61 protein-coding genes and 1 riboswitch (2 of these 62 only partly in view) are annotated in these 56700 nt (G+C 47.8%); of the genes, 15 read left to right on the top strand and 46 right to left on the bottom strand.

What is annotated here, in order from left to right; translation table 11 throughout:
- The 18 genes from ftsY to EL268_RS11880 form a co-directional block, all read right to left on the bottom strand.
- A protein-coding gene (ftsY, locus tag EL268_RS11965; protein WP_106653405.1) for a signal recognition particle-docking protein FtsY crosses the window boundary here: on the bottom strand, positions 1-259 show its 5' portion. It extends 749 nt beyond the left edge of the window; the window shows 259 of its 1008 coding nt (coding positions 1-259); it begins with the start codon at positions 257-259; its stop codon lies beyond the left edge, outside the window.
- Between the two features lie 45 nt (positions 260-304).
- Complete coding sequence (gene smc, locus EL268_RS11960; RefSeq protein WP_106653404.1) at positions 305-3877, bottom strand: chromosome segregation protein SMC; 3573 nt, start codon at positions 3875-3877, stop codon at positions 305-307.
- Positions 3878-4135: 258 nt separating this feature from the next.
- On the bottom strand, positions 4136-4822 hold the full coding sequence (gene rnc / locus EL268_RS11955) for a ribonuclease III (RefSeq protein WP_232030391.1): 687 nt from the start codon (positions 4820-4822) through the stop codon (positions 4136-4138).
- Positions 4823-4876: 54 nt separating this feature from the next.
- A complete protein-coding gene (gene fabF, locus EL268_RS11950; protein ID WP_106653403.1) occupies positions 4877-6118 on the bottom strand; it encodes a beta-ketoacyl-ACP synthase II in 1242 nt (413 codons plus the stop codon).
- Positions 6119-6253: 135 nt separating this feature from the next.
- Positions 6254-6487: an acyl carrier protein gene (acpP, locus tag EL268_RS11945; RefSeq protein WP_005834336.1), complete on the bottom strand. Its 234-nt coding sequence runs from the start codon at positions 6485-6487 to the stop codon at positions 6254-6256.
- An 85-nt stretch (positions 6488-6572) separates the two neighbouring features.
- Positions 6573-7313, bottom strand: coding sequence for a 3-oxoacyl-[acyl-carrier-protein] reductase (gene fabG / locus EL268_RS11940; RefSeq protein WP_047068008.1), 741 nt, complete (start codon positions 7311-7313; stop codon positions 6573-6575).
- On the bottom strand, positions 7307-8257 hold the full coding sequence (gene fabD / locus EL268_RS11935) for an ACP S-malonyltransferase (protein WP_106653402.1): 951 nt from the start codon (positions 8255-8257) through the stop codon (positions 7307-7309). Before fabD ends, fabG begins: the two co-directional genes overlap by 7 nt.
- Positions 8258-8259: 2 nt before the next feature.
- Positions 8260-9276, bottom strand: a complete 1017-nt coding sequence (locus EL268_RS11930) for a beta-ketoacyl-ACP synthase III (protein WP_106653558.1) — start codon at positions 9274-9276, stop codon at positions 8260-8262.
- Between the two features lie 5 nt (positions 9277-9281).
- Positions 9282-10289, bottom strand: a complete 1008-nt coding sequence (gene plsX, locus EL268_RS11925) for a phosphate acyltransferase PlsX (RefSeq protein ID WP_106653401.1) — start codon at positions 10287-10289, stop codon at positions 9282-9284.
- A gap of 13 nt (positions 10290-10302) precedes the next feature.
- Positions 10303-10893: a transcription factor FapR gene (gene fapR / locus EL268_RS11920; RefSeq protein ID WP_106653400.1), complete on the bottom strand. Its 591-nt coding sequence runs from the start codon at positions 10891-10893 to the stop codon at positions 10303-10305.
- A 126-nt stretch (positions 10894-11019) separates the two neighbouring features.
- The gene (locus EL268_RS11915) at positions 11020-11988 is read right to left on the bottom strand and encodes an ABC transporter ATP-binding protein (protein WP_106653399.1); all 969 of its coding nucleotides are present in this window, start codon (positions 11986-11988) and stop codon (positions 11020-11022) included.
- Between the two features lie 11 nt (positions 11989-11999).
- Entirely contained in the window at positions 12000-12788 is a 789-nt protein-coding gene (locus EL268_RS11910) for an ABC transporter permease (RefSeq protein ID WP_106653398.1), read from the bottom strand.
- 4 nt (positions 12789-12792) lie between these two features.
- A complete protein-coding gene (locus tag EL268_RS11905; protein WP_106653397.1) occupies positions 12793-13572 on the bottom strand; it encodes an ABC transporter permease in 780 nt (259 codons plus the stop codon).
- Between the two features lie 185 nt (positions 13573-13757).
- Positions 13758-14519, bottom strand: a complete 762-nt coding sequence (locus EL268_RS11900; protein WP_106653396.1) for a DeoR/GlpR family DNA-binding transcription regulator — start codon at positions 14517-14519, stop codon at positions 13758-13760.
- 151 nt (positions 14520-14670) lie between these two features.
- Entirely contained in the window at positions 14671-14841 is a 171-nt protein-coding gene (gene rpmF, locus EL268_RS11895; protein ID WP_005834357.1) for a 50S ribosomal protein L32, read from the bottom strand.
- Between the two features lie 140 nt (positions 14842-14981).
- The gene (locus tag EL268_RS11890; RefSeq protein WP_106653395.1) at positions 14982-15500 is read right to left on the bottom strand and encodes a YceD family protein; all 519 of its coding nucleotides are present in this window, start codon (positions 15498-15500) and stop codon (positions 14982-14984) included.
- A gap of 84 nt (positions 15501-15584) precedes the next feature.
- Positions 15585-16652, bottom strand: coding sequence for a SepM family pheromone-processing serine protease (locus tag EL268_RS11885; protein ID WP_106653394.1), 1068 nt, complete (start codon positions 16650-16652; stop codon positions 15585-15587).
- Entirely contained in the window at positions 16649-17443 is a 795-nt protein-coding gene (locus tag EL268_RS11880; protein ID WP_106653393.1) for a patatin-like phospholipase family protein, read from the bottom strand. The genes EL268_RS11885 and EL268_RS11880 overlap by 4 nt, the downstream gene beginning before the upstream one ends.
- 147 nt (positions 17444-17590) lie before the next feature.
- Here EL268_RS11880 and ylbJ point away from each other — a divergent pair, with 147 nt between their 5' ends.
- Positions 17591-18823, top strand: coding sequence for a sporulation integral membrane protein YlbJ (ylbJ, locus tag EL268_RS11875; RefSeq protein WP_106653392.1), 1233 nt, complete (start codon positions 17591-17593; stop codon positions 18821-18823).
- 1 nt (position 18824) lies between these two features.
- Here the strand turns inward: ylbJ and coaD are convergent, their stop codons facing one another.
- Positions 18825-19304, bottom strand: coding sequence for a pantetheine-phosphate adenylyltransferase (gene coaD, locus EL268_RS11870; RefSeq protein ID WP_106653391.1), 480 nt, complete (start codon positions 19302-19304; stop codon positions 18825-18827).
- A 46-nt stretch (positions 19305-19350) separates the two neighbouring features.
- Positions 19351-19917: a 16S rRNA (guanine(966)-N(2))-methyltransferase RsmD gene (gene rsmD / locus EL268_RS11865; protein ID WP_106653390.1), complete on the bottom strand. Its 567-nt coding sequence runs from the start codon at positions 19915-19917 to the stop codon at positions 19351-19353.
- A gap of 468 nt (positions 19918-20385) precedes the next feature.
- Between rsmD and EL268_RS32760 the strand changes: the two genes are divergently transcribed.
- Together EL268_RS32760 and ku are read left to right on the top strand one after the other, a co-directional pair.
- The gene (locus tag EL268_RS32760) at positions 20386-20529 is read left to right on the top strand and encodes a hypothetical protein (protein WP_164724462.1); all 144 of its coding nucleotides are present in this window, start codon (positions 20386-20388) and stop codon (positions 20527-20529) included.
- A gap of 122 nt (positions 20530-20651) precedes the next feature.
- Positions 20652-21605: a non-homologous end joining protein Ku gene (ku, locus tag EL268_RS11855; protein ID WP_106653388.1), complete on the top strand. Its 954-nt coding sequence runs from the start codon at positions 20652-20654 to the stop codon at positions 21603-21605.
- Between the two features lie 58 nt (positions 21606-21663).
- Here the strand turns inward: ku and EL268_RS11850 are convergent, their stop codons facing one another.
- Positions 21664-22545 carry a cation diffusion facilitator family transporter gene (locus EL268_RS11850; RefSeq protein WP_047068037.1) on the bottom strand — a complete coding sequence of 294 codons (882 nt, stop codon included), beginning with the start codon at positions 22543-22545 and terminating at the stop codon, positions 21664-21666.
- A gap of 250 nt (positions 22546-22795) precedes the next feature.
- Positions 22796-22906, top strand: a riboswitch (TPP riboswitch).
- Positions 22907-23056: 150 nt separating this feature from the next.
- Here EL268_RS11850 and thiC point away from each other — a divergent pair.
- Both thiC and EL268_RS32755 read left to right on the top strand, forming a co-directional pair.
- A complete protein-coding gene (thiC, locus tag EL268_RS11845; RefSeq protein ID WP_106653387.1) occupies positions 23057-24811 on the top strand; it encodes a phosphomethylpyrimidine synthase ThiC in 1755 nt (584 codons plus the stop codon).
- Positions 24812-24826: 15 nt separating this feature from the next.
- Entirely contained in the window at positions 24827-24997 is a 171-nt protein-coding gene (locus tag EL268_RS32755; RefSeq protein ID WP_164724461.1) for a hypothetical protein, read from the top strand.
- Positions 24998-25044: 47 nt separating this feature from the next.
- Here the strand turns inward: EL268_RS32755 and EL268_RS11840 are convergent, their stop codons facing one another.
- Positions 25045-25374: a DUF1904 family protein gene (locus EL268_RS11840; RefSeq protein WP_106653386.1), complete on the bottom strand. Its 330-nt coding sequence runs from the start codon at positions 25372-25374 to the stop codon at positions 25045-25047.
- Between the two features lie 400 nt (positions 25375-25774).
- Between EL268_RS11840 and EL268_RS11835 the strand changes: the two genes are divergently transcribed.
- Positions 25775-26716: an ATP-dependent DNA ligase gene (locus EL268_RS11835; protein WP_106653385.1), complete on the top strand. Its 942-nt coding sequence runs from the start codon at positions 25775-25777 to the stop codon at positions 26714-26716.
- A gap of 23 nt (positions 26717-26739) precedes the next feature.
- Here EL268_RS11835 and EL268_RS11830 read toward each other — a convergent pair whose 3' ends face one another.
- The 4 genes from EL268_RS11830 to EL268_RS11815 are packed head-to-tail and all read right to left on the bottom strand — an operon-like array spanning position 26740 to position 31083.
- Complete coding sequence (locus tag EL268_RS11830; RefSeq protein WP_106653384.1) at positions 26740-28098, bottom strand: GerAB/ArcD/ProY family transporter; 1359 nt, start codon at positions 28096-28098, stop codon at positions 26740-26742.
- A gap of 12 nt (positions 28099-28110) precedes the next feature.
- The gene (locus EL268_RS11825; protein WP_106653383.1) at positions 28111-28347 is read right to left on the bottom strand and encodes a hypothetical protein; all 237 of its coding nucleotides are present in this window, start codon (positions 28345-28347) and stop codon (positions 28111-28113) included.
- Positions 28340-29506: a Ger(x)C family spore germination protein gene (locus EL268_RS11820; RefSeq protein WP_106653382.1), complete on the bottom strand. Its 1167-nt coding sequence runs from the start codon at positions 29504-29506 to the stop codon at positions 28340-28342. Before EL268_RS11820 ends, EL268_RS11825 begins: the two co-directional genes overlap by 8 nt.
- Positions 29503-31083 carry a spore germination protein gene (locus tag EL268_RS11815; RefSeq protein WP_373863406.1) on the bottom strand — a complete coding sequence of 527 codons (1581 nt, stop codon included), beginning with the start codon at positions 31081-31083 and terminating at the stop codon, positions 29503-29505. Before EL268_RS11815 ends, EL268_RS11820 begins: the two co-directional genes overlap by 4 nt.
- A gap of 168 nt (positions 31084-31251) precedes the next feature.
- Here EL268_RS11815 and ligD point away from each other — a divergent pair, with 168 nt between their 5' ends.
- The 3 genes from ligD (at position 31252) to EL268_RS11800 (ending at position 33390) form a co-directional block, all read left to right on the top strand.
- Entirely contained in the window at positions 31252-32154 is a 903-nt protein-coding gene (gene ligD, locus EL268_RS11810) for a non-homologous end-joining DNA ligase (protein ID WP_106653381.1), read from the top strand.
- 73 nt (positions 32155-32227) lie between these two features.
- Positions 32228-33025 (top strand): prolipoprotein diacylglyceryl transferase, encoded by a 798-nt coding sequence (gene lgt, locus EL268_RS11805; protein ID WP_106653380.1) that lies wholly within the window; start codon positions 32228-32230, stop codon positions 33023-33025.
- A gap of 125 nt (positions 33026-33150) precedes the next feature.
- Entirely contained in the window at positions 33151-33390 is a 240-nt protein-coding gene (locus EL268_RS11800; protein WP_106653379.1) for a hypothetical protein, read from the top strand.
- A 69-nt stretch (positions 33391-33459) separates the two neighbouring features.
- Here the strand turns inward: EL268_RS11800 and EL268_RS11795 are convergent, their stop codons facing one another.
- From EL268_RS11795 to EL268_RS11785, 3 genes are all read right to left on the bottom strand, one after another.
- Positions 33460-34479 (bottom strand): inorganic phosphate transporter, encoded by a 1020-nt coding sequence (locus tag EL268_RS11795; RefSeq protein ID WP_106653378.1) that lies wholly within the window; start codon positions 34477-34479, stop codon positions 33460-33462.
- Positions 34472-35089 carry a DUF47 domain-containing protein gene (locus EL268_RS11790; RefSeq protein WP_007728239.1) on the bottom strand — a complete coding sequence of 206 codons (618 nt, stop codon included), beginning with the start codon at positions 35087-35089 and terminating at the stop codon, positions 34472-34474. The genes EL268_RS11795 and EL268_RS11790 overlap by 8 nt, the downstream gene beginning before the upstream one ends.
- A 158-nt stretch (positions 35090-35247) precedes the next feature.
- Positions 35248-35934: a GGDEF domain-containing protein gene (locus EL268_RS11785; protein WP_106653377.1), complete on the bottom strand. Its 687-nt coding sequence runs from the start codon at positions 35932-35934 to the stop codon at positions 35248-35250.
- Between the two features lie 285 nt (positions 35935-36219).
- Between EL268_RS11785 and EL268_RS11780 the strand changes: the two genes are divergently transcribed.
- From EL268_RS11780 to EL268_RS11770, 3 genes are all read left to right on the top strand, one after another.
- On the top strand, positions 36220-37284 hold the full coding sequence (locus tag EL268_RS11780) for a type III polyketide synthase (RefSeq protein ID WP_164724460.1): 1065 nt from the start codon (positions 36220-36222) through the stop codon (positions 37282-37284).
- A gap of 2 nt (positions 37285-37286) precedes the next feature.
- Entirely contained in the window at positions 37287-37814 is a 528-nt protein-coding gene (locus tag EL268_RS11775) for an isoprenylcysteine carboxyl methyltransferase family protein (protein ID WP_106653375.1), read from the top strand.
- Positions 37815-37934: 120 nt separating this feature from the next.
- Entirely contained in the window at positions 37935-38255 is a 321-nt protein-coding gene (locus EL268_RS11770; protein WP_106653374.1) for a hypothetical protein, read from the top strand.
- A gap of 17 nt (positions 38256-38272) precedes the next feature.
- On the opposite strand, the gene EL268_RS11765 is transcribed toward EL268_RS11770, so the two are convergent.
- The 4 genes from EL268_RS11765 to EL268_RS11750 form a co-directional block, all read right to left on the bottom strand.
- Entirely contained in the window at positions 38273-39388 is a 1116-nt protein-coding gene (locus tag EL268_RS11765) for an aminopeptidase (protein WP_106653373.1), read from the bottom strand.
- A 146-nt stretch (positions 39389-39534) separates the two neighbouring features.
- Positions 39535-39717 (bottom strand): DUF4025 domain-containing protein, encoded by a 183-nt coding sequence (locus EL268_RS11760; protein ID WP_106653372.1) that lies wholly within the window; start codon positions 39715-39717, stop codon positions 39535-39537.
- A 118-nt stretch (positions 39718-39835) separates the two neighbouring features.
- On the bottom strand, positions 39836-40342 hold the full coding sequence (locus EL268_RS11755) for a hypothetical protein (RefSeq protein ID WP_106653371.1): 507 nt from the start codon (positions 40340-40342) through the stop codon (positions 39836-39838).
- A gap of 76 nt (positions 40343-40418) precedes the next feature.
- Positions 40419-40844: a MarR family winged helix-turn-helix transcriptional regulator gene (locus tag EL268_RS11750; RefSeq protein WP_106653370.1), complete on the bottom strand. Its 426-nt coding sequence runs from the start codon at positions 40842-40844 to the stop codon at positions 40419-40421.
- 388 nt (positions 40845-41232) lie between these two features.
- On the opposite strand from EL268_RS11750, the gene lepB reads away from it, so the two are divergent.
- On the top strand, positions 41233-41793 hold the full coding sequence (gene lepB / locus EL268_RS11745; RefSeq protein ID WP_106653369.1) for a signal peptidase I: 561 nt from the start codon (positions 41233-41235) through the stop codon (positions 41791-41793).
- A gap of 61 nt (positions 41794-41854) precedes the next feature.
- Here the strand turns inward: lepB and EL268_RS11740 are convergent, their stop codons facing one another.
- The 6 genes from EL268_RS11740 to EL268_RS11715 form a co-directional block, all read right to left on the bottom strand.
- Positions 41855-42676 carry a M15 family metallopeptidase gene (locus EL268_RS11740; protein ID WP_106653368.1) on the bottom strand — a complete coding sequence of 274 codons (822 nt, stop codon included), beginning with the start codon at positions 42674-42676 and terminating at the stop codon, positions 41855-41857.
- Between the two features lie 82 nt (positions 42677-42758).
- Positions 42759-43649: an NAD-dependent epimerase/dehydratase family protein gene (locus EL268_RS11735; RefSeq protein WP_106653367.1), complete on the bottom strand. Its 891-nt coding sequence runs from the start codon at positions 43647-43649 to the stop codon at positions 42759-42761.
- 28 nt (positions 43650-43677) lie between these two features.
- Positions 43678-45711 (bottom strand): gamma-glutamyltransferase, encoded by a 2034-nt coding sequence (gene ggt, locus EL268_RS11730; RefSeq protein WP_106653366.1) that lies wholly within the window; start codon positions 45709-45711, stop codon positions 43678-43680.
- Positions 45712-45878: 167 nt separating this feature from the next.
- Positions 45879-46958, bottom strand: coding sequence for a phosphodiester glycosidase family protein (locus tag EL268_RS11725; protein ID WP_106653365.1), 1080 nt, complete (start codon positions 46956-46958; stop codon positions 45879-45881).
- On the bottom strand, positions 46939-47445 hold the full coding sequence (locus tag EL268_RS11720) for a coiled-coil domain-containing protein (RefSeq protein ID WP_106653364.1): 507 nt from the start codon (positions 47443-47445) through the stop codon (positions 46939-46941). Before EL268_RS11720 ends, EL268_RS11725 begins: the two co-directional genes overlap by 20 nt.
- Before the next feature lie 137 nt (positions 47446-47582).
- Positions 47583-48407: an RDD family protein gene (locus EL268_RS11715; RefSeq protein ID WP_106653363.1), complete on the bottom strand. Its 825-nt coding sequence runs from the start codon at positions 48405-48407 to the stop codon at positions 47583-47585.
- A 79-nt stretch (positions 48408-48486) separates the two neighbouring features.
- Between EL268_RS11715 and EL268_RS11710 the strand changes: the two genes are divergently transcribed.
- A complete protein-coding gene (locus tag EL268_RS11710; protein ID WP_106653362.1) occupies positions 48487-49467 on the top strand; it encodes a stage II sporulation protein M in 981 nt (326 codons plus the stop codon).
- On the opposite strand, the gene EL268_RS11705 is transcribed toward EL268_RS11710, so the two are convergent.
- Genes EL268_RS11705 through EL268_RS11685 form a run of 5 tightly spaced genes read right to left on the bottom strand, consistent with a single transcriptional unit; the run spans position 49434 to position 54457 of the window.
- Positions 49434-50804: a DUF58 domain-containing protein gene (locus tag EL268_RS11705; RefSeq protein ID WP_106653361.1), complete on the bottom strand. Its 1371-nt coding sequence runs from the start codon at positions 50802-50804 to the stop codon at positions 49434-49436. The genes EL268_RS11710 and EL268_RS11705 overlap by 34 nt on opposite strands.
- Positions 50755-51675: an AAA family ATPase gene (locus EL268_RS11700; RefSeq protein WP_106653360.1), complete on the bottom strand. Its 921-nt coding sequence runs from the start codon at positions 51673-51675 to the stop codon at positions 50755-50757. The genes EL268_RS11705 and EL268_RS11700 overlap by 50 nt, the downstream gene beginning before the upstream one ends.
- Before the next feature lie 8 nt (positions 51676-51683).
- Positions 51684-52808 carry a DUF4350 domain-containing protein gene (locus EL268_RS11695; protein ID WP_106653359.1) on the bottom strand — a complete coding sequence of 375 codons (1125 nt, stop codon included), beginning with the start codon at positions 52806-52808 and terminating at the stop codon, positions 51684-51686.
- A complete protein-coding gene (locus EL268_RS11690) occupies positions 52801-53427 on the bottom strand; it encodes a DUF4129 domain-containing protein (protein WP_106653358.1) in 627 nt (208 codons plus the stop codon). The genes EL268_RS11695 and EL268_RS11690 overlap by 8 nt, the downstream gene beginning before the upstream one ends.
- Positions 53420-54457 (bottom strand): DUF7847 domain-containing protein, encoded by a 1038-nt coding sequence (locus EL268_RS11685; protein ID WP_106653357.1) that lies wholly within the window; start codon positions 54455-54457, stop codon positions 53420-53422. The genes EL268_RS11690 and EL268_RS11685 overlap by 8 nt, the downstream gene beginning before the upstream one ends.
- Before the next feature lie 185 nt (positions 54458-54642).
- Here EL268_RS11685 and EL268_RS11680 point away from each other — a divergent pair, with 185 nt between their 5' ends.
- A complete protein-coding gene (locus EL268_RS11680) occupies positions 54643-55185 on the top strand; it encodes a hypothetical protein (protein WP_106653356.1) in 543 nt (180 codons plus the stop codon).
- A 239-nt stretch (positions 55186-55424) separates the two neighbouring features.
- On the opposite strand, the gene EL268_RS11675 is transcribed toward EL268_RS11680, so the two are convergent.
- Both EL268_RS11675 and EL268_RS11670 read right to left on the bottom strand, forming a co-directional pair.
- Entirely contained in the window at positions 55425-56573 is a 1149-nt protein-coding gene (locus EL268_RS11675) for a glycosyltransferase family 4 protein (RefSeq protein ID WP_106653355.1), read from the bottom strand.
- 33 nt (positions 56574-56606) lie between these two features.
- Positions 56607-56700: the 3' end of a CotS family spore coat protein gene (locus EL268_RS11670; RefSeq protein WP_106653354.1), read on the bottom strand. Its footprint extends 1748 nt past the window's final position; only the last 94 of its 1842 coding nucleotides appear in the window; the start codon falls outside the window, past its right edge — the gene reads right to left on this strand; its stop codon occupies positions 56607-56609.

Here is a 56700-nt window from a genome sequence, read left to right as displayed (position 1 = left end):
TCTCGATTTTTTGCTTGCGCACCTCTGTCCGCAAGTCGTCAATGAGCTCCATCACGGTATTGACGCCCACATCGGACGTAATCAAAATTTCCTCTAATTCATCGAAAAAGTCATCGTCGATCTTTTTGTAGCGACGTACCAGATCCTCTACTTTTTCTACTAGCAGGTCTCTCGTCTTAGCCAAGCCATCCGTAAACTTCTGGGTGACCTCTTCGGACTTTTGGACAATAGCATCACGAAGGCGCTTGAAAAAACTCATGTTCATCTTCCTTTGCGGGTAGTATCAATTGAATGGCAAATCCGATTAAGAGGCAGATTCGATAAACTTGTCACTGTCCTCCAGCTTCACGGAGACGAGTTTGGACACGCCGCCCTCCTGCATCGTGATACCGTATAGCACATCTGCGCTCTCCATTGTGCCTTTTCTGTGTGTGACGCAAATGAACTGTGTCTGGTTGCTGAAATGGTGCATGTACTCGGCGAAACGGTTAACGTTTGCCTCATCCAAAGCGGCTTCTACCTCATCCAATACACAGAATGGCACTGGCTTCACACGCAGGATGGCAAAAAGCAGGGCCATTGCAGTCAAAGCACGTTCGCCCCCGGACAAGAGCGCAAGATTTTGCAGCTTCTTGCCAGGTGGCTGCGCCACGATATCGATGCCCGTCTCAAGCAGGTTGTCTGGGTTGGAGAGTACGAGATCTGCGCGTCCTCCCCCAAACAGTTGGACAAACACGTCGCGGAACTGCTCCGAGATCGCATCAAATGTTTCTTTGAAGCGGCGCGACATCTCTGCGTCCATTTCTTGGATCACTTGATAGAGCATGTCTTTTGCTTCATTCAAATCAGCTTCCTGCGAGCTTAAGAACTGCTGACGCTCAGACAAGCGCTCATATTCCTCAATCGCGCCAAGATTCACAGTGCCAAGTGCCCCAATTTGCTTTTTGAGACGATTGACCACTTGTGTCTCTTCCTGAATCTCGCCACGTGCCGGATATTTTTGCTTCGCCAGGTCGTAGCTCATTTCGTATTCTTCGGAGAGTTTATTCAACAAATGATCGAGCTCTACCTCGTTGCGGTTGACTTTTACTTCTTCCTGATGAAGCTTTTCCTCGAGTGATTTGACCTCGCGGCGGATTTCCTTCACCTGCTGTTCCACTTGCTCCTGTTTGTAAAAGAGAGTCGCCCGCTCACTTCGCCGCTCTTGAATCAAGCCAGCTACACGGTCTTTATCCTGACGCAATTCGCTAATGCGCTGATCCAGCTCAAGCCCGGATGATTCGTTCGTACGCTCCAGCTCATCAAGAGATGCCAAGTTCGCGTTTTGTTCTTCCCATTCGCGCTGCAATTGGCTCTTTTGCTCCAGCAAGCGTTCGGTTTGCTCCAAGCGAGATTGATACTCTTGCTTGACCTGGGCATTCAGTACTTTGAGACTTGTTATTTTTTGATTCATTTCTTCTTTGGATTCGAGCTGCTCTTGGCGTTTCGCCTCTGCTTCTGCAATACGCTCACCTAGCTCTTTTTCCTCTTGTTCCATGGCGGTCAAAGAGGCTTGCAGCTGCTCTTGCTTGCGTTTTGCTTCTTCCATCTCGCGGCGATAGCCTTCAATATCTTGTTCAACAAGCTTTGCCCGCTCGCCCAAGGATCTGCCTTCCGATTCTTTTTGCTGCAAGAGCCCTTTTACTTCCTGTTCTTTCAGTCGCAGACTCTCGCCTTCTGTGCGCAGAGCTTCTTGCTCGTGCTGCATTTGCGCCATTTCCTTCGTCAACTGCTCCATAAGGGTAGTATGCCCAGAAATTGCCTGGTCGATTTCTACCAGCTGCGCTTCCAGCTCTTCTGATTGACGGTTGCGTCCAAGCAGGTTCGTGCTGTTCTTTTTCAAGGCCCCCCCTGTCATGGAACCACCAGCATTCACGATATCGCCTTCCAGCGTCACGACACGATAGCGGTAGCCAAGCGTACGGGCCACACGGTTTGCCTGCTCCAGCTTTTCCGTAATAATGACGTTGCCCAGAAGACTTTCGAGGATGGGTCGGTATGCTTCCTCAAAGGTCACGAGCTCACTCGCGATTCCGACGACTCCACTCTCCGCCTCCAGCAGGCGCTTATCACTTGCCTGCAAGGTGCGAGGACGGATGACATCAAGCGGTAGAAAAGTCGCCCTACCTGCATTGTGCTGCTTCAAGTGAGCAATGGCTGCGCGACCGGATGCTTCGTTGTCCACGACGACGTTTTGCAATGCGCCACCCAATGCGACCTCCATCGCTGTCTCGTATTGCTGTGGCACGACAACGAGCTCAGCGACCGCTCCATGGATTCCTTTGAAGCCACGCTCGCGTGCTTTCAAAATTTCTTTTACCCCTTGCTGAAACCCTGCGAACTCCGACTGCATTTCTTTTAACAGGTCAAAACGCGACTTCGCTGCTTCCCGCTTTTGTTCCCAGTGGCGCAGCTCTCGACGGGCTGTTTCTAGGCGGGCTTGTCCTTCGCGCATGCCCTCGACCAGCTCTTTGTATCTGACGCCGGTTTCTTGAATGGTAGAAACGATCTTCTCCAGCTGATCTTGGAGCTGGCTCAGCTGAGCTAGTCGCTGCTCTTCTTCTTCATCGAGCTGTTTTTTTCCAGACAATTGACGTTCAACTCTGGCCTCGCTTGTCTTGAGAAGCTGCTCTTGATGGCGATTTTCGTTGCGCAGATTCGCCATTTCGTTGAGCTTTTCGAAGTAATCACTCTTCAAACGCTCTACGTCATCTGTCAGTGATTGCACCATGGAAAAAAACTGACCTTCTGCTTCTTGCAGCGAAGCGTGGGCTTCGGTCATTCGGCGATCCGCTTCCTTGGCCCGTTCTTGTTCTTCTGCCAGTTCTGCCTCAAGCCCGTGCTGCTTCTCGGTAATCCGATGCATCTGCTCCATCGTCTGCTGACGATTGGCATTGAGATTGCGCATACGCTCCCGCAATACCTCACGTTGTCCTTCGACTTTCTCGGTCTCTTCACTGACTGTCAAAAGTACTTGTTGCAGTTCTTCGATAGATTGGTCAATTTGGGTGACATGAAAACGCGCCTGCTCCAAATCAGCTTCTTGCTTGGATGCTTCGGTCGTTTGTCCGATTAACAGGTGCTTGAGTTCCTCTACGCGTCCTGTGGCTGCTTCCCACTTCGTATGAGCTGCTTCAATTTGCTGCACATAAAGGGCTACTTCATGCTCAACCAGTTGGCGATGAAGCTCCTTGTACGTCTTGGCCGTTTCTGCCTGCTCCTGCAAAGGTCCGATCTGCTCCGTAATCTCACTGACGATATCGTGAATACGCACCAGATTTTGCTCGGTGTCATCAAGCTTTTTCTCAGCCTCGCGCTTGCGTGTTTTGTATTTGACGATTCCGGCTGCTTCTTCAAATATTCCACGGCGATCCTCTGACTTGGTACTGAGAATTTCCTCAATTTTACCTTGACCGATAATGGAATACGCTTCTTTACCCAGCCCGGTATCCATGAACAGCTCCATGATGTCTTTTAGACGGCAGGATCTGTTGTTTATGTAGTACTCACTGTCACCAGAACGATACACTCTGCGGGTAACGGATACCTCCGAATATTCCACATCGAGCGAACGATCTGTATTGTCCAAGGTGAGTGTCACTTCTGCGAAATTCACTGGCTTGCGCTTGTCACTGCCGGCAAAAATAATGTCTTCCATTTTCGCTCCACGCAACGACTTCGCGCTCTGTTCCCCCAGCACCCAGCGGATCGAATCAGAAACGTTACTTTTCCCACTTCCATTCGGTCCCACTACGGCTGTTACCCCTGGTACAAATTCCAATTCCGTGCGATCGGCAAAGGATTTGAATCCAGCCAGCTCCAGGCGTTTCAAATACATACGTACGGTCCTCCTTAAGAAACCATCCAAGACTGCCTGCCAAATTGACAGATTGAAAACATGCAAGGATCGGATGGTACCCGAAAAGAAGCCCCTGCATCGAACAGGAGCTACCTACTACGAGCCTACTTGGTCATCTGTAGGTAAGTGTATCATAGATAGCGGTCATCTCGCAGTATTTTCCCTATGTTTCCCACCCGTAAGAAAAAGCTGCACCATCTTGTAGCAGATGATGCAGCCCTTCTCGCTGACGAGTGATTATTTATCCCCCAGCTTGACCAATGCTCGTGCAGCAGCTTGCTGTTCCGCTTCTTTTTTGGAGCGGCCAGAGCCGATGCCAAGCGAACGATTGTTCAAAAGCACCTCAGATACGAATTCTCGATTATGAGCTGGTCCTTTTTCTTCTACAATTCGGTAATGGATGTCTCCCAGATTGTCTTGTTGAACAAATTCCTGCAACTGGCTCTTGAAGTCGGTTACCTGGGCAAACTCTCCCTTGTCGATGCGCGGGTACACGTATTTTTCCATAAAGGAAAAAACTGCGTCCAACCCCTGATCTAAGTAAAGCGCACCTACAAACGCCTCAAAAACGTCCGCTAGCAAGGCTGGTCGCTGACGTCCACCTGTCAGCTCTTCCCCTTTTCCCAGCAATACGAGATCGCCAAAATTCAACAGTTCAGCAAACTTGACGAGAGAAGGTTCACAGACAATGGCTGCACGCAGCTTCGTCATTTCCCCTTCACTCATCTTCGGAAAAGTTTTATACAAAAACTGGGAGACCGTCAACTCCAACACAGCATCCCCCAAAAACTCTAGCCGCTCATTGTCTGATATTCGTTTGCCGCGTTGCTCGTTCACGTAGGAAGAATGGGTGAATGCCTGCCGCAAAACACTTTCATCGCGAAAGCGAAAGCCTATCATTTCTTGCAGCTGTGCAAAATTCATCACCCTCACCACCATTCCAGGAGACTGCCTACTTTTTCTATCAGTAGGGCTCATTTATGCTTCGTATCGCTTCAAGACTATCGATGCATTGTGACCGCCGAATCCAAATGTATTGGAAACAGCCACATTGACGGTCGCCTTGCGCGCATGGTTCGGAACATAGTCCAGATCACATTCTGGATCCGGGTTTTCCAAGTTGATTGTTGGAGGCAGTATTTGATCACGCAGCGCATATGCCGTCGCGATTGCCTCGACACCGCCAGTAGCACCCAGCAAATGGCCTGTCATCGATTTGGTCGAGCTGACAGCCAGTTTGTATGCGTGCTCGCCAAACACACTCTTGATCGCTTGTGTTTCTGCGATGTCTCCTTGGTCAGTAGAAGTACCATGTGCATTAATGTATTGGACTTCCGTTGGGTCAACGCCAGCGTCTTTCAGTGCGCTTGCCATGCAACGCGCTGCCCCTTCGCCACCGGGAGATGGAGAAGTAATGTGATGAGCATCTGCACTCATTCCGTAGCCAATGACTTCCGCGATGATGTTTGCTCCACGTTTTTTCGCATGCTCAAGCTCTTCCAGAATCAGAACACCAGCACCTTCGCCCATTACGAAGCCATCGCGATCTTGGTCAAACGGACGGCTTGCTTTTTGCGGCTCATCGTTTCTGGTGGACATCGCTTTTGCTGAGCAAAAGCCTGCAAATCCCATTGGACGCACCGTTGCTTCTGCTCCACCTGCGATCATGACATCAGCGTGATCGAACTGGATCAGACGCAGTGCATCACCGATTGCATTTGTACCTGTCGCACAAGCGGTAATCGCGCTGGAAGTTGGTCCTTTTGCACCGTATTGAATGGATACTGCACCAGACGCCATGTTCGCAATCAGCATCGGAATGAAGAACGGACTCACGCGACGCGGTCCTTTTTCCAACAAGACGGAATGCTGTTCTTCCCATGTAGTCAGACCACCGATTCCGGACCCGATGTATACACCCACTCGTTCCGCATTTTCTGGCGTGATCTCCAGTTTTGCATCTTCTACAGCCATTTTGGCGGCAGCTAATCCAAACTGAACGAATCGGTCTGTACGTCGGATATCTTTCTTGTCCATATACTGTTCAGGATCGAAGTTTTTCACTTCGCCTGCAATTTGTGTTGGATAATCAGAAGCGTCAAAGGCAGCCACACGGTCAATGCCTGATTTTCCTTCCAGCAAGCTGTTCCAAAAAGTCTGCGCGTCATTCCCTACTGGAGAAACGACACCAACGCCAGTAATCACCACTCTGCGTTTCATTGCAATCACCTCTATATGAAAGTCAGCAGTCAGCTTCTTACATTCACTGCATGCAAAACGTGTATTTGTTTGGATAATGTACAGGTGGCTATTGAAGGAGAAGTCCCGTATGGTACGGGACTTCCAACAGATCAACTACTTGTGAGATTCTATGTATTTAACAACCTCACCAACAGAAGTGATCTTTTCAGCATCTTCGTCGGAAATCTCTAAATCAAACTCATCTTCGAGTTCCATTACGAGTTCAACCACATCCAGGGAGTCAGCGCCCAGGTCTTCTTTGAAAGAAGCTTCCAAAGTAATTTTGGACTCATCTACACCCAGACGATCGACGATAATTTTCTTTACACGCTCCAAAGTATCTGCCATCTTGCTTCACCCCCTCTCCCGTATTATAGTGGATGAGCTTTCAAAAAACCAGTTTTCGTGAAAACGCTCGATTGAGGTTTTCTTCCTACATGTACATTCCGCCGTCTACGTGCAGGGTCTGCCCTGTCATGTAGTTGGCTGCGTCGGATGCCAGGAACAGTACTACAGATGCGATATCATCAGTTTGTCCCAAGCGGGCAAGCGGAATTTGGCTTGTGAGTCCTGCTTTGACATCCTCTGGCAATACAGCAGTCATTTCTGTATCGATAAATCCTGGCGCAACAGCATTCACCGTGATATTACGGCTAGCCAGCTCGCGAGCAGCCGTCTTCGTCAAGCCAATAACCCCAGCTTTTGCCGCCACGTAGTTAGCTTGTCCTGCGTTCCCCAAAACACCTACCACAGAAGTGATATTGATGATTTTGCCTGAACGCTGCTTCATCATTGGGCGGGTCGCTGCCTTTACGCAGTTGAATACACCCTTCAGATTCGTCGCAATGACATCGTCCCACTCGTCTTCTTTCATGCGCATGATCAGGTTGTCGCGAGTAATTCCCGCGTTGTTCACGAGAATATCGATCGCACCAAAATGATCCAAAGCAGCTTTGAACATGTCGTTGACATCTTCTGTAGAAGAAACGTTCGCGCGAATCATGATGGCATCGCGGCCCATTTCTTTAATAAGCGCAACAGTCTCGCTTGCTGCCGCTTCACTACCTGCGTAATTGACAACCACATTAGCGCCAGCTTCTGCCAGCTTCAATGCAATCGCACGCCCAATACCACGGGAAGCCCCTGTGACCAGGGCTGTTTTTCCTGTTAGCATAGTACCCCTCCGTTCAAAAGCTCAGTAAGCGAATCCATATCCTGTACAGAGATAATCGTCGTATCCGCTGATGCGATTTTCTTGATCAAACCGGCCAAAACTTTTCCTGGACCGATTTCAACAAAGGTTGTCACGCCTGCTTCGACCATCCATTGTACAGAATCCTCCCACAAAACCGGGGCGGAAACTTGTTGAACCAATTGATCTACAATAATGGTCGCCTCAGACACTGGTCTAGCCGTTACGTTTGCCACAACAGGCACAGTCGCTTCTTGTACCGTAACGCCAGCCAAAACTTCTTGCAGTTTATCTGCTGCCGGCTGCATCAGGCTCGAGTGGAACGGACCGCTTACATTCAATGGAAGGACACGCTTTGCGCCCGCTTCCTTCGCTTTTTCACCGGCCAGCTTCACACCTTCAGCAGAACCAGAGATGACAATTTGCCCTGGGCAGTTCATGTTCGCTAATTGAACAGGATGTCCAGATGCTGTTACTTCTTCGCAAACCGCATGCAGTGCCGCGCGATCCATGCTCAAGACTGCGGCCATTGCACCTTGTCCCGCTGGCACTGCCTCTTCCATGAACTGACCACGAGCTCGCACTGTTTTGACTGCATCTGCAAAGGACAAGGCCCCAGCTGCAACCAAAGCAGAATACTCACCCAAGCTGTGACCCGCTACGAACGCAGGCTTATAGTCAGGCAACTTTTCGTTCAATGCTGCCAAAACAGCGATGCTTGCTGTCAAAATAGCTGGCTGTGTGTTAGCTGTCAGCTTCAATTCCTCTTCTGGCCCTGCAAAACACAGTCCCGACAAGGAAAAGCCGAGCGCTTCATCCGCCTGCTCAAATATGTGACGGGCCGCTTCCGATTGTTCGGAGAGAGCTTGACCCATTCCTACAAATTGTGAACCTTGCCCCGGAAAAACAAAGGCTACTTTTCCCATTCCTACTTGCTCCCTTCTGCCGGCGTCGTGCACCACTTCAAGAGCGTTGCTCCCCAAGTCAAGCCGCCACCAAACCCAACCAGAATCAGGTTATCGCCTTCTTTTACGCGACCAGCCTTAACTGCTTCATCCAACGCTACAGGAATAGAAGCAGAGGACATGTTTCCATAGCGATCCAGGTTGATTGCTACTTTATCCTCAGACAGACCGAAACGCTGTACGGCAGAGTCAATGATGCGTTTGTTTGCCTGATGCGGCACCAACAGGTCGATCTCGTCCTTCGATACGCCCGCTTTGGACAAGACAGCCTCTGTTGCTGAATTCATCACACGAACGGCGAATTTGAAAACTTCTCCGCCTGCCATGTAGAGATAATGCAGTCCTTGTTCGACAGACTCCGCAGATGCAGGCGTTCTAGAACCACCTGCCGGCAAGCACAAGAGAGATCCGCCTGATCCATCTGCGCCGAGCTCAAAGGACTGGAAGCCGTAGCCTTCGGTAACTTCACCGATAACAGCTGCACCTGCGCCGTCTCCGAACAACACACATGTATTTCGATCTTTGTAATTCGTAATTTTGGACAAGGTCTCAACGCCTACGACCAACACTTTTTTATACAAACCGTTTTCGATGAACTGAGTCGCTGTCGTAATTCCATACAAAAAGCCTGTGCAGGCCGCGGAAAGATCCATGGCAGCCGCACGTGTTGCACCCAGCTTTTCTTGCAGCAAGCAAGCAGTAGACGGGAACGACATGTCAGGCGTTACGGTAGCTACAATGATCATATCCAGCTGTTCCGCGCTGATGTTTGCTTTCTCGAGCGCTTCTTTGGCAGCCTCGTAAGCCAAGTCGGAGGAAGCTTGGTCCGGTGAGCTAATGCGGCGTTCTCTGATTCCAGTACGGGAAACAATCCACTCATCAGAGGTTTCCACCATTTTCTCCAGATCAAAGTTCGTCAACACCCGCTCCGGGGTATAAGAGCCTGTAGACAAAATCCCTACTGAACGCTTTGCACTCATCTGCTTCACTCGCTTTCTCCCAAAGTATTTTTCTGTAATGATTGCTGGATAACCTCGTTCACGTCCTGCTGAATAAACCGCGTAGCACTCACAATCGCGTTTTTCATCGCACGCTCATTTGAGGAACCGTGGGCCTTAATTACTGGGGATTTCAATCCGAGCAAGGGTGCACCACCGTATTCCGCATAATCCATTTTCTTTTTAAAGCGAACTAATCCAGGTTTCAGAATCGCCGCTCCTAGCTTATTAATCAGGCTGGAAGTAAACTCCTGCTTCAACTGCGAAAAGATTGTGGAGGCAGCACCCTCTACGGCCTTTAACAAAACATTTCCTACAAAGCCGTCGCATACCAGCACATCACAGTTTCCTTGCATAACATCGCGTGCTTCCACATTTCCTACAAAGTTCAAGTCTGCTTCTTGAAGGAGCGGGAAAACAGCTTTCGTCAATTCGTTCCCTTTTCCTTCTTCCGTCCCGACGTTGAGCAAGCCTACTGTCGGACGCTCGAAGCCCAACACTTTTTCAGCATACAAGCTACCCATCACCGCGTATTGTACAAGCTGATGCGGCTTGGCATCCATATTGGCTCCGACGTCCAGCGTCAGTGTTACACGGCCTTTTGTATTCGGGATATAGGCACAAAGCGCAGGGCGCTCGATTCCATCCATCCGACCTGCGTACAACAAGCCTGCTGTCATTAATGCGCCTGTATTTCCAGCCGAGATCATCGCGTCGACTTTTTTCTCGCGTGCCATCTCAACAGCTACGACCAGCGAAGAATTTTTCTTACGCCGAACAGCTCGAACCGGTTCATCATCTGGTAAAATCACTTCCGCTGCAGGAACGATTTCGATGTTTGCCGGAATATCCTGCGGCAAGTGGTTCCGAATAGCCTGTTCATCTCCCACCAATACAACTGTAATGGCCGGGTTTTCCTTGATGGCAGCAAGCGCCCCTAATACGGTACTCTTCGGTGCGTGATCGCCGCCCATCGCATCCACTGCAATTCGCAACCGTGACTCCTCCTTACTCCTCATCCATGCTGTTATGGTAGCTCGACATTTCAACCACACGGAACGTTGCGGTAAAGACCAACTCACCTTGGACCTTCGTCTCTACACGCACCTTGCATTCGTCGCCGTTACGGCTTCTCACCACTGCTTTGGCAACCAGCTTTTCCCCTGCTCGCACAGGACGGACAAAGCGGATTCTCGCCGTAGCTGTCAACGCTACCTCTGCGTTGATTACTGCTACTGCCAATGAGTTGGCCTGAGCAAATATATAATGCCCTCTGGCAATTTGTGTTTTTGAAAAAACGTGCTCTTCTTTAATTTCCAATACGGAAATGGCCTGTGAATCGAGCTGTAGATCAACCATTTCACCGATGATTTCATCGATGCCCAATGATTTTACAGGATCAAGACTTTTCTCTGCGACTGTCTTGATACGTTCACGGAGCTCCGGTATTCCTAATTCCAGTCGGTCTAAACGTATGGTTTGAATACTGACATGAAATAACTCAGCCAGATCTTCGTCCGTCGCAAATGGATTATCCGCCAGATACTGCACCAAGCGGGACTGGCGATCTTTTTTTGGCAAGCGGGCGATGCCGAACACCCCCTTAAGCAGGATTCAATTGTACTATGTATGATTGCGATCTGTTTTTAATACCTGGTACCAAAACACAGTATAAGGGAGAAGATGTGGAATTACAAGTATCGTTACGAAAATAGGCAGCCATCCCTAACGGTAAATGAGCCGAATGATCTCCTCAATCCCCGGTTCTTTCATCTGAATGTCCAGAGGCTCACCCCAGCCCGCCACTTCAGCAAGGATTCGCGGGGAAGAAATTTTCCCTTTGTCGAAGTAAATCGAAAGTACATTCTCTGATAGCTCCATCCGTTCGATTCCCTCTAAGTCGTAAAGCTTTTCGGGCGGTTGTCGAAATTCGATTCGAATGAGGCTTGGCAGCCCTATCTGTCGTCGCAAATCGGCCAAGCTCGTATCCATCATCTTTTTGCCATGGTTGATCACGATGATTCGGTTGCAGAGTTGCTCGATATCGTCCATATCATGAGTCGTTAGTAGAATGGTCTTCTTCTGGGACTGATTCACTTCTTTCAAAAATGCTCTGATGCGAGTCTTCGCGACCACATCCAGCCCAATCGTCGGCTCATCTAAAAACAGGACCGGCGGATCATGCAGCAGAGCCGCAGCTAAATCAGCTCTCATTCTCTGACCCAATGACAGCTTACGTACTGGCGTATCAAGGAACTCATGCAGATCCAGTAGTTCCTGATACGCCTCCATCGATCGCCGATATGCCGTGTCGTTAATCTTGTACATCGCTTGCAAAATTTCGAAGGAATCTCTGACTGGCAGATCCCACCACAGCTGTGTTCGCTGCCCGAACACCACTCCGATTTGTGAGGCTACTTGAATTCTTTCCCGCTGTGGACTATATCCGCCTATTCGTATTTCTCCCTGACTGGGATGAAGAATTCCTGCGAGCATTTTAATTGTCGTCGATTTTCCTGCGCCATTTGGCCCGATATATCCCACGAACTCGCCTCTGTCAATGGAAAAGGAGATATCATGGACGGCTTTGACTTCCCTTCGTTCACGAGAAAAGAGTGTTCGTAGAGAAGCAAAGCGCCCCTCTTTCGCTTTTGTCAGGAAAAATGATTTTTCGATATGCTTTGCTTCAATCATGTTACCCCTCCTTAGCTCCCTGTACTATGGTAGTGTCGAATCCCGACATTCCACAGCATACGAGAGAAATAAAAAGCAATCGCTGCAGCTACCGGGGTGAGTATCGGATAAAACCATTCGCCCCCTTTGCCCAACAGCGTCAGCATTGGCAAATAATTCATATACGCGATCGGAATCGCTGAGAAAAACAGCCATTTGAGCCAGTTTGGATATAGCCCGATTGGATAATTGGAAGCATTGGCTGGCGCATAAATGGTAAAGGTCAGCATGTCTTTCATCTGATGTGTCCAAAAGGCGACCCCAGCGGTAGCAAGTCCAATGGAGAAGTAGATCACTCCACCAGACAAAATGGCAACCGGTGAGAATAGGACCAACCCCATGATCGTTTTCCCTTCCGCCGCAAGACCCGACAAAGAGATGACCAAAACGGACACCCCTTGAACCAACCCTCCCACTCTCGACAAGTCAAGATTGCGTGTCAATAGCAAAAGCAAAGGTGAAACAGGACGAATGAGCAACTGATCGAGCTCCCCTTGTACGATGTACTTCTCAAAGTCGTTGATTTCCGGGGCGAACAGTCGATACAAAGAGACAGATGCCGAGGATATCCCGTAAAGCATCCCAACCTCGTAAATATTCCACCCGACCACATCGTGAAATCGGTACAAAATCGCAGAGAGAATAATAAAATCAAGCACCATAATCATTCCGGTCGTGGCAGCGCTCGTGACAAAATTTATCTTGTATTGCATTTGCGAGCGAATGCTGGCCGCGATCAGTTTGCGATAGAGGGCAAACATGTGGTTATCCTCCTTGAATTTCTAGCTTTCTTCTTGCCATGTTCGTCACCAACAAAGCAACTGCCGTTAAAACGAGCGCCCAGCCAGCTTGTATAAGCATGCCATAAGGAGGTGCAAGCTCTAGCAAGGTCATGACCGGATAGTAAATCATCGCTGAAAAGGGCAAATAAGGCGCTACCTTTCCAATCATCCCGGGCATCAAGTCCAGCGGGATCATTTGTCCACCTAACCCAAATATCAAAGACAAAAGAATGAGGTGTACCCAGCGAATCTCTGTCGTCCAGAAGGAGGAAATGCCCGCTAGATAAAAGAGCAACATGCCTACGTAAGTTCCGAGCAGTAGCGAGAGGATAAACCAGAAGTAAGTGAACGGATGGGAGGGAAAAAAGAAGCCTACCGCTAATCCTAGCAGCAAGCTGATCGGAACACTTCTGTAACAAGCGTTGTACACAAGTCGTCCAAACTCCTGACTGAGCATGTACCAGAGATAATGAACAGGCTTGATCATATCCAGACTGACAGCCCCGCTTCTTACCGCTACTTGCACATTCAGACCTGGGGACATAAATGTTGTCATCCAGAGAACACTTTGGCAAATCGCGATGTAATACCCCATCGTTTTGACATCATAGGGGCCGTATACTTGTTTTCCAGAAAGGACACCCGTCCAAATGGCAATAAAAACAAGCCCAAAAATCGAGCTTGCGAAGTTGTTGACGACATGCGATAAACGATACTGAAGATTTCGACGATAGCTCTTGCGAATAATCCGCCAATAGACCATAAAACCCTCCTCTTGGAAAAGTCAGGATTACCAGAATAGCAGGGGCTCTACACAATTGCAAGAAAAAAAGAAAGAGCCCTTCCTATTTGAAGGACTCTCTTTCGATAAATCCATTTGCTGTCACGCTGGTTACCCATTCACGCCAGCCAAATGGAACTTATCCTATTTTTTATGGATCAATAGCTTCATGTGGAAGCTACAATCACCTCTACATCATTGGCATGCAAGGCCTCAGCTATTTCCTTTTCAGGCAGCTTATCAGTCACGATAATATCGATCTGATCAAAACCAGCAACGCGATACAGCATGCTTTTTCCGAATTTGGTATGGTCGGTAAGTATGATCACTTGATCGGCGCGCTTGATCATTTCTTTGATCAGAAAACCGTGATCTTCCTGCGTAGACATGAGCCCTTCCTTTGTAAGGCCGCATGCACCAACCAATACTTTGTCGACATGAAAATCAGCGAGGTTTTGAATCACGCGTGTACCGAGCACACATTGATCCTCTGCATGTACGTCTCCGCCCAAAAGCTTGACAAGAACGCCTTCTTTACGGGACATACTGGAGGCAGTCGCTAATGAATTCGTGATGATGACATGGTCGCGGGTCTGCAAGGATTCCACCGTGAACTGAACAGTTGTGGACGCATCGAGCAGCAAGTAATCGCCATCTTTGATCAGACGGGCCGCCGCTGCTGCAATACTTCGCTTTCCTGTCAAATCAAGCTGCATTCGTTCCTGATGGGAGTAGTTCTTTTTGTTGAGGCTGGGCAATACTGCTCCTCCTCTGGTCCGCAGGATTTGCCCCTGCTCCTCCAGCTTGACGATATCACGCCTAGCTGTGTCACGGGAAACCCCAAACTGCTCAACTACCTCTTGCACACTGATTCGCTGGTGCTCCTGCAAATACGCAAGAATTGCAGCCAGCCTCTCCTCTTGAAACACGAAGCCTCAACCCCATCCTTATCTCGCCTTCATTATAAGTCATTTAAGCAAACGATGCAAGCGATAATAAGTGTTTGTAAGTAATCATAAGCAATAGAAAGGAACAAAAAAAGCAAGGCGATTTCTCACCTTGCTTTCTTAGCAGCGAATATTACTTCGCTACTTTCACGCCTTTGTAGTGACCGCAGCTTGGGCAAACACGATGCGCAAGCTTGTATTCGCTGCAATTATCGCATTTGATCATGCCTGGAATCTCTAATTTGAAGTGCGTACGACGCATTCTTTTACGGGTTTTGGAAGTTCTCCGTTGAGGTACTGCCATCTTCCTTACACCTCCTTCAACTGACAAATGCTAAGAAGCTCTATTGGGTGGACAGTATAGGCAAAAAGCTTATGCCATCCTTCAAAAATGAGACGCTGCCACGAATGGTCGGCGAATCATCTTGAATACAGTAAGAAAACTTATTTGCTGTCTTTGAAAAAGTCAGCCAACCCAGCCAATCGCGGGTCAACACGCTCATTCTTACAGCTGCATGCCACTTCATTACAGTTCACACCGCAAGTCGGGCACAGACCTTTGCAATCCTCCTCGCAGAGCGGGAAGGTCGGCATTGCCAGTAAGAAATCCTCTTGCAGCAGCGAGTCCAGCTCGATTTCATCGCCTTCCAGAGGAAGGATATCACTGTCCTCGTCGTCTTGCAGGATCGGATCATCCGCAAGAGCAAATGTCTCAGAGAAATCTACTGTTGCCTGATCGATAAAAGGATTCAAGCATCTCGCGCAAACAAAATTCACATCTGCCTTCATGCTTCCTTTTACGTAATAGAGATTGCCCAGCTGTACGGCTTCACCACTCGCAGTCACAGGAGTAATCCCGCGAATCTCATGATGGCGCTTCTTCAGCTCATCTGCATCCAGGGTTACCTGAAATGGCAACGGCTCTCCTTTTCGGTGCTCTAACTCTGCCAACTTAATGTTCATAGCATTTCACCTCATGCACAACAAAGATGATTATAGACCCTGCCCAAAGCTTTGTCAACCATTTTTGCTTGACAGCTAGTTTGCTCAGGTAGATTTCGGTTTTTGTCCATTCAAGTACGTAATCGCTTCTTCTACCGTCTTGACTGGAACCACTTTCATTGAAGTTCCAATCCGCTTGGCAGTCGCTAACGCCTCCTCGTAATTGGAGTTCGTATCTGGCGTATCCCGCGGAGCAAAGAAGATCTCTGCGCCCGCTTTGTCCGCTGCGATTACCTTTTGATTAATGCCACCGATCCTGCCTACTTTTCCGTCTAACGAAATCGTGCCGGTTCCTGCAATTTTATAGCCTTTTGTCAAATCCGTCTCCGTATTTAACTGGTCATAAATCTCCAGCGTCATCATTAATCCAGCAGAAGGGCCACCAATCCCTTGAGAGGCAATGGTTACTTCTTTCGGAATGATGATTTCCTGTTTGTTGTCAGGGCGTACACCAATTCCAACTGACTTGGATTCAGGTAGTGGTTCCAAGGTTAACATCGTTTTGGCCTCTTGTCCATCTCTTGTGTACGCAATTTCGACTTGATCGCCTGCTTTTTTTGTGGAGAGAGCTGTCAGCAAATCTTTTGCCTCCGACGTGCGAACCCCGTCTACATACGTAATGACATCACCAATTTGCAATGCTTTATGGGCAGGGAACCCTTCCAAAGTACCCATCACCCACACTCCCTGCTTCTCGATTTTTACTTCGAAGCCGGCCAGACGGAATGCGACTGCCTCCGCAATTTTTTGTGAATTGTCCATGATCGCTTGTTCTCGACGGATAAAATCTTCGCTGTCCTCTCCCTTGCTGACAACCAGCTCCTTGGGCATCAACTCAACATCCTGCGCCATTTTTGCATACCAATACCACGGCAAATTCGCTTCGCCCATTCGAACCGTCGTGAGCATGAAGGAGCCGGTCTCATCTTTCTTGCCGCCTTCCACTTGAATCATCGGTCCCAACTCAATCGCTGAACCCGGACGACTCACGTAATAATTCGTCGGTACAAAAAAAGAAATGCCCAACAAGACAAAAACCAAGGCAAGTATCCAGCTAAAGCCTCTGGTTCCTGTAGATCTGCGTCTATTGGCATAAAGCTGTTCCTCACTCATTCTTGTGCCTCCCAACTTGCAATTCGTTCCTGAATGCGTTCGATATGCTCAGTACCCGCACGTTCGCCTAGCTCGATAATTTCTTCGATACCCGTGTACGCGATACTGCTATAGTGTCCAACATCCGGCCTGATTACGATGTCTGCTGCAATGATTCGATGTCGCAGAATTTCCCTTTCCATCACATCAATCGTCTGGGCGATGACATCAAAAATACTTTTGACCTCCATCCGTGTATCGAATTGGGCGACATCTACCGCAATCACGATATCGGCACCCATTTCACGCAGAACCGTCACGGGCACACGATCAATGACTCCTCCGTCTACTAAAAGCCGCCCCCCTACTTTTTCAGGCACGAAGATACCTGGAATGGATATGCTAGCCCTTACCGCTTGATCAATCGGACCTTCACGAAATACGACTCGCTCTCCTGTTTCAATATCCGTCGCCACAATGGCAAGCGGCTTGTTCAGCTCTTCCAAGCGCTTTCCGTGCGTTAACAGGCGAATCAATTGCTTGATCTTTTCCCCTGTAACAAAACCCATGCTGGGTACGGTCAAATCGAGCCAATGCTTGCGTTTTAAATTTAGAGCAAGCTTTCCCATCATGTGCGGTTCAATTCCGTTGGCATAGACAGCCCCAATCAGACTGCCCATACTGGAGCCGGCCAGCATGTCAATTTGGATGCCATGTGCTTCTAGCGCATTCAACACACCAATATGCGCAAAACCGCGAGCGCCCCCAGAACCCAGGGCTACACCCACGATTGGTTTACGCTTTGTCTGCATGGAAAAACCCCTCCCTGTAACCAGCCTATGTGGTAAACCGCTGTTCCTTTCACACTTGGGAGATATTCGTCGACCAAGCTTACGCATAGTTCTCCCGCCTGCCACGTAGACATGTACTACTACCTTTCTTCGATTCAGGAGGAATCCATGTCACGCCACTCACCCGTACTTACTTTGTTGCTCGCCCTCTCGACAGTTTCCATTGTTATTTCGTTGGTTGCATACTCGCAGATTTCTTTTGAAGCTGCCGTACGCGGTCTGAAAATATGGTGGGAGGTAGTTTTCCCCTCTACCCTTCCCTTTATTGTGCTGTCTGAGGTGTTGATGGGTCTGGGCGTCGTTCATTTCGTCGGCGTGTTACTGGAGCCATTAATGCGCCCGCTGTTTAACGTTCCGGGTACTGGCGGGTTCGTACTGGCTATGGGCTTCTCGTCCGGCTATCCAGTAGCCGCAAAGCTGACAACAAGACTGCGTCTGCAAGGCAATGTGACGAAGGCTGAGGGTGAACGTCTCGTCTCTTTTACAACGACGGGAGACCCTTTATTCGTCATGGGAGCAGTGGCAATCGGCTTTTTTCACAGTGAGCAAATGGGCATCATTCTAGCTCTGACTCATTATTTGTCAGCTGTACTCATGGGTGTGATCTATCGTTTTCATGCGCCCTTTGCCATTACTTCAGCCCCATTGGAGAAAAATTCACTTCCTCTTCCTTTACGTGCCTTGCAATCGATGCATCGGGCACGTGTCCGCGATGGACGTCCGTTCGGAAAATTAATGGGGGAAGCGGTACAATCCGCTCTGAATACATTGCTTATGATCGGTGGCTTTATCATCGTTTTTTCGGTATTAATCCAACTTTTCTCCACCATTCAACTGACACAAATCATCAGCACGCTTCTCTCGATTATTCTCGGTCCCTTTGGTTTCCCACCAGCCTTTTCGCAAGCAATCGTGGCTGGTTTGTTCGAAGTAACCCTCGGCGCACAGGCAGCGAGCATTGTACCCGATGCTGTTTCCTTGGTCTGGAAAGCGGCCATTGCCAGCGCTGTATTGTCTTGGGGCGGTTTGAGTGTTCACGCGCAGGTTGCGAGCATCTTGAGTGAAACGGATATTCGTGTCGCTCCCTACTTGATTGCCAGAGCCCTTCATGCTTTGCTAGCTGCGATTTTGACCTTTGTCTTTTGGGGCCCTCTTGCCACAGTCAGCTCCTGGTTCGTGGAGAAAGCCGTCCCCGTATTTGTGCAAGCGAAATCGAAGATCCCTGCGTCAAGTTGGTGGGAGACCTTGCTACTATCAGGAGGAATCGCCATTGGCGTCGGTGTGATTCTTTTGTGTACCAGCCTGACTCTTTCGCACATGAACCGTAGCAAAACCCGATAATTTACTCGGCCATTTTTCGCTTCAGTGCCTCTTCTACGTTCGGCGGTACCAAATCGGCGACACTCGCCTTGTATTTCGCAACTTCCTTTACAATACTTGAGCTCAAATACGAATATTGATTGTTCGTCATCATGAAAAACGTTTCGATATTTTCGTCAAGCTTTTTATTAATGGAGGCAACTTGCATCTCATATTCGAAATCAGAAACAGCACGAAGACCACGAATAATCACTTGTGCGCCCTTTTTGTTCATATAGTCAATCAACAAGCCGTCAAAAGAATCCACTTCTACATTTTTCATGCCAGCCGTCGCCTGACGAAGCAATTCGACGCGCTCTTCTACGCTGAACAATGAGTTTTTCTTCGAATTGATCAAGACAGCGACAATGACCTTATCAAAAACGTTGGCACCCCGCGCAATAATGTCGAGATGCCCATAAGTAACAGGATCGAAGCTTCCTGAACATACAGCGATTGCCATAGCGGGTTATCCTCCCTTAGTGCTCTTTTGCACCTTGATTTGAAAGTTAGGCTTGTTGCTCCAAATCGTAATAATACACGGTAACGGCTGTATCCCCATACTTAGCCGCTCGATCCTTCACACAATGACCAATCGCATCCGGAAAGGTGTCTGTGATATCATGCTCAGCCACGATCCACGCTCCATCCGCCAACATTCCCAGCTCCTGCAACATCTCAATTTCTTCGACAATCTTTTGCTGGGCGTATGGCGGGTCCAAAAAGACGAGATCAAATTTTTGATTGCGCGTACTCAGTGTGCGAATAGCCCGGTCCGCATCCATCCGATATAGCTCGGCATAATCGTCCAGCCTGCAAGTGCTGACGTTTTGTTTTACGACAGCAAATGCTTTGTGATCTCGCTCCACGAAAACAGCCCGATCCGCTCCCCTACTCAATGCCTCGATCCCGAGACCACCTGTTCCGGCGTACAGGTCCAATGCCCACCCGCCATCGAAATACGGACCAATCATATTAAAAATCGATTCTTTGACTTTATCGGTTGTCGGTCTGGTTCCTTTGCCCGGAACTGCTGCCAACCGTCTTCCTCTGTGTTCTCCAGAGATTACTCGCATACTCATTTCACCTGTCTGCTTTCCTATGTATGTTGTATGAGGTTGTTCAAAAAGTCTAGCGTTAGACGCGATTTTCCAAGACTGAGAATGATATCATACTATCACAACTGCATACACCCGTAAAATTAGCAACTGGAAAAATTTATGTGCAAGAAAGGTATACAACCCCATTCGATTGGAAAAGATGATGAATAGCGACGCAACGGTGTCGCTGACAACCGCGGAGAAGACTTACGTTTCCCCATAAGCTCTTCCTCCGGTTTCTCCTCTCCCATAATTGAAAGGCTGTTCACTTTGGCGCACGACGTGTCTGATAGGAGCATTTCGTGCCATCGCTCCCTTCATCGGGAGGAGTTGAACGGCTGCCCCTCGTCATTTGGCGATGGGGTATTTTTTTGTGTCCAGCGCATACTACATGTACGTGCATCACCCTCTACATGTACATTGCCTGAAAGGAGTGAGTCATTCATGGCAGAGAAGCGACCGTCTGCACAAAAGCTGAAGGCCTCCGAAGCCCAGTCCATTGCGGACCGAACTGGCAAAGATGTCGAGCTGGCGCGTGACATGCAATCGCGTGCAGATCAATCGGACATCGTCAAACATGGGCAGTAGCTGTATACGAAGTCAGCCGCATCGAATCGGCTGGCTTTTTACTTTTCCACCTTCATTTCCCTCGGCACTTCTTCTATGCAGATACAGATACTATATAAAATAGCTGTGAAGGAGGTATCCGCATGCATACGGTGTGGAAGGGCTCAATCAGCTTCGGCCTCGTCAATATACCTGTTCGCATGTTTACTGCAACGGAAGAGCGTGATATTCGCTTTCGCCAACTGCATAAAGAGTGCAATACCCCGATCAAGTACACGAAAATGTGCCCGCACTGCCAGCGTGAGGTCGATACGAGCGAAATCGTCCGTGGCTTCGAATACGAAAAAGGACATTTTGTCATGATCGACGATGATGATCTGGAAGCCATTACGCCAGAAACACGCAGAGCCATTGAAATTATCGACTTCGTAGACTTGTCGGAGATCGATCCCGTTTATTTTCATAAAAGCTATTTCTTATCGCCCCAAGACACTGGCGAAAAAGCATACGCCTTGCTGCGATCCGCTATGGAACAGACAGGAAAGATTGGCGTTGCACAGGTGACGATGCGCAATCGGCAAAGCCTGGCAGTTATCCGACTGTATGAACATTGCATCATGCTGGAGACGATCTTCTATCCAGATGAAGTACGTCCCGTCAGTCAAGTGCCTGCCTTGCCAGAAGCCACTGTACCGTTGGCTGAAAACGAACTGAAGATGGCAACGGAGCTCATTAGCAATATGACGATCCCTTTTGATCCCGCAAAATATACCGATGAATATCGTTCCGACTTGCAAAAACTGATCGAGAAAAAACTGGAGGGTCAGGAGATCGCTACTGCACCTACTGTGGCAAGAACCAATGTAATTGATCTCATGCAGGCCCTAAAAGAAAGCTTGGAGTCTACAGCTGGTCAAGGCGCAGCGCCCATTAAAATCGAGCCTGAACCGACTCCGTCAAAGCCTGCGCGAAAACGCACCACCGCTGCCTCTACGTCCGAAAAAGAGCAGGCATCGAAAAAGGAGACCGTAACCAGTCCAAAAAAGACTACGACTACAACCAAAACACTACGCAAAAAAAAGGCTACCACAGTTTAGGCTCCACAAAAAAACCTGCCCACTCTGGACAGGTTTTTTTGTATTCGTATCATGGAATCTAGCTAGGCGCCATCTTCCTGCATGGTTCAATATGGATATGAACGGCGTTAATCCGGTGAATCTTGCGCATCTGTTCTTCAATTTTCTCGGTGATGGTGTGGCTCTCCACCACATTCAGACCGGGATCTACATGGATCACAACATCAACCAGTACGCTGCTTCCATGGTAGCGGGCTTTGATGTCACTGATATCCTTTACTCCTGAAATCGAGGAAATGGTAGCCCGCAGATCCGCAAGCTCACTCTCGTCAAAGCCATCTGTCAAACGGTGAGTTGCTTCCCTAAAAATGTCCCAAGCAGTCTTCAAGATGATGAGACCAACAACAAAAGCAGCTAAAGGATCAAGCCAATGCAATTGAAATTGTGCGCCAGCTACCCCGATAAACGTCCCGATACTGACGAATGCGTCTGAACGGTTGTCAGCGGCCGCTGCATCTAGTGCTTGGCTGTTTGTTTTGATGGCGAGCTTTTTATTATAGCGATAAACGAAAAGCATAATGACTGCAGTCGCAAGTGCTGTCCACCCTGCCAACAGGTCAGGAGCCGAATGTTGTGGGTCAAACAAGGATGGTACGGCATTCGTAACGACTTGAACTCCGACAAATAGCATAATAAATGATGCGACAAGTGCTGAAATCGTCTCCGCCCGGAAATGGCCATACGGGTGATCTTTATCAGGTGGTTTCCTTGCAATACGCAGCCCGATCAAAACAGCAATCGATGCAACGACATCCGTTGAGTTGTTAAGACCGTCGGCCATTAAAGCTTCCGACGCAGTGACATACGCAACTCCTATTTTTAATACAGAGCAGAAAATGTAGGCGAAAATACTCACCCACGCTCCACGTTCTCCTTGTTTTAGATCCGAATAAACATCCATTCCTCATCACCTCAAAATACTTCTCCGTCCTGCTTCGACAACGAGGAAAATCAAGGCGCTGGAAGCAGTTGCTTTTTTTCGAACTTCATCGTAACAGATAGGATTCATGTGGGTCTACAGAAACAGTTTTAGTCCGATTCATGAGAATAGGGGGAAGGAAAATGTGTTGCACGCCCGCAATTTTTTCACTGAGAAAATTTCCCTTGAAATTAAATGGGCTTCCCGTTATCCTATTCTTGCAATCCAAAATAAGAAAAGCACGGGAGCTTGGAAATCACCAGGCTGAGAGGATGGTACTGTGCCATCGACCGTTGAACCTGAACTGGGTAATGCCAGCGGAGGAATGTCATATACGACACGGAAAGATGCGTGTATCTTTAGGATACCCGTTTCTTCTCTACTCTCGCGTTGGCGTCGCATGTTGTTTATGCGGCGCTTTTTCGCGGGCAGTTTCTTTCGCCTCCCTAAACGGTTCTCGCTTTCGTGCAACCAAAACAAGGAGGTTTTTCTTATGTCATTGGTCTCATCTTTTCCAGGCAGTCGCAAAGTATACGAAACAGGTAGTCGTGCGGACATCCGTGTCCCGATGCGCGAGATTTCCCTTCATCCTACCGAAGGATTGTCTGGCTCCATCCCCAATCCTCCTCTTCGCGTATACGATACGAGTGGCGAGTATACCGCAACGGGTTACGTCCCTGACATTCAAGCAGGACTGCCCTCCATCCGCCACAAATGGATCGATGAGCGAAATGATGTAGAAATGTATGTCGGTCGCGAACCACAACTAGTTGATGACGGCATCCGAAACGAAGAAAAGGCAGCCACCCTCCCTACTTTCCCTCGAGAGGGCTACAAACCAAAACGGGCAAAGCCAGGGAAAAATGTTACCCAGCTTCATTATGCCCGAAAAAATATCATCACACCGGAAATGGAATACGTTGCCATTCGCGAGGGTGTCTCCCCTGAATTTGTACGGGCAGAAATCGCCGCTGGACGTGCGATCCTCCCTTCTAACGTTAATCATCCTGAAAGCGAGCCGATGATCATTGGCCGCAACTTTCATGTCAAAATCAATGCCAACATCGGAACGTCAGCCGTCAGCTCTTCGATGGAAGAAGAAGTCGAAAAAATGATTTGGTCGGTCCGTTGGGGTGCCGATACCATTATGGACCTCTCAACGGGAAAACATATACACACCACACGGGAGTGGATTATCCGCAATAGTCCTGTTCCAGTCGGTACTGTTCCGATTTATCAAGCACTTGAAAAAGTAAATGGGAAAGCCGAGGATTTGACATGGGAGGTTTACCGAGACACCTTGATTGAGCAAGCGGAACAAGGCGTCGATTACTTCACGATTCATGCTGGTGTTCTTTTGCGCTACATCCCCATGACAGCTAACCGTGTTACCGGTATTGTCTCTCGCGGCGGTTCGATTTTGGCTGCATGGTGCCTGGCCCACCATGAGGAAAACTTTTTGTATACGCATTTCGCTGAAATTTGCGAAATTCTGAAGGCCTATGACATTTGTGTATCCCTCGGAGATGGACTACGTCCTGGCTCTATCGCGGATGCGAATGACGAGGCGCAGTTCGCGGAGCTTGAAACATTGGGAGAACTCACAAAAATTGCGTGGGACCACGACGTACAAGTCATGATTGAAGGCCCTGGTCACGTCCCCATGCATCTCATTCGTGAAAATATGGATAAACAGTTATCCATTTGCCATGAGGCTCCTTTTTACACACTTGGGCCGCTCACGACAGACATCGCCCCCGGCTATGACCACATTACTTCAGCCATTGGCGCTGCCATGATTGGATGGTTCGGAACAGCGATGCTCTGCTACGTAACGCCCAAGGAGCATCTCGGTTTACCCAATAAAGAGGATGTCCGCAACGGTTTAATCGCATACAAAATCGCAGCGCATGCCGCTGATCTTGCAAAAGGACATCCGCGGGCAAAACAGCGCGACGACGCCTTATCCAAAGCTCGTTTTGATTTTCGCTGGAATGATCAATTCAATTTGTCCTTAGATCCAGAACGCGCACGCGAATATCACGATGAAACGTTGCCAGCAGAAGCCGCCAAATCCGCCCATTTTTGTTCCATGTGCGGGCCTAAATTTTGCAGCATGAAAATATCGCACGACATTCGTCACATCGCCAATGAACAAGGGGCTGCCCAAGATCCCGCCATCCTTGCAGGTATGCAGGAAAAATCGCGTGAGTTCCGCGAACAGGGAAGCCGTTTGTACCAGTCGTAATCAAGGGGGATGGATATGGAGGAAGCTAGTCGTTTACGCGAAAAGATCATTCGACTAGAGGCTGAGCTAGAGCAGTCTAAACAACAATTGCGGCTGATTCAACAGGACTGCAGCCACGTCTTTATCGAAACTCCACTTACGCGAACATGCTCCAAGTGCCTGCAAACCGAAAGCCTCTATTATTAATAGAAAAAGGTCGAAATCCCTTTGGAGGATCTCGACCTTTTTTCTGCTTATTTCGTCATTCCGACTTGCAACGGAAGTCCTTCTTTATAATAGAGAGTGGGCGATAGCAGAATGAAGAAAATATGGACATGCGGAAAGCCTCGCTTCTTCAAAATACCGTGTATGGCACTAGCAATCGCGTCATGCTGCTTTTGTTCACGTGGAAACATCATGATCTCTACAGACAAAGGACTGTTCGTCAATTGCTCTACTTGAAGCAGCTCCAATTTCACCTTTTCCTGAGCTACCTCAGCAATTTTGGAAAACTCTTCTATAAGAATCTGAGAAATGGGCTCTATGTCTTGCTTTGCAAAGCCTTTAAACCGAAGAAACGGCAAGTCAATTCCTTCTTTCGTAAATGAGTTCGCACAGTCATTATAAACAAGTCTCTAATTGTATATCAATGAAAAAAGGGTTAAAGAAAGTGAACAACAAACATTCCCAACCGGATCGAGACACAAAGAGGGCCATATCAGAGAACAGCTCCCTTCCCATGAGGTGTGGTGGACGTACCACGGAAGGAGGAAGCAGTTCAACCAGATACAGCCCAATCCGGTAACCCATCAGTTACTTTAGATACATGTAGTATAGCTCGAATTCAATACTTAATCAATAAAAAAGTTTCGTAAAATTCTAACAGGAAATTCATCCACCAGCACCACTCGTATAGATCACGCCCATCCGTGAAACTGTATTAGAAAACTGGGCAAGTCCCAACTAAACGTAAAGGTGGCAGCTATGGAACTGACCCCGCTTTTTCCTTTTGAGCCTACCAGCACGGAAGCCATACCTGTGGGACCACAATGGATAGGCCAAGTGAAATGGGATGGCGTTCGCATTCTTACCTACTACGATGGACAGGAGGTCAAACTGTTCAACCGAAAATTAAATGAACGGACTTTCCATTATCCAGAAGTGACTGATCTTCGCTCGTATTGTCGTGCCGATTCTGTGATTTTGGATGGCGAAATCATTGCTCTCGGCTCGGACGGAAAGCCTTCTTTTTACGAGGTCATGAGAAGAGACGGGCTGCGCCGTTTAGAGAAAGTCCCCCAGATACAAAAGCTTGTCCCCGTCACATACATGGTCTTTGATGTACTGTACTGCAATCATGAATGGGTAACTTCCTATCCACTATCAGAGCGACAACAAATACTGGGCAAGATCATCACTCCTACTTCTCATGTTCAGCTAGTTGAAAACTTTCCTGATGGAGACGCTCTTTACCGTGTCGTAGAAGCTCAAGGCATGGAAGGAATCATTATGAAGGATGCGTCAAGCAGCTACTTGATCAATGGGAAAGATCAACGCTGGAGAAAGAAAAAGTACTACCGGGATCTCATCGCTGTCGTAGGCGGCGTTACGCTTCGGAATCAGATTGTCAATTCGTTGCTTCTGGGACTCTTCGATCAACAAGGTTCTTTTTGGTACATCGGTCATGCAGGTACTGGAAAATTGACGCAAACGGACTGGCGTGCTTTAACGGAGAGAATACAGCCCCTCGTCCAACAGAAGATGGCTTTTGTTAACAAGCCACCACGCGCAGCCAATACCTTATGGATACAGCCGGAAATCACCGTCAAAATCAAATTTGCGGAGTGGAAGGAAGGGCATTCCTTGCGACAGCCAAGCATACAAGGCTTTGTTGATGTCGCTCCCCACCAGTGTGTTTTGGAATAATTGAACCCCCTTGGCTCTCGACCTTATTGTCGAAATGAACCAGCCTGCCTTGCCCTCCTTAGCCTTTGTTTGCCATGATTGAGAGCCTGCATCTCCCCGTAGCTCGTCAACAACGCAATCAGTAACAAGGCAATATAAACAACGGCTGTCGCAACCCCTCCTACCGCTGATTTATCTTTAAAAAAGTCCCCAATCAAAATCACTAGCACGCAACCAATCAAACAGACTGTCGTGCTCCACACCATCGACCGGTAAAATCGATAAAGCTTCGTTCCTTCGGGAATGAGGCTTTGCACTCTTCCTTTGTTCTTTCGCCTTACATGAATCAGCAAAAAGAGCGCCAACGGCAATTGGAAGACGAGTATGATCATCGGCAAGCTATAACTTATAAACTGATCGATATGTGCTACATTTGGAAAAGCGAATATGGACGATACAACCATAAACCATCCACACGGAGCGTTGAGTGTATTATAATGCTGCTGTCCCCCAAACGATCCAACCCCCACTAAAAATGCCAGATATGCGACGATGACCTTGATCGTAAAAGCAGGGAACCATACGCTAAAGAGAATCATTTCGACCCTGTCCAGAAAATCTGTCACGTGGATTTGCTGCACGAGAATATAGATGGGGAAATTCAGCCGCCCGGCGATAATGAAGCCCATCACCCCGAGCAAGATGAGCAACAGAATCGTCGTCCCAAATCCAACAATGATAACCCCATGCTTCATCGCAGCATAAAAGAGTCGTGGTTCTACAACGGCATGTAAAAACGCTCCGATCAGAAAAATATCCCCATATACACCCAACGGCATAAAATTACTGATTACGATCCGGTCCAAGCTGCTGGTTAAGATCGGCTCCAAGCGCTCTACGTTGTATTCATTAATCAAGAGAAAATATAGCGATATACACATGATGAAGTAAAGAGGAAAATATAACTCATTCACCCGTGCCGCCACCTCAAGACTTGTTTTGCCATAGTACATCATCAGCAGGACGAAGACGAGGAGAATGATCTCCAATGGCGTGGTTGGCAATAACGAGATATGTAAAAAATCAGCAACCCCTTTAATATCGATCGCCAGGATGATCCAAATGTAAAACAAAATGAGTAGATTGATAGCTCCACCAATCCACTTCCCGCCAATAATAAACAAGATTTCAAAGATATTTTTCCCTGGGTACGCCTCAACCAGCCCGCTCAAAACGTAGGCGATCAGAATCGCATAAAAGATGGGTAACATTTGAGAGAACCAAGCATCCATCCTTGCTACCTGAACGACCGACCGCAAGAAACTGATCATCATTCCTGTCATCAAGACACTGCCGACCAGCCAAGCAATTTGTCTGTGATTGATCACTTGCTTGTGAATCATTCTCGGGCCTCCTTATACGAACTGATCCACCCACCGCTTAACATAGGGAGATAAAATGTTCATGATATGACTCGTAGGTAGCAATTGATAATACTGGAATTGCAAAGCAATAAGAAATGCAATGGTTAAGGTGTAGAAAATAACAATGACTCGCTGCTGTCTTCCATCCATGCCTTTTCGCTTCAAGATGAATTCTCCAAACGAAAGTATCAGCATGAAGACAAAAAAGACCAGAAATATTCTATTCATGACCATCTTCACCTTGGGTAATATTTTTCGTTGTTTGTCCGATATTGGCCATGTTCACTTTGGTTCGGATTTCATAAGTGATTTTCGGAAGCTCCTCATTCCACCTGTTCCGATACCGGTCTCGCCATTCACGTGGATGATTCCTTGACAATGCGATTCCTAACCCAATGAAGTCTGATCGTTGATGTTGGATCGTTTGCATCATATGTTTCACACCGCTATTGATTTGCTCGACGAGCTTTCCTTGCAGCATTCTGATATTTTTCTCTTTTTCAAGATCGAGGTTTGACAGATTCTCCACCACAACAGCAGATGCGTAGAGGTCAATTTTGTAATGGACGTGGCCTTTCCTGATCTCGGGCGTAATATTCGCTCTTCCTTTCGAGAAGCTAATCGTAAGTCGTTCTTTCTTGTTAAGGGGCAGGACGACAGAAAACGGTGTAAAATCGCGTTGGAACAGCCGCAAGCCAGTCAGTTCTTTCGGTTTCGCGATGGCAATGAGCTTGTTGTGTCGAAACAAACCTACCCCTGTTGCCTCTACTTCTTTCGACTTTCCTTTTGGATGGGAATCCACTGCTGCCAGAACGGGTAAAATAGCATCAACCCCTGGTGTACTGAGCATCTGGGCTACATCCTTCAGCGTTACCGTAATCCCCCCCATCTTGACCAACTCACGCATCGCTTCCCCTGAAAAACGTTCAAATTGCGGTTGGGCGGTTAGTAATTCGATGGCTTTGCCTTGTGTCATGATGATATAAGCTGTCAATCTGTTTTCAGGAAAACGTGCGACGATATCCAGCACTTCAGACATGCCGTCCCTCGCCAATTCTTCGCCTATGACGATCATCCGGTGATGGGAGTAGTAAATTTCTCGTGACATTCTTGCCTGGATCAATCCATTCGCTTCCCGGATTGTCCTGCCTACTGCGGAATCTACGTAATAACTCTTGTCACCACTCGTCCCCCCACCTCCTCCGGACTGCGCACCTAGGCTGCTAACCAGTGGAACCTGGATAGATAACCGATACCTGCCGTCTGGTTCCTTATCCATCGCCATCGCAATAACGATGGCCATATCATTTACTTCACGGCGATCCCAACATCCAGATACTAGGAACATACAGAGCGACACTACCAGCATGCGGGTCACAGCCTTCACGATTGCCCCTCCTCGTTCGAATGACGGTTGCCTGTCACTCCTGATTGCCCTCCTCTATGCTGAATTGAATTTGCATAACCATCGTTCATGCGCCTTGCATTTTGCCCCCCTAAAAAGCTGGGGCGTTTTTCCATCATCGACCATGGAGCCCTCATCAGTACGTCTCTGAGATCGCCGATCGACATTGGTGCTAATGGTGATAAATAAGGCACACCAAAAGAGCGCAGGTTGGCCATATGACCGAGGATTAGCAGTAACACTACCAGCATCCCATAGATGCCAAGGATCGAAGCCGCAATCATAATCGGAAAGCGCAGCATTCGCAGTGAAATCGATGCATTAAAATGCGGGATGGTAAACGAGGCAATCCCTGTCAAGGATACGACGATAACCATGGGGGCAGAAACAATCCCTGCCTGCACGGCTGCCTGACCAACGACCAGTGCGCCTAAAATACTGACGGCTTGCCCCACCGTTTTCGGAAGACGAATCCCCGCTTCTCGCAAGGCTTCAAAGGAAATTTCCATGATAAGAGCCTCCACAATAGCAGGAAAAGGAATGGACTCGCGAGCAGCCGCAATACTCAAAAGGAGCGTCGTTGGCAGCATTTGTTGGTGATACGTTGTAATAGCCACATACAAGGCAGGGGTAATGAGCGAAATGATGAGGAATATGTAGCGCAGCAGCCGAACAAGGGTGGCCATTTGAAACCGTTCGTAATAATCCTCGCTTGCCTGCATCATCATCCAAAACGTAACGGGCGCTATCAAAACCATCGGTGTCCCATCCACAAATATCGCGACACGCCCCTCCAACAATGCCGCTGCAACCGTATCCGGGCGCTCTGAATACATGACCTGAGGGAAAGGCGAGTACGTGTTGTCCTGGATCATTTCTTCGATATATCCGCTTTCCAGCACAGCATCCATATTGATCTTGCTGATTCGACCAGTGACCTCCTGTACGATCTCTGGATCAGCAATCCCATCAAGAAAGGCAACCACCAGATTGGTGTTCGTCTCACGTCCAACAACCAAGGACTTCATTTTCAATCGAGGTGTTCGCAATTTGCGCCGCAGCATCGACGTGTTCGTGCGAATATTTTCGATAAAACCCTCACGTGGCCCCCGTACGACCGCTTCTCCTTCTGGTTCGTTGACGGAGCGTTTTTCTGCTCCACGAATGCCGAGCGTCAGTGCTTCTGTATTTCCCTCTACGAGAATGCCCGTATCACCTGAAAGCACAGCCTGTAGCAGCTTTTTATAATCATCTACTCTTCCCATCTGAGAAACGGGCAATAGTGCCTCTTCTATCACCTTTATATCTTCATCGCCGTCTTCCAGCACCATTAACGATTTCAGTGCAGAATTGACCTCTTTGGTATCAATCAGCCCATCTACGAAAACAGCTATCGCACGAACACTGTTTTTTTGACGGAATTCTCGTATGACAAAATCGGAGCAATCAGCGAACATTTTTTTCAACAGATCAATGTTCTCTCCCAATCGAGGCGAAATCGGTATACCCTCCAGCTCAATCAAGCTGCAGGAATTCATTGTCTCAATCAGTTCTTTCATTTTATCTTTCTTCTTGAATTTCATTTCATCACCAACCACTGGAAAACTACCCGTATTATGGTTGATTGACAGGAAATATATGCAAAGAGCTATTCCTTTTACATAGAGAAACGCGGATAGGAGATAGTAGGAACACCTATACCGTTTCAAAAGAAGGTGAAAACGTCATTGCGTCCTGCAACAAAAGAGTACGAGCTGACGATCGATAATCACACATTGTCCATTACAAATCCTGACAAGCCTCTATGGCCACAAGCCAAGGTAACCAAGCTAGATTACTTGCGCTACTTGCTGATTGTCGCAGCCCCACTCCTACGGTATAGCAAGGATCGGCTCTTAACCGTCATTCGCTACCCTCACGGAATCGGTGACAAGCACTTCTATCAAAAAAACGCTCCTGACTATGCGCCCGACTGGATACAAACGCATACATGGGAAAATGTTCGATACGTACTGTGCAATGACCGGGCGACACTCGTGTGGATGGCGAATCAAGCAGCATTGGAGTGGCACGTCTCCTTTCACCTCGCCAAGGATGAGACTCCGACAGAGCTCGTTTTTGATCTCGACCCTTCCACAGATGATTTTGCTGTTGTGATAGAGTCTGCCCTCTTGTTGAAACAGCTGCTCGATGAATTACAGCTCCCTTCATGGGTCAAGACATCTGGTTCCAGCGGCTTGCAAGTATACGTCCCGATCGAACTTCGCTATACGTTTGAACAGACGCGCCAGGTCGGACATTTTATCGCATCCTATTTGGTCAGCAAGCATCCCTCGCTATTAACCATTGAGCGCTTAGTGAAGAATCGGGGTGATAAGCTGTACATTGACTATTTGCAACACTGGCGGGGAAAGACACTGCCAGCCCCTTATTCAACCCGTGCAAAAGAACAGGCAACCGTATCAACGCCACTCCTGTGGGAAGAGGTTCCCCATTGTCATCCCACAGACTTCACTGTTTATACGGTGCCCGAACGGCTGCAAACATTCGGAGATTTATTCTCATCTATATCTGCTCCGACGAAACGAGCCTCCCTTGATGCCATCCTCGGCTTTTTGCAGTCCCAATAAGCCATTAGTTGGAATCCAGCAGTCTATTTGTGCTATACTTGGCACAGATGTTTTGAGGCAAGGAGGCACATTCATGATTGATCCGATCGCAATTGCAATCGGCCCCTTAAAGATTCACTGGTATGGCATTATTATGGGGCTGGCGTTTTTCTTGGGTACTTATCTCGCGCGCTACAATTCCAAACGTTCTAGCATTGATCCTGATCACGTCTTGAACATGGTGGTTCTGATCATTCCTGCAGCCATCGTTTGTGCAAGATTGTATTATGTTACGTTTGAATGGGAGCAGTACAAAGACAATCCACTGGACATCTTCGCAGTATGGCAAGGCGGCTTGGCTATTCACGGTGGATTAATCGGTGGTGTTCTGGCAGGAAGCTGGTATATTCGAAAACATAATCTGCCGTTCCTTCGTTTGGCTGACATTTTTATGCCGAGTGTTATTTTGGGTCAAGCCATCGGACGGTGGGGTAACTTTATCAACCAGGAAGCACATGGTGATGTTGTTTCTGCCGAATTCATGGAAAAGTTCCCCGCATTCATCCGCGAGCAAATGTTTATCGGCGGACAATATTACCATCCTACATTCTTGTATGAATCGATATGGAACCTTGTCGTTTTCGGCATTCTCATGCTCATGCTGTACCGATTCAAAAAATTCGATGGACAGATATTGTTCAGCTACATGATCCTGTATTCGATTGGACGCTTCTTCATTGAGGGCATGCGTACAGACAGTTTGTTGATAGCCGATACTCTGCGTGTCGCTCAATTAGTCAGTCTGTGCTTAATTGCTGCCGGTGTCATCTTGATGCTCGTGTTTGCACGCAAAAGCAAGCAGGCAAGACATTCCCAAAACTCGATCGAATAACGTCAACATGCCATATCCATTGCCACTCAGGTCAGTCCGACTGGGTGGTTTTTTCTTTGCCTTGTCTGAATTGTCGCAATGCAGGCAATAACTAGGAGATAGACTGAAAAAAGGAGGGGAATCAGATGGATGATGGAATTTTGGAAGAGTATCTCGATCGCCATGTACGTATTCATTTTGCTCCTGATATGATCGGACAAGGATTATCCGCATTTGCAGAAGGCAAGTTGTATGATTACAGCCCCAATGGCATTTTAATTGAAGAGCGGGATGGTTCGTTGGACTATATCCCATTCTCTGCCGTACGCCTCGTGCAAATTAAGCCCAAGCCAGGCTTATGGGAGCGTTTAACTGGATCAAGTTAATGAAAAAGACACCTTCCCGCGTACTCTCCACGGAAAGGTGTCTGTTATCTGTTGTATAAAGATGTAGCTCTACAGGAATACGTCAAACACGACGTAGCATGCAGCAGCCAAAAGTCCGGTAATCGGAAGGGTAATGACCCAAGTGACCAAAATTCGGCCAGCCACGCCCCATTTTACTGCGTTCAGCTTTTGCGATGCCCCAACCCCCAAAATGGCGGATGTGATCACATGCGTTGTGCTCACCGGCAGTTTCAAAGCTGTAAAGATTGTGATAATCAAGGCAGAAGACAGGTCTGCTGAGAAACCGGAAATTGGCTTGATTTTCATAATCTTACCACCCAAGGTCTTGATGATACGCCATCCACCAAAGGCTGTACCTAAAGCCATTGCAATAGCAGCTGAAAGTTTTACCCACAGTGGAATGGTGAATTCGCCCGGTTCTTGTATCAAGAATCCTCCAGAAATCAGAGCAAGGGTGATTACGCCCATTGTTTTTTGCGCATCGTTGGCTCCATGGCTGAAGGCCTGCCAAGCCGCTGATACAACTTGCATCGAACGGAAGCCTCGATTGGTTTTGTGGTACGCTGAGTTACGAACAAGCCAAGACACAAGCTTGATCACGACAAAACCAACAGCAAAGGCAACAAGCGGTGATACGATCAACGCTTGGATAATGCTAATGAATCCTGACCAGTTAATGGCACCACTTCCTGCGGCACCAAAAGCAGCACCTGCGACGCCGCCGATAATCGCGTGCGAGGACGAACTAGGAATTCCGAACCACCAGGTGATTAGGTTCCATAAAATCGCAGATGTCAATGCAGCCAAAACGACGACCAATCCATTTTCCAGCTTGAATGGATCGGTAATGCCTCCCCCGATTGTCTTCGCTACACCTGTATACGAGAGTGCACCAATCAAGTTACACAAGGATGCAATAATAATCGCGGTTTTCGGACTTAATGCACGCGTCGAAACAGAGGTCGCAATCGCGTTCGCCGTATCGTGAAAACCATTGATAAAGTCAAAAGCTAGCGCCATGATGACGACGAGTACGAGAATAATCACCTCTGGCGAAAGATCAGGCATTCTTTAACACGATCCCTTCTACCAGGTTGGAGACGTCCTCAGCGAAGTCAGCACAGTCTTCGAGCTTATCGTAAATCTCTTTGAGTTTGATCGCTTCCATTGGGTTGGTATCAGGAGAATTCAACAAATCAGATACCATTTTGCGGTAGTTGGAGTCAGATTCATGCTCCAAATCTTTGATTTCCCCAGCGATTTGTGTAACGACTTTATGATCCAGCTTGCGCAGTGTGCGAATCAGCTCGATCAGCTTAGCCGAGCATTTCACCAAAATATTGGCTTGTGCCAGTACACGCGGATCTGGTTGAGTCACTTGATACAAATACATACGATCAGCGACACCGTCAATGTAGTCGATCATCGAGTCCATCGTATGAGCGAGTTGGTGAATGTCTTCACGCTCAAGCGGAGTGATAAAAGTAGAGTTCAACTCGTTCATAATGCGACGAACGATTTCGTCTCCTTCTTTCTCGACAGCCTTGATTGCCTTAACCTTTGTTTCTAGATCTTGATAGTTTCCTATCATTTCATAGAAAAGATGCGTTCCTTTGTGCACAGTGGCAATCTGCTGCTCGAACAGATCAAAGAAGATATACTTGTTTGATTTCAACATACGGGACTTCTTCACTCCTTTGATTAAATGACACCTAAGTGATTATATCGAAAGTTATTGTTTCCGTAAATTTAAAATCAAGGTCAAGTGTGTATATTTTTCTTTAAGGAATTATTAAGTTTTTGTAAAGGCTCTTTACAATAAAAAAAACACCCGTGTCAAGAGAGATGACGAGTGTTAGTCTTGCCAATATTTATCTTTTCATTCGAAGCGACCATCATGCAATCTTTCCTTTTTTTCGCTTCATACATAAGCATATCTGCTTTTTTCGCTAACTCTTCCGCTGTTGAAGCATGGTGTGGATACGAGGCTACTCCGATACTGACCGTGACACCTGAAAGAGCATGTCTCACTTGATTTTGAATTCGTTCCCCGATTTGCAGTCCTCTTCTTGTGTCTGTTTGCGTTAACAAAACGACGAATTCTTCCCCACCCCATCTTCCAACCGTATCTTGTTTACGTACACTTGCTTGCAAAAGTCTTGCAAATTGGCAAAGGAGTCGGTCTCCTTCCAAATGACCATATGAATCATTGAATATTTTGAAATTATCCAAATCAATAAACAATAAAGTAACAGATTGATGATTGCTTTTTGCCAACTCTACTTCTTCGACTAACTTGTCCAGAAATCTGCGATTGACGAGAACGCCTGTAAGCGAATCGTGATAAGCCATCTGCCGCAACTGATCTACATACTTCCCTATTTGATAGGCAGCAAGCGTCTGAATGACAGCCACAAGTAAAAGAAAGACAATCATACTCTCATCCGTCGGCAATCCGTATCCGATCAGCCAAACCGAGATGATCACACAGGACACACCCAAGCTAATCCAGCGTGAGCCCAAAGTACACTACCCCCGATCTATCCGATGTAACCCTCTTTCGATTCATACTTTAGACCTATCTACCAAAATCTAAATCAGGTCTTTTTTCATATAATCAGGAATATTTTACCTATCTTTTTTTGCAAGTTCAAGCAAAACCACGAAACTGTCACTTATTCATTCAAACGAATCTTGGAAAAATCCTGACAACCAGACGGGTTTCTAGGACATGGTGCAGCATGAATTGGAACCAATTGGAAGGGATAAGCTAATGGCTAATAAAAATAGACGGGAGTGAATGAATGTATGCCCCGTATTGAAGCAGTGGCTACAGCAGTACCTTCCCACGAGATTACACAAGAAGATTCCATGAGGCTGGCACGCCTATTTTTTCAAGATGCTTTTCCTGACATAGACCGGTTGTTACACGTATTTGCACACAGTCACATTCAGAAGCGACATTTCAGTATGCCAATGGATTGGTTTTTGGAGGATCGTCCGTTTGCAGAGAAAAATCAATTGTATATCGAACATGCGGAAGCCTTGGCAGAGGAAGCAGCCCGAAAGTGTTTGATGAAGGCTGGTGTCGAGCCGTCATCTATCGATTGTCTGATGTTTGTATCAAGCACCGGCATTGCGACCCCGAGCCTTGATTCCCGCTTGATACACCGTTTAGGACTCCGTTCGCAAGCAACCCGTGTCCCGTTGTGGGGCCTGGGCTGTGCCGGGGGAGCCATGGGCTTGTCGCGTGCATGTGAGTACACCCAGGCTTATCCGACGCGGCGCGTATTGCTTGTAAGCGTAGAACTGTGTGGCTTGACCTTCATCCGACAAGATTTGTCCAAAAGCAATTTGGTCGCAACGTGCCTCTTTGGAGATGGAGCTGCAGCCGTATTAATAGAAGGAGATCAAGTCTTGTCCTCTTCGGACATACCTAAGGTTCAATTTTGCGATGCACGTACGACAACTTGGCCGGACACTGTAGATGTCATGGGATGGGAATTGACCGATCCGGGGCTAAAAGTCATTTTCTCCCGCGACATCCCTACTCTCATTCGTTCTTCGATGCGAGAAAACGTCGAGAGCTTTTTGTCACCGCATGGGGTGTCTATTGATCATCTGCGTCATTTCATTTTCCATCCAGGGGGAGCCAAGGTATTAACGGCTTACCAGCGGTCTTTGGGCATTGGCACAGAAGCCACTCGTTTTTCTGAAGATGTCCTAACCAATTTTGGAAACATGTCCTCCCCTACGGTTCTGTTCGTCTTGGAAAAAAGCATGGAGAAGGCGTGGGAGCCAGGAGATCGCGGTTTGGTCGCTGCGCTTGGACCTGGATTTAGCTCGGAGCTCTTACTTCTGGAGGCGAAATAGTCATGTTGCTCTTCTTTGGATTCGTCATGGCTGCAGTCGTGTTGCAGCGACTGGTCGAGCTTCTCATTGCCGTGAGGAATGCCCGCTATATCCGCTCAAAAGGAGGCTACGAGGTTGGGGCGAGTTATTACAAATATATCGTCCTGCTTCATCTTCTCTTTTTTCTCTCGCTTATTTTCGAAGTGGTGGGAAAAGACAGCGCCGTGGTTCTGCCCTCTTGGTGGGCGGTTCCATTCAGCCTGTTTTTGATCGCGCAAGGGCTTCGTTACTGGTGTATTCACAGTTTGGGCAAACGGTGGAATACCCGCATCTTCATACTCCCGGGCGAGGCTCCGATCAAGCGAGGTCCTTATCGCTTCATTCGTCACCCCAACTACTTGGTCGTATCGCTTGAGCTGCTCCTACTCCCTCTTACATTTTCCGCTGTGGCAACTGCCCTGACGTTTTCTCTTTTGAATGCCTGGCTGCTCCTGCGCATACGGATTCCCTTGGAAGAAGCAAGCGTCTACGATGGTCATAGCGAGTCATAAAAACGAAAAGTCTTTGGCACATGCACATGCCAAAGACTTTTTATCGAACAAAAGGTTTATCATTTGTCATTTCGCGGGAAAAGAAAAGAAGCTGTTACTCTTTCCCGTGAGGTGGATCAAGTGAATCGTACAACCATAGTGGAGCCTCAGGAGACGAAGCGTATCATCGTCCGAGACTTTTTCGCTTTGATTGAAACGGTACCGAATAAGGATGACCAGGCTACTATTCAAACTTTTCTTCGCTATTTGCAAAGCCTACTAAGAATTAAGCAAGTCGTTCCTCCGGTTGTTGAAATCATGACGGTCGTCAAACAAAACAAGCCACTTCTCTACCACGCGGCACGCAGAGTTACTCTTCCTTCAAGCAATCTGCACATGCTATTTCAGCTAGAAATGGATATTATGCTTGCCCACGAAAGGCTCCGTCAGTACGACAAATGATTTGGGTAAGCTTTGCCTTACCCTTTCAAGTTTTCTGGATTCAGACATTCAAGCTCTGCAATGACAAAACGACCATCTTTGCGAATCAGGACGTCATCAAACCAGATTTCCCCTCCGCCCCAATCCGGACGCTGGATGGAAACCATATCCCAGTGCACAGACGATTTGTTGCCATTGTATGCTTCGTCATAGCATTGACCAGGCGTGAAGTGGAAGCTTCCGTCTATTTTTTCATCAAACAAGATATCTTTCATCGGGTTGCGAATGTAAGGATTCACACCGATAGCGAACTCCCCAATGAAGCGCGCTCCCTCGTCCGTATCCAAAATTTGATTCAAGCGTTCGGTATCGTTCGCTGTTGCTTCCACAATTTTACCGTCCTTGAAGGTCAGGCGAACATTTTCGAAAGTAAAGCCGTGGTATGGTGTTGGCGCATTATGAGTGATAACACCATTTACGGAATCCTTCACAGGCGCTGTATACACTTCACCATCTGGAATATTGCGCAGGCCCGCACATTTCACAGCAGGAATGTCCTTGATTGAGAAGGTGAGATCCGTTTCAGGTCCTACCAAGCGTACCTTGTCTGTGCGATTCATCAAGTCAACCAGACTGTCCATTGCTTTGTCCATTTTCGCGTAATCCAGGTTGCATACTTGGAAGTAAAAATCTTCAAAAGCTGCTGTAGACATGTTCGCAAGCTGTGCCATAGAAGGATTTGGATAACGAAGAACAACCCACTTCGTTTTAGGCACGCGCACGTTCATCACTGGCAGCTCATACAAGCGAGAATAGATGCCGAGCTTGTCACTTGGAACATCAGCCATCTCATTGATGTTGTTCGCTGCACGAATTCCGATGTAACCCTGCATTTTCTCCATGAGTTCAACCTCATGTTGAGCCATGGTCTTCAACTGCTCTTCATTGCAATTCATTGCGATTTCTCGGCTTACGGCGGGATCAATCAATTGAACATAAGGACTGCCGCCTGCTTTGTAAATCTCACGCACGAGGGCTTGCACCAAATCCGGTGTGTCCCCTTTCGCGTTGATCAAAATGTTTTCCCCTGGCTGTACTCGTACAGAATAGTTAACCAGATTGTACGCTAATTGATCTAATCGTGAGTCTCTCATTCCTGGCACACCCTTTTTAAATTTTCTGATTCCTCTTGTATTTTTACCGATACAATCTACTAAGTCAATAAAAAATTTTTTATCAACGAACCAAAAAGCGACCAGCCTCCTTGCATCCAGGCTGGCCTCGCTCTTTTCCTATGTCTTTACATCGTCTGTTCCTTGTCCTCAATGGTTCCCATCTTGTACATGTCACTGACCAGCTCCTGCGTCGTTGCCAGTCCAGCTGTATATTCGTCTGCCTCTTGATAGTAGACGGCTCCGCCTGCATCCTCACTGTCCAACTCTCTCGCCATGGATTGAGCCTGCTCTTTATCATAACCTGCCATTTTCCTTCCTCCTTCCTTTTGGTTTTCGATCCGCTTTAGTTTGTACGGGAATCTCCACATTTAGCCAACAAAAAGACGCTTGCCCAATCGAGGGACAAAGCGTCTTTTATAAAGGAAATTATTTATTGTTATCGGATTCAGGTGCACTCATTGTCCAACCAGCAGCTGGAGCATTTACAGGAGTAATGCGATTAGTTGTAACAAATTGATCTGTTCCTGGCATCATTGTCCATCCAGCTACAGTAGAGATTACTGGAACGTATTGGCCACTCACCAGTACGAACTCATCTTTACCTGGCATCATCATCCAGCCACCTTGTTGAGTCAGCCCTTGAATTGGGTTAACGGTTTGTGGCGCTGCAGGTTTTACTTCAGGTGTAGTTGTTGGTGCAGTTGTTGTTTCAGTTGCAGGCTTCTCTTCAGTAGCAGGCTTTTCTTCAGTTGCAGGTGCTTCAGTAGCTGGCTTTTCGTCAGTTGCAGGTTTTTCTTCTGTAGTTGTTGTTGTTGCTTCTGTTGCAGTAGTCGTTTCAGTAGCTTTTACTGCCTCTTCTGCAAATGCAGCTTGTGTAAACAGAGCAGCTCCTAAGATACAAGAACTCATGATCAGTGTGCTTTTCTTTTTCATATGTGTACACTCCCATTCCCGCGGTACGCACTTTTGTCTTGCAAGAATGTCCCCAGACCCGAACTTGATGGCATGTCTATATGGACTGCTGCATTTTCCTGAGGAAATAAGTAAACTGCTCTAACTCGTCGTCGTTCAGATTCTCCAGCAGCTTTCCTACTAGCGCTCTCCTGTCGCACAAAAGTCCTTCCAGAGTCGGAATCGCCTGTTGTGATAACGTGACCCACACTACACGTCGATCCTGTTCGTCTCGGATACGGTCGATAAAACCAGCCTTCACTAACCGATTGAGTGCAATGGTGGTGGCACTATTGGACAGTTTCAAAATGGTCGCCAGCTCAGAAACTGTGCTTCGTCCTTTTTGATGTAGCACACGCAGCAAGATAAACTGCTTCGGACTGATTGACTCTTCTTCTAGCCAATTGTTAATAAAGAAACGAGCAATTTCGACAAATACTCGATCCAGTTCCTCAAGTTTACTGGCACGGGACATATTGCTCACAACATCACCCATTTTCGGAAAATTAATAATATAAGTACTTTTACTATAAAACTATATAGCCTAAGTACTGGAAGATCAAGAGAACTCCCGAAATTATTTCTTTTCACGAAAGATATGTATGAGCCAGACAAAGTGTTTACCACTTAATATTTTTATTGTAAAACTTATTTCAAGAACATCTTAACTCAAACAGGAAAAACTGACAATAGGTAAGCTTGCAAAATAATGTTACGACTTTCTCGAACTACACCTACGAAGCCAATTATTTCCTTGAATCATCTTTCGTATCTATTCGTAAAGCATGTATAATGGGAAGACAGCCTTACACACACGAGGCATTTGACTCAGGCATATTTGCCACAGAAACCACATACATAGGAGAATTTCAATGGAACAAACCAACCCTACACCAAAATGGAAAGTAGAATTGCTTGATTGGTTAAAATCGTTTGTCTTGATTGGCGGATTGACTGCCTTTATCTACGTATTTGTCATGGCTCCCTACGTCGTCCAAGGGCGTTCCATGGAAAGTACGTTGCATGACCGCGAGCGTGTCATCGTAAACAAAGCGATTTACTACCTCAAAGAACCGCAGCCTGGCGATATCGTCATCGTTCATCCGGATGCAACTGGCGACAACTGGATCAAGCGCGTGGTCGCAGTAGCTGGTGATACGGTTGAAGCCAAAAATGATCAAGTGTATGTCAATGGCCAGCCGCTCAGCGAAGAGTATTTGGTCGAAAACAAGCTTAAAGCTTCAACAGCAGGTGTGACATTAACCGAAGATTTTGATCCTGTGAAGATTCCTGAGGGCAGTGTGTTTGTTATGGGGGATAATCGCAACAACAGTATGGACAGCCGCGTCATTGGCCCTGTTCAACTGGATCATGTAGTAGGACGTGCAGAGGTCGTTTATTGGCCGCTATCCCAGATTCGCCTCCCGCGTTAACCTTTTCCAGGCAGCAAAAAGCCGCTCCAGATCGGGGCGGCTCTTTTCATTTTCGATGGCGTTATTTGTGGGCAATTGCCGCTTCAGATAAATAATCCTCCAAAGTGAGGCCACCTGCCATAATTTCTTTCGCCATTTCCTTCCCTACATAACGCAAATGCCAAGGCTCATACGCATATCCAGTCGTATCTTCCTTGCCCTTCAAATAACGAATGACAAACCCAAAGTCCGCACAGTTGGCTGCCAGCCATATTCCTTCAGGCGTCTCACCAAATGATTCTTCCAAGCGTGTATTTGCATCATAGCCAGACACATCCATTGCCAAGCCAGTCTGATGCTCACTCTTTCCAGGTACGGCACTGTAGGCAGCTGCATGTTCAGCACCTTGCGTCCTTACATACGTTTCGTACAGCGATCTTTGGGTCTTATACGAGCGGTAGCCAGAAACGGCGTACAGTTCAATACCTTCTGTCTTTGCTTTGGCAAACAGTTCTTCTAATGCTTGTGCAGCTTCTGCTCTCAGCAATCGCTTCTCTACTTTTTCATCAAAAGGGAACGGCACATTTGGCTCTACCAAATCCGGTGGAATATAATCGGCAGGCAATGCCCGCTGTTTATTTACGACAACCGAGAGATCTGTTGCATTCGTAACGGTTGGCACTCCATCCACATCTTTTATCGTCTCTGCAAGAGATGCCCGTTGGGGACGTGCTGTCTCCTCGTTATTTGGTTCAACTGTCGTTGACTGCGTTCCCTCTCCCGCGGACTGTCCATTCGACTCGCTGGATAACAATCCACTCAATGAGGGAGGTTCACATCCACTGAGTAGTGCTACTGATAGTGCTGCGATGATCGCGAAACTGCTGGTGCGATTTTTGTTCATGATCGATCCTCCTGGTTCCTTACAGACACATATGTTCTGCTTTACCTTACCATGGAGTAGTACGAAAGAAAAGGTAGATAGGTCACGCTTTTTCGGAGGTATATTCCTCGTTTAGGTTTTTGACAAGCGCCGGCAACCATTCATCCAGCGACCAGAATGGGAAGCCCGCGGCCTTAGCCTTGCTGTTATCCATGTAAAACGATGCTACAAATCCAAAGGGAGACGCATCAGAAGCATCTGTCGTTTGCTCGATTCGGGCAGGCTTTCCGACTGTTTGCGCAATTGTCTGCATCAGCTCAGCAAGCGAAACAATCCCATCCGAGCACGCATTCACAGGCCCTGTGATGGACGTTGTCGCCACCCATTCCAAAAATTGTGCCGCTTCCTGTGCATGAATAAAGCACATACGGGCAGCGGGATTCATCATACCAATCGGCCGCTCCTCTTGCACTTGCTCAATATGAAACCATAGCCGACGTGTGTAATCGTCTTCCGCTAGCACGATCGGAAAACGAACAGCTACGACAGGAAAGGCCTTCTCCTGAAAAAAGACGGCTTCTGCTTGACGCTTCCCCTCTTGATAGGTTGTCTCGTCTCTCGTTTTCCGATGGATTGCATACGTGTATGGATCAAATGCCTCTTCCTGTAGTTGTTCCTCGGCATAATCGTAGACGGACAAGGTAGAGGTCAAAACGTACCTACCTACTTTCCCCCGAAAAACCTTACACGCATCCATAGCATTTTGGGAGGAATAACAGATGTTATCGTAAACCACATCCCACTGCTCTTCTCCAGCAACAGCAAGAGAATGGACGTCATCGCGATCAAGCGTAATTCTTTTAACAGAAGCAGGCAACTCCACTTGGCTAAGCCCCCTCGTTGCCACCGTAACGTCTACCCCAGCTTCAACGAGAAGCTGCACCAATCGCTTTCCAAAAAATCGCGTTCCGCCGAGTACAAGCACTTTCTTCATTTTTTGCTACATCCTTTCCTTGATCAGCCTACTTTTTGCTATTCAACTCGATAGACCGCTCTCCTTCCTTCCACATGACCGTATAGCCCAGCTTCTCGCCAACTTTTTTGACAGGCAAGTAAGGAATTCCCTTCACCATGACGACATCAGTCTGGAAGGACGTCACTTTTTGTCCCAACCCTAACAGCAGCTTATTGGCTTGAACATAGGCCACTCCATCTATCATCACTTTTTGCTCTGCTGTATATGGGTAGACATTGCCGTTTACTCGTAAATCAAAGGGGCCTTCTTTTTCTTTTGTCGACTGGTTTGGCTGAGCAGCCGTATATGCAATGGCATCCACCCCGAGTACAGTACCCTCGCGCGTGTTATCCGCTCCGCCGTACATTTTTCCCGTTTCAAAATCGTACACAATCGCTTGGACGTTGCCAATGTTTGTTGGTTCCTCAGCAAAAACGTGACCTTTTGCCATCAATTGCAGGATAACGTCTTGGTCAATGCCCGCTTCCCACGTCACACTCGGATAGCTGCTAGAAAAAATGCGTGGTGCACGAATGGCATCCTGAATCTCCATTCCATGATCGATCACATTGAGAATCGTCTGTGATACAGAAGCGATGATCGTCGACCCACCTGGTGAGCCAATTGCTAAAAAAGGCTTCCCGTCTTTTAGCACCATGGTTGGCGTCATGCTCGAACGTGGACGCTTGCCGGGCTCTACCTGATTGACACCGCCAGGAATCGCATCAAAATCAGTAAGCTCATTATTGAGCATGAAGCCGTAACCCGGAACCATCACACCGCTGCCAAAAATATCTTCAATGGTCGTCGTATACGCAACGATATTCCCCCATTTGTCCATCACAGAGAAGTGCGTGGTCTGCTTGACCGGAGACTGATCTCTCAATTTCATGGACACCTCTGGCTTTTTGCCGGGATCGTACTTCCAAGGGTCTCCTGCCACTACATTGGCATTCGCGGTCTCTTCGCGAATGAGCTGACGCCTTTCCTTGATGTATTTGTCCGCAATCAGCCCCTTTTTCGGTACCGGATACACGTCCTCGTCCGCCATAAACGCCGCCCGATCTGCGTAGGCGAGGTGATTGGCTTCGATCAGATGATGCAAATAGGCTACAGACCCGATTCCGTCCTTTTTGTTATCGTAGCCTTCCATCAGCTTCAAAATCTGAATGAGTGTCAAGCCGCCAGAACTGGGTGGTGCCATCGAAATCACTTCATATCCACGATACATGCCGCGGACCGGTTCACGCTCTTTTACTTGATACGCCTGCAAATCATCGAGTGTCATGGAGCCACCCGTCCTCTGTACTTCTTCGACGAGAGCCTTACCGATTTCCCCTTCGTACAAGGCATCTGAGCCTTTGTCGCGGATGATCTTCAACGTTTTCGCCAATTGGGGCTGAACCAGCATCTCGCCTTCTTTGAGTGGAACTCCGTTTGGCGCAAACACTTGTGCAGCAGTCTCATGCTTTTTCAGCTTTTCCATGGAATTAGCAATAAATTGAGCGGACACCCAGTTGACGCGAACTCCTTTTTCCGCCAATTCAATTGAAGGTTCTATCACTTTTCCCAAGTCCCATGTTCCATACGATTCCAACGCCTGCTCTACGCCCAGCAAGGTACCTGGGACACCTACGGCCTGACCGCTCGTATGTCTCTCCTCAAATGGGATCGGCGTACCATCTGCCTGCAAAAACATATCGGGAGTCACCTTGGCAGGCGCCACTTCCCGACTATCTATCACCGTCACTTTGTTCTGATCCTTCACATAAATCATCATGAAACCACCGCCGCCGATACCGGACATATACGGTTCTGCCACATTCAAAGCAAATTGGATCCCAGCCGCAGCGTCAATCGCATTGCCGCCCTTTGCCAAGATATCTCTACCGACCTGCGCCGCTGCTGGATGAGAGACCGCGACAATTCCTTTTGTAGCTCCTTGCACACCTGCTGGCACACCTGGGACTTTTCCCACAGCAAAATGAGGAAACGAAAGCACGGAAACAATTGAGAGGGCAACCAACATCCCTTTTTTCATGCGATCCCTCCTATTCGATTTCATAACTTCTACTATTATTATAATTTTCAGCATTTTTTAAGGTCAACCCACATTCACAGTTGCCTAGGCAAACTTTTCTCTACAGAAAAAAACACTCTTCTGCATCGAGACTTTTCGTCTTCCCAGAAGAGTGTTCCGATTTTTGCTTATGGCATGATGACCAAATTGCTCACCACGCGTCGTTCTTTGCCCCCAGATGGCTTGTTCAACAGCTTGCCATTGTAATAAAACGCACTGGAGCCGCCGCCGTCGAGGTTATACGCATCCACGACATGCCACTCTTGCAGCTTTCTTTGCGCTTCCTCCAGCGTAACACCATTACTCCAGCCATCTCGTCTTCCATCAATGACAATCAGCAGCAAATCGCCGTTGTCGAAATGGCCGATTAGTGTTCGCGGTTGACGTGCATTCGCCCATTCACGAGGAATAGACAATCGCTTTCCGTCCTGCAAAAGACGGGGCAAAAAGCTCGCTCCCTGCAATATCCCTTGTTGTGTAATTTGCGCCTGCGTCTTGATGTTTGTTCCGACCAGGTGACCTTTGTTGTTAAATCCGACAAAGCTCAGCTTCGCATTATTGGAAAAGGTTCGAATCTTGCCGTCAACAACCGTAATGCCTAACGGAGTCAGATTGCCCTGCTTGTCCGACATAAAGCCGCCTGCATTGATCGCAAGAATAGCTCCTGTGCGCTTACCGGCTTGACTCGTCGTTTCTCCTTTACTTTTCACGGAGTTGTTGGCCAGCACCATTTTCAGCGCTTTCGGATCATTGAGGCGAACTTTGGCCATGTAACCGCGGTATCCTCCTTCTTGCAAGGAATAGATTTTCACTGTCGAGTTTTTCCCGAAGTGTTGACCGATCGGCTTGCCAAGCATGTTGGACAAAATCGTGTCCAATACATCCGCAGATTTTTGTGTCTGGGATTTGCTCGCTTCAAGTGCGCTGCTGATCTTCTTGTTTTGCTGCTCGTATTCTTTCTGTTCCTTTTTCGAGCGATCCCGGATGTCTTCAATGACGAATTCTACGTTTCGAAGCTGCACCTTGGTGTCATTGAGCCGTTCCCCCAGCTCATCTGCTTGGCTCTTCGCTACGGCAGAAGGAAGCTTCAGGCCTTCTGTCTGGAGCTTGTCCACTGGATTGTCCAGCGCAAAAGCGACCAAAAAACCGAGAGCAGGCGCCATCAGAAAGAGAAAGAAACGGTTTATCTTACCAAGCACGGGCAGCATCCTCCAATTTTTTCAGAGATGTTTTCAAATCAACCAGCTGTTTGTTAAGCTGGTCAACCCGATCCTGCAGAGCTTCTTTGGTCTTGTTAGTGCCACCAATGGTTTCACCCGTCAATGCCAAATCTTCTTCCAGATTTCCCAGACCCTTCTGGACATTTTGCATTTCTTCCTGCACCAGAGTCAATTGATCTCCCAATGCCTTCATCTGCTTTTGATTATCTTCTTGAACTTGATCAATTCGTTGGTTCACAAATTGCTGCTGCTTGTCCAACGTATGAACAGCAAAGGCATATCCAGCATAGGCAAGTCCTCCCCAGACCAGAACGGCCAAAACGATCGGTAGTAAAGGACGCTTACCTTCTGTCTGGGAGGGAATCAATGCCTGAAAAAGACTGCCTCTTCTGCGTCTTCCTTTCTGCTTCCCGTTTGCCGGGAGTGGCAGTGTGGGTGACGAAGTCGATGACGCTCCCATGTATTTGTCGTCCATCGGCTCCCTCCTCCTTTCTGTGACATAGAGTGAGGTTTCATTATAACATAGAAAGTTTTTGAAGCAGCATTTTGCTGAATAATGGAAAAACAAGTCGAATAAAGAAAATACCGCCATTTTTTTGGCGGTACCTCGCTTTATTTTCGGAGCTGAAATTCGTTTTGCAGCTGATTGTACAGTCTTTGCAAAAACAGGATCGGGTCTTCCTTGGTGGTCTGTTCGTCAAACAGATCTAATTTTTTGCGCATGATGCTGGCAATTTGATTCCCAAGTTCATACTTTTTCGCTTGAGTTAAAGAAGATAATCTGCTGATGAAGGAGGAAAGCAACTGCCAGTCCTCTCGGGTAATCGCCTGTTTTTGGCGTTCATCAAGCACGAGTAGCGCATGATTCAAATCAAAGCCGTTTGACTGTTTGTCTTTCTTTTTCTGAAAAAGAGTCGATCGCTGTCCTGACTCTACCACGACAATCGTGCCCGCAACCATATCGCCAATTCGCTTATCACGGGGGTGGAAAAAGCAGACGAGCGCCCCGAGAAAATAACCAGATGGCATTGCGTCAACGATGCGAAACAGATTCCGGATCGTCGAGGAAACAAACGTCGCAGGCTGTCCATTATCACGGATGACTCGGATTCCCACCAGCCTTTTGCCAACGGTTTGCCCGCCCCAGAACGCTTCCAGTAACCAATAGTAGCCAAAGTTCACTACGAAGATAACCAGGAGGACGATTGCCAACACATAGTTGTCAGAATCCAGGAAAAAATCATCTTCATTTCCAAATAAAACTATACCAAACATTATAAATACAGTAAGATTAACCAGGAACAAGATTCCTGTATCAATCAGCATCGCAGTGGCGCGACTGCCAAGACCTGCCGTCTGAAATCGCAGCATAACATGCTCGGGTGTCACGACAGACGCTTCTCGATTTGACCCACTGACGTATGTCGGTTCATTCATGATGGTTTTCTTCCCCCCCTCGAAACTTTGAGGTTTTTTCTAGTGATTACACACGCGCTAATGTAAGGAGGCATTATACATGGATATTACCTCGTTTTGGCACAAGCATAAAGCCTCTTGGGCCGAACTGGAACAATTAGTGGAGCGTTTTACCCGACAACCTCGGCACATCAGTGCTACCGATATTGATCGCCTGACACAACTATATAAGAAAACATCTGCTCATTTGGCCTATGTACGCTCCTATCATCCTGCAGACGAAATCACCCTCTACTTAAACCAACTCGTCTTGCGTGCACATAATTTGGCTTACAAGCAGCGAATAGGCAGCTGGCAGCAGCTCAAGCATTTCTTTGGCAGCTACTTGATGGGTCTCGTACATAAGCGAATGAGCTTCATTGGTGTGGCAGCTCTTCTCTTCATCATCGGTGGTATTTCTGGCTTTGCCGCCGTCATGGTCGATCCACTCAACTTGTATTATGTATTGCCACAAGGGATGGCTGAGCAGATCGATCCATCCAGGCTGGGAGAAGGGCACGAATCTCTCGACAGTCCGGTCATCTCCACGATGATTATGACCAACAACATCAAAGTGGCGATGCTGGCGTTTGTCAGTGGAATTACGTTTGGAATCGTCCCCATCTACCTTCTCTTATTCAATGGCCTTCTGGTTGGAGCTTTGGCAGCCGTCTACTATCAGGCAGATAGCAGCTATGCGTTTTGGGCCTACATTTTGCCACACGGCGTGATCGAGCTGACTGCCATCTTCATTGCTGGCGGAGCAGGTCTTCACATGGGGTACCGCCTGCTTGTGCCCGGCCGCTACGCACGAAGACATCAATTTTTGGAGGCGGCAAAAGAGTCTGCGCATCTGCTGCTGGCTACCATCCCACTCTTATTCATCGCAGGAATCATTGAGGGCTATATTACTCCATCGAGTCTCTCTCTCGAAGCCAAGTACATCGTAGCTTTCGGCACGTTGCTTTTGCTGATCGCCTGGTACCTCCTTGGATACAGACCCGATTCTCACAAAGCTTCTCTTGACTTGATGTCCAAATAAGTATTGATAACCGTCAGCGTCAATTGATCGGCCGGAACGTCCAGTACCTGGATACCCGCGCCGATCATTTTTTGTTGAAACGCCCTGCGATCGAGCTGGAACCGTTGAGCTACCGCCTTTGTAAACGCCAAGCTGCTGTTGCTCGTGTCTATATGACTCCATTCATGCAGAAGCGGATCTGCCAAAGACAGCAGCAAGAGCAAATGCGAACGGCGCATCCGCCACAAGTAATTGCTCAACTGATCTTCGACGAGGTAGTTTTCCATATCTGAGAAAAGAACCACCAAGCTCCTTCTCTTCTGCTGGCGATTCAAAAATTCAAGCGCCTTCGCCGGATCTGCCTCTACAAAATCACTTGTCAGGTTGTAGGTTGCCTCCAAAAGGGTATGCAAGTGGCGCAATCCTCTGCCTGGAGGTATGTACGTCTTGATTTCATGCGAATAGGCTAGTAGCGCTACCTGATCTCCTTGACGCAATGCCACTGCCGCTAACGTGAGCGCAGACTCCAGCGATCGATCCAGTCTCGTTTGGTTATCCAGCTCGACGCCCATCAACCTTCCGCAATCGATCAGAATAGTAATCACCTTGCCATGCTCTGGTCGATATTGGTTCGTCATCAGACGTCGGGAGCGTGCTGAAGCAGACCAGTTAATCATCCGAGGATCATCGTCAGGCACGTAATCGCGGATCGCATGGAATTCCGTACCCGCTTTCGCCCTGCGCATGATTTTTTTCCCGTCGACGATCAAGCTCTCCTGCAACGAAGCCAAATAGCCACGAACGGCTGAAAGGTCGGGGTATACCTTGATCGTTTGTTCACACGAAAAACGGCTTTGACGATACCACAAGCCGAGTTTGCCATTCCAGCGCATGTAAAGCCAGCGGAACACGTACTCTCCGCGTTCTTTTCCTCTTGTTTCAAAACTTATGTTGGTTAAGGGTTGCTCCATCACACCCGTGACCGGTCCGGTTTCTTCAAATGACAGCGGAAGATCATCCACGATGGAGTACGAAACGGATTGCCCGCTTCTGTTCGCAAGCTCTAGCTCGATCGAAAACGATTGTCCGATATCCGTCTGCTCCGGCAAGATTCGCCGGATCGACAAGTCTCGGCGTTTGGGGATGGTAACCCAATCCAAGATGCTAGCGACCAGGAGTAAACCGTTGTACAAAAAGAATATCGAATAGCCAATCTCCAGTAGAAATCCGACGATCGCGATAGGTGTGCCTAGCAAAACTGCCACAAGCAGCCGCTTGGATGGCAAGACAAAACGGTCTGCCAAAAAATCAGCGAGGAACTGGAATAGCCGCCAGCGTCTCTTCGATGATGTGGTCACTGGTACCCCCCTCCAATTCTACCTGCGGTGACAGTATGAGTCGGTGCCGCAATGCAGGACGGGCCACCATCTTCACGTCATCAGGCGTCACAAACTTGCGATTGTCCAAAAGTGCCCATGCTTTGCTCGCCATCAATACGGCGATTCCGGCACGAGAGCTGGCACCTAAGAGCAATCGTTTCGTTTCGCGTGTATTGCGAATCAGTGTCGTAATGTACTCCAGAATCGAATCATCCACAACCACTTCTTCTAATTGGCGTCGCTTCTCCAAAATCGCATCCCATGTAAAGAGCGGCTCTTGATCACGTTCGTGGCTGCGCTTGTTGGGAATATGTTTGGCGAGGATTTGCTTTTCATTTTCATGGGAAGGATACGACATCGTTAGCTTGAACAAAAAGCGATCGAGCTGTGCCTCTGGCAACACATACGTTCCTTCATACTCCACCGGGTTTTGCGTAGCGACGACAAAAAACGGATCTGGCAAAGGATAGGTGACACCATGAATCGTCACTTGCCCCTCCTCCATTGCTTCTAAAAGGGCCGCTTGGGTTTTCGGGGGAGTCCGGTTGATCTCGTCCGCCAGCAATAAGTTAGCGAAAACAGGACCTTTGATTGTCTCAAACTGGTTCTGCTGCATATTGAACACCACATGACCAATAATGTCCGATGGCATCATGTCAGGCGTAAACTGGACGCGCTTGCTCACGCCCCCCATCAATTCCGATAAAGTCCTTACCATTTTCGTCTTTCCGATACCGGGTACACCTTCTAGCAAGACGTGTCCGCCGGCAACCAAAGCTGTTAACAGTAACCGAACATTTTGCCGCTGACCAACCAGCTCTTTTTCCATTTGTTGCAACAATTGCTCCACGGTAGTTGTCACTCCTTCTCCAGACGCTTCGTAATCTCATCCAACAAGAGACTGTCTGCAAGCAAACTCTTTGCTGAGTATCGCCCTTCGTTTTTTGCCTGCTCCAGTCGTCCCAGCAGATGAGCGAATTTCTCTACCTCTTGATTAGTCCATCTTGTTTTGGCATATCGCACGATTTCCACACGATCAGCCCGTTGGTGCACTCCCCACCGATCGTACAACAGCTGTCGCATGTACGCTTCTCGATGTCGCAACGCATCCTTTGCCAGCCCTCTTCGCTCATACCAGCTAGACACAGCGAGCAACGTCTCATCACCACGGCGAACTGTCCATTCCCTAAGCGTATAGACCGGTCCGAAACGTTTTCCTCTCCACCACACGTACAGCAAAAGCAGGATCGCGAGTTGAAAGCAGGCGGCTATGAGCCATCCAGGGTAGATCGCCAAAAAGCCTGGTTTTTCTTGCAAGCCGTGATGGTATTCGTCTACCCAAAGAACGGACCAATCTCCTTGTACATACGGCCAGATCGCTTCAAAGTGGGAGAGTCGATCAATTTTTTGATTGGTTAGCCATTCCGGTACAAGAAAAAACGTGACACTGCCATCTCCCACTTCCGTTCTTCCCCCGAGTATCCCCTGATCGTCGTAGAGAAGTGGCTCCATGTCATCATCTTCTAAAAATCTCAATGAGGTCTCTGCTTTGCCCATGAACCTGCCCTGAACGAGCGGTCCCTGAATGTTTCGCTCCTGATTTTCTTTACCCCGGATGAACTCCGTATAAAAGGGAAGCTCTTCCCACTCTGGTCTCGAGTCAAAGAGAATTAGATCATTGCCTTCACTGACCCAATCCAGAATGTCTATCTGTTCCTCTGGCATCAGTCTTTCCGGCTCTACTACGAGCATGGCCTGCCCAGTTGCTGTTGGTAAAAAACGCATAGGCTGCCGCCATTCCTTTACCTGCTTGCCTTTTTCCTCCAGTAATACGAGCACAGCCTTGATTCCGCTTGGCTGTGCAGACGAAGCCAAGTACGGCGGGAGAGGCTCAGCTGTAGGCTTGACGATCAACCAGCCCACGATGACGAGCAGCAAGGTAGCCACAACGATTCCGACACGATAGGTGCGCAAACTATTCATGCTGTCCCTCCTCGCGCCAGATGCCTTCCAGTTCGTTTACACGCTGCCAGAACGACACTTCATCAACAAGCGCCTGCCCGTACCAAACAGCGTCGAACTCACGTGCGAAGCGGCCGAACACATCGCGTAAGCTCGGCTGATTTTCCTCAATTTCTTCTGCGTATTCCCAATTCGTTTTCCATTTCTCCACACGCACCCATGATTTCATTTGCAAATAAACCAACAACGCCAAAAACAACGAGCGCTCTCCTTCCCGCCATTCTCCTCGCGCTGCTTTTTCTTTCGCATCACGCAAATAGTCTGCATGAGAACGTATTTTTTCACCGTCCATAAACAGCGGTCGATGCTTCTTCTGTTCCCAAATCATTCTGCGGAACAACCAGTAAATGATGCCGACCAGTCCCAGTACTGCCATAATGAGCACGAGTGTAGATACGGTATTAGCCGCACCAGACGGAATATTGGTCCACTCAAAAAGATCGGCGATCAACTCGATTACAAAATCCATCGCTCTTTGAATCCAGTTCTCTCCACTGCCTTGAGGCAAATTGAACTCGTCTCTGGCTAGAATCTCTTGTAAATGCTCCTTGTCATCTACCCAAGGACTCGTGCTAATCATGTGTAACTCCCGGCTCTTGTGCAGGGGTAGGAGTTGCTGATTCTACTGGTGCAGATGTGGCAAGCTGACGGCTTACTAGCTCTTGTAAATCTGTCCCTTCTTTTCTCACGCGCAGATCAAAGTAAGCCAAAGCGTAAACAATGGCCATCCAAGGGCTCAAGAGGCAGGTAAGTGCAACCAGAATAATTTGCGCGAGGATAGATGTACCTAAGACACCAGTGAGTACTAATTGCATGCCGCTAGAGAACATCGAGTAGATCACACTGAGAACTACAAAAATACCGAATATACGCCAAAAGTTTCCTTTTGTCAAATTCCAGCTCTGGCCGATCCCGATACCATCGCGTTCGAACAGAACGAGCGGCATATAAAAACCCCAACGCAGCATGAAAAAGCCCGGTACGAGCATCATGCCAGCAATTAAGAATAAATAGCCAAATAAAATCAGAACGATCATAAGCACAATGCTGCCTTCATCTGACGGATCAAACATGGTTTCCAATGTCATTCCACCGGCGAAGGCGATCATAACGAAAATCAGTCCATATGCGATGACAAATGCTGTCGACACTGCAAACGCGATTACTCCATATAGGAAAGTACTGCCCGCTAGCGGCCAAAATCGGCGAAGTGCTCCCTTCAAGGCATCTTTTAAGCTCAAGGTCTCTCCCTCAAGAGCAGCCTTCGTGAGTAAAATCGAACCGGAAATCATTTGCGGATAGGCGATGATCAAAAGGATCGGTGCGACAAGGAATAGGAATATGAGCAACATAGGAAGGCTTTGTGTCATAAATTCTTCTTGTCCGGCAAATCTTGCGCCTAACGATTCTGCAAAGTCAAGACCTTCTGTATCTTGTGCGAGCAAAGGCACTCTGGTAAGGTCAACCAGAAGTAGTTGCTGCAGGAGTAATAATGGACCGAACCAAATTAAAGCCAACAAAAAGAATGCTCCAAAATGCTGGCGATACACAGAAAAGCTCTTGTCCAACAGCTTCCCCACTCCCATGGGGGCAATCGGCGTACGATTCATGAGAAACCTCCATCTTTCTTTTTGAGATTACCTGATAAGTATACACGATTTCCCTGTTTTTTTAAAAAAATCATCTAATTTTGCTAATGTTTTCCTGCCTGATTTTGTCAAATCAGGTGTTAGTCCAATGCGGTCGCCCCCCTTCTGAATATGATATTGCATGCATAGGAAGGAGGGAGTTGACTTTGAAAGCATTGAGAAAGAAGAAGCTAAAAGCAAAGCAAGCCCGCTGCAAGAAGCGATCTACCAGACGCAAACCCAATAATCTGCTCAGGCAATTACGCCGTTTTGTGCGTATCCACGTACGTGCACCTCGAGTGAATGTGACCACCCCCACTCCGCAAGTAGAAGCACCTGTTGTACAAGTAGAAGCGCCTGTTGTACAAGTAGAGGCACCTGTTGTACAAGTAGAAGCTCCGAAGCCAATCGTCATCCCGGCACCAGTCGTGAAGGTAGATGTCGAAACGGAAGAAACAGCGGAACAAGCATGTATAGAAGGGCTTCGTCAAGAACTCAGCAAATGCATGAGAAATGATCAACTTGTGGAGGTCTTATTGACGACGGATTGGGGACCTGAGAGTCGTTCTTACCGAATCGGCAAGCTTCTTAGAGTGGAGGAAGGAATCATTGAATTACAGACCTTACCCTCTTCACGCACAAACGGAGCTTCTATCCTTATTCCTATCACCCACATCGTCGCGATTATTCCAAATGCAGAACCCAATTGAACAAGCTGATATTCTGCGAGGCTTAAGGATTGCCTGAAGATGCGGGGAGTCTGTGCGTAGTAGATTCCCCGCATTTTCCCCATTTCGTGCATACGAATGTGAGACAAGCCCATTTGTTCAGACTGGTCTGTCCACTCTAGCAGGACATTGTATGACTCTTTCGTCCCGAAGGAATAAGTAAACGCCCACTTCTCCGATCTTTCTCAGGGAAGTGGGCTGCTAGTATTCGTTTTTTGGTTTTACCTACCCCTGTTATTCCATACGTCTAGCACATCTCTTGCGACTCGATCCCATGTAAATCTTTGTTCGGCAAGCTGGCGCCCGCTTCTCCCCATTTGACGTTGGAGATCGCGGCTGGACAATAGTTGTTTCAGCTGTACTGCAAACGCTTGAGGGTCCTCCGGCTGTTCGACCAACAGTCCATTGCCTCCGATGATCACCTCAGCATTTCCTCCCCGCTTTGTCGTGACAAAGGGCAGACCGGCGGCCATTGCTTCATAATGGACACGTGCCAGTGGTTCCTCCCATTGCGATGGACAGACAAAAACGTCACCTGCCCAGAACCAGTGGTGAATCTGATCTGCCGGAACAAATCCCGTTGTAATAACCGGAACAGGCGAACGATTCGCTAATGAGCGTACATATGCTGCATAGTCACTGATTTTATTTTCTCCGTACCAGGACCCTCCAACCAAGACGAGAGCGATGTTGGAATGGTAGGAGCGGAGTTCATTCATCGCGCGAACCAGAATGTCGGCCCCTTTTTTCGGCGTCAATCGTCCTACAAACAAGATTACTTGTTTGTTGCCAAGATTGTGCGTCGCCCGCAGTTCCTGGCGAATCTTTTGCGCCGTTTTTGATCCTTCCACCGGAACAAACGTTTCCAGGTTCACACCTGAATAAATCGTACGAAGCTTATTTGCGGCTTCGGGATACAGCGAGGCAATGACCCGGCCGACATAATCACTGATGGTGATGATGCTTTCTGTTTCAGCAACGGCTCTAGCAGCTTCTGCCTGCCCTATTTTTACCGGATCAAACATATCATTGTGCATACTTAAGATGATACGGGCGTTCGGACATACCTCACGAATGATGGGAACCATCCGTGGTCGGTTAAAAACATGGATGACATCATAGTTGTTCGCACTCAGAAAAGCGGCTACTTCGCGCGCATAGATCTCGAACACACCTTGACCATCTACCCGCACATAACGCGCATTGCGAACTATTTCATCCTTCGGTAGCGTGGGATCCGACGTTCCCAGGATCGTCAGCTCATGATGTCTCCCTAAAATATCTGCAATCCCTGAAATATAAGTCTGAATCGCTCCCCCTCGAATAGGAGGGACTGGCAATTTTTCTGTACAGACCATGATAACTTTCATCCGAATTCTCCTTTCCCGTTCCGACTTCTTACATTAGTTGCCTCTCGTCTTCTTTGATTTTTGACGCTGCTTCTTCATCTGATTGTTGATGAATTTACGGCTTGGTTTCGCCGACTTGGCAACCTTC

Source organism: Brevibacillus brevis (assembly GCF_900637055.1).
GTDB lineage: Bacteria > Bacillota > Bacilli > Brevibacillales > Brevibacillaceae > Brevibacillus > Brevibacillus brevis.
This window is presented reverse-complemented; position numbering and strand designations above follow the sequence as displayed.

What these genes read in the sequence shown, in the direction of transcription:
- smc (WP_106653404.1), bottom strand. Translation starts at nt 3,877, where the DNA reads ATGTATTTGAAACGCCTGGAGCTGGCTGGATTCAAATCCTTTGCCGAT.
- rnc (WP_232030391.1), bottom strand. Translation starts at nt 4,822, where the DNA reads ATGAATTTTGCACAGCTGCAAGAAATGATAGGCTTTCGCTTTCGCGAT.
- fabF (WP_106653403.1), bottom strand. Translation starts at nt 6,118, where the DNA reads ATGAAACGCAGAGTGGTGATTACTGGCGTTGGTGTCGTTTCTCCAGTA.
- acpP (WP_005834336.1), bottom strand. Translation starts at nt 6,487, where the DNA reads ATGGCAGATACTTTGGAGCGTGTAAAGAAAATTATCGTCGATCGTCTG.
- fabG (WP_047068008.1), bottom strand. Translation starts at nt 7,313, where the DNA reads ATGCTAACAGGAAAAACAGCCCTGGTCACAGGGGCTTCCCGTGGTATT.
- fabD (WP_106653402.1), bottom strand. Translation starts at nt 8,257, where the DNA reads ATGGGAAAAGTAGCCTTTGTTTTTCCGGGGCAAGGTTCACAATTTGTA.
- EL268_RS11930 (WP_106653558.1), bottom strand. Translation starts at nt 9,276, where the DNA reads ATGAGTGCAAAGCGTTCAGTAGGGATTTTGTCTACAGGCTCTTATACC.
- EL268_RS11915 (WP_106653399.1), bottom strand. Translation starts at nt 11,988, where the DNA reads ATGATTGAAGCAAAGCATATCGAAAAATCATTTTTCCTGACAAAAGCG.
- EL268_RS11910 (WP_106653398.1), bottom strand. Translation starts at nt 12,788, where the DNA reads ATGTTTGCCCTCTATCGCAAACTGATCGCGGCCAGCATTCGCTCGCAA.
- EL268_RS11905 (WP_106653397.1), bottom strand. Translation starts at nt 13,572, where the DNA reads ATGGTCTATTGGCGGATTATTCGCAAGAGCTATCGTCGAAATCTTCAG.
- rpmF (WP_005834357.1), bottom strand. Translation starts at nt 14,841, where the DNA reads ATGGCAGTACCTCAACGGAGAACTTCCAAAACCCGTAAAAGAATGCGT.
- EL268_RS11890 (WP_106653395.1), bottom strand. Translation starts at nt 15,500, where the DNA reads ATGAACATTAAGTTGGCAGAGTTAGAGCACCGAAAAGGAGAGCCGTTG.
- EL268_RS11885 (WP_106653394.1), bottom strand. Translation starts at nt 16,652, where the DNA reads ATGAGTGAGGAACAGCTTTATGCCAATAGACGCAGATCTACAGGAACC.
- EL268_RS11880 (WP_106653393.1), bottom strand. Translation starts at nt 17,443, where the DNA reads ATGCAGACAAAGCGTAAACCAATCGTGGGTGTAGCCCTGGGTTCTGGG.
- ylbJ (WP_106653392.1), top strand. Translation starts at nt 17,591, where the DNA reads ATGTCACGCCACTCACCCGTACTTACTTTGTTGCTCGCCCTCTCGACA.
- coaD (WP_106653391.1), bottom strand. Translation starts at nt 19,304, where the DNA reads ATGGCAATCGCTGTATGTTCAGGAAGCTTCGATCCTGTTACTTATGGG.
- rsmD (WP_106653390.1), bottom strand. Translation starts at nt 19,917, where the DNA reads ATGCGAGTAATCTCTGGAGAACACAGAGGAAGACGGTTGGCAGCAGTT.
- EL268_RS32760 (WP_164724462.1), top strand. Translation starts at nt 20,386, where the DNA reads ATGGCAGAGAAGCGACCGTCTGCACAAAAGCTGAAGGCCTCCGAAGCC.
- ku (WP_106653388.1), top strand. Translation starts at nt 20,652, where the DNA reads ATGCATACGGTGTGGAAGGGCTCAATCAGCTTCGGCCTCGTCAATATA.
- EL268_RS11850 (WP_047068037.1), bottom strand. Translation starts at nt 22,545, where the DNA reads ATGGATGTTTATTCGGATCTAAAACAAGGAGAACGTGGAGCGTGGGTG.
- thiC (WP_106653387.1), top strand. Translation starts at nt 23,057, where the DNA reads ATGTCATTGGTCTCATCTTTTCCAGGCAGTCGCAAAGTATACGAAACA.
- EL268_RS32755 (WP_164724461.1), top strand. Translation starts at nt 24,827, where the DNA reads ATGGAGGAAGCTAGTCGTTTACGCGAAAAGATCATTCGACTAGAGGCT.
- EL268_RS11835 (WP_106653385.1), top strand. Translation starts at nt 25,775, where the DNA reads ATGGAACTGACCCCGCTTTTTCCTTTTGAGCCTACCAGCACGGAAGCC.
- EL268_RS11830 (WP_106653384.1), bottom strand. Translation starts at nt 28,098, where the DNA reads ATGATTCACAAGCAAGTGATCAATCACAGACAAATTGCTTGGCTGGTC.
- EL268_RS11825 (WP_106653383.1), bottom strand. Translation starts at nt 28,347, where the DNA reads ATGAATAGAATATTTCTGGTCTTTTTTGTCTTCATGCTGATACTTTCG.
- EL268_RS11815 (WP_373863406.1), bottom strand. Translation starts at nt 31,083, where the DNA reads ATGAAAGAACTGATTGAGACAATGAATTCCTGCAGCTTGATTGAGCTG.
- lgt (WP_106653380.1), top strand. Translation starts at nt 32,228, where the DNA reads ATGATTGATCCGATCGCAATTGCAATCGGCCCCTTAAAGATTCACTGG.
- EL268_RS11800 (WP_106653379.1), top strand. Translation starts at nt 33,151, where the DNA reads ATGGATGATGGAATTTTGGAAGAGTATCTCGATCGCCATGTACGTATT.
- EL268_RS11795 (WP_106653378.1), bottom strand. Translation starts at nt 34,479, where the DNA reads ATGCCTGATCTTTCGCCAGAGGTGATTATTCTCGTACTCGTCGTCATC.
- EL268_RS11790 (WP_007728239.1), bottom strand. Translation starts at nt 35,089, where the DNA reads ATGTTGAAATCAAACAAGTATATCTTCTTTGATCTGTTCGAGCAGCAG.
- EL268_RS11780 (WP_164724460.1), top strand. Translation starts at nt 36,220, where the DNA reads ATGCCCCGTATTGAAGCAGTGGCTACAGCAGTACCTTCCCACGAGATT.
- EL268_RS11775 (WP_106653375.1), top strand. Translation starts at nt 37,287, where the DNA reads ATGTTGCTCTTCTTTGGATTCGTCATGGCTGCAGTCGTGTTGCAGCGA.
- EL268_RS11765 (WP_106653373.1), bottom strand. Translation starts at nt 39,388, where the DNA reads ATGAGAGACTCACGATTAGATCAATTAGCGTACAATCTGGTTAACTAT.
- EL268_RS11760 (WP_106653372.1), bottom strand. Translation starts at nt 39,717, where the DNA reads ATGGCAGGTTATGATAAAGAGCAGGCTCAATCCATGGCGAGAGAGTTG.
- EL268_RS11755 (WP_106653371.1), bottom strand. Translation starts at nt 40,342, where the DNA reads ATGAAAAAGAAAAGCACACTGATCATGAGTTCTTGTATCTTAGGAGCT.
- lepB (WP_106653369.1), top strand. Translation starts at nt 41,233, where the DNA reads ATGGAACAAACCAACCCTACACCAAAATGGAAAGTAGAATTGCTTGAT.
- EL268_RS11740 (WP_106653368.1), bottom strand. Translation starts at nt 42,676, where the DNA reads ATGAACAAAAATCGCACCAGCAGTTTCGCGATCATCGCAGCACTATCA.
- EL268_RS11735 (WP_106653367.1), bottom strand. Translation starts at nt 43,649, where the DNA reads ATGAAGAAAGTGCTTGTACTCGGCGGAACGCGATTTTTTGGAAAGCGA.
- ggt (WP_106653366.1), bottom strand. Translation starts at nt 45,711, where the DNA reads ATGAAAAAAGGGATGTTGGTTGCCCTCTCAATTGTTTCCGTGCTTTCG.
- EL268_RS11725 (WP_106653365.1), bottom strand. Translation starts at nt 46,958, where the DNA reads ATGCTGCCCGTGCTTGGTAAGATAAACCGTTTCTTTCTCTTTCTGATG.
- EL268_RS11720 (WP_106653364.1), bottom strand. Translation starts at nt 47,445, where the DNA reads ATGGACGACAAATACATGGGAGCGTCATCGACTTCGTCACCCACACTG.
- EL268_RS11715 (WP_106653363.1), bottom strand. Translation starts at nt 48,407, where the DNA reads ATGAATGAACCGACATACGTCAGTGGGTCAAATCGAGAAGCGTCTGTC.
- EL268_RS11710 (WP_106653362.1), top strand. Translation starts at nt 48,487, where the DNA reads ATGGATATTACCTCGTTTTGGCACAAGCATAAAGCCTCTTGGGCCGAA.
- EL268_RS11695 (WP_106653359.1), bottom strand. Translation starts at nt 52,808, where the DNA reads ATGAATAGTTTGCGCACCTATCGTGTCGGAATCGTTGTGGCTACCTTG.
- EL268_RS11690 (WP_106653358.1), bottom strand. Translation starts at nt 53,427, where the DNA reads ATGATTAGCACGAGTCCTTGGGTAGATGACAAGGAGCATTTACAAGAG.
- EL268_RS11685 (WP_106653357.1), bottom strand. Translation starts at nt 54,457, where the DNA reads ATGAATCGTACGCCGATTGCCCCCATGGGAGTGGGGAAGCTGTTGGAC.
- EL268_RS11675 (WP_106653355.1), bottom strand. Translation starts at nt 56,573, where the DNA reads ATGAAAGTTATCATGGTCTGTACAGAAAAATTGCCAGTCCCTCCTATT.